The following is a 56,292-nucleotide window of genomic DNA, read 5'->3' as shown; positions in this document are numbered from 1 at the left end:
TCGCTTTCTAAGAGGTTGTGGTTGCGCAGTGTGATGGCTATCTCTCGTCCGTATATGGACCGATTGTTAATCACCGATAAAACACAGTATTGAAGCACCCCCTTGCGCAGGTGCGTCAGTACATCGTTGGCTGTGCTCACGTGGCGAGGATATCAGCTAGCTTGCGTAACAAGGTAGCCATCTGTGCCAGGTTCCATGTTGTAATAAGTTCCTCTTGATGAAGATGCCCGTAACAGCGCAAGTGGGTTCCCTGGTGCCATCAGTGGGACTAATGCGTTGCCTTCAGGCTGCTGGTTGGCAACGCAGCGCGCGGATACCTCGAATGCAGTGGGGCTGACCTTGTTCAGCACCTACCACGAGGGGCGGTGGTGCAGTGAAACCGGGCTTAGCGTTACTTCAGCTTCAGTGAGCAACTACTGGGGTGAGCCTCAAGCGGCACCGCTATACCCTGGGCTCGGCAGGAGTGAAGGTGCAACAGCGGCAGCCGTGCGCCCGTGTGATCGGGTATAACGACGGGGATACAGTTTGCGGAGTTTCCTAGGACTACGACGATGCTCATGCGTCAATATGTTTCTCCTTGATGGATAAGCACCCAGCAATCACCCAGGTGGGTGTCGATACAGTTCCTGATCAGGGACGATGTATCGACTACTCATCTGGGTGATTTGCATATGACGACTTTCGGCTACCACTGCTCCCAGGAGCAGATTGCTCCCTCACAGCTGCTCACCGACGTCCAGCACGCCGAACAGGCCGGATTCCAGGCCGCCATGAGCTCCGATCACTTCATGCCCTGGTCCGAGAGGCAGGGGCACTCCGGGTTCACGCTCTCCTGGCTGGGGGCCGCCCTGGCCAGCACCAGCTTCTCCATAGGCTCGGTCTGCGCTCCCGGCCAGCGCTACCACCCTGCTCTGATAGCCCAGGCGACAGCGACCCTGGCAGAGATATTTCCGCAGCGGTACTGGACAGCCCTGGGGGCGGGCCAAAACATGAACGAGCACGTCACCGCGCACAAGTGGCTTCCGCAGGAGGACCGCCGGGCTCGCCTCGAGGAGTCCGTCAACATTATTCGTCGGCTGCACCAGGGGGAGTGGCTCACCCGGCACTCCGGGTACGTGGAGCTGGAGGACGCGTACCTCTACGATCGTCCTGGGAAGCCGCTGCCGCTCTACGCCGCCTGCATCACCCCGGAGTCCGCCCAGCGCGCCGCCGCATGGGCTGAGGGGATGATCACCCTCAACCAGCCCGGCGGCGCCCATCACGACACCCTGAAGGCATACCGCGACGCCGGGGGAGAGGGGCAGGCCATGCTGCAGATCCATCTCTCCTGGGCTGAGACCTATGACCAGGCCATGGGCATCGCCCGCGATCAGTGGTCGGCCAATGCCTTAGGCCCGCCTTTGGACCAGGACCTGGCCACCCCCGCCCACTTCGACACCGCCGCCGGGGAGGTCTCGGCAGAGACCGTCGCCGAGGCGGTCTGGACCTCCGCAGAGCCCGGCCAGCACGCCGAATGGATCGCCGAGGCTGCTGAGCACTTCGACGCCCTCTACCTCCACCACGTGGGCCAGGAGCAGAAGCCGTTCATCGACGTCTTCGGTGAGCAGGTTCTGCCGCAGCTGGTCCGGAAAGGCTGATTATGCGCATCACAGAGACAGCGGACCTCTGGTACAAGAACGCGTTCGTCTACTGCATCGACATGGAGGTCTACCTCGACTCCAACAATGACGGGATCGGGGACCTCCATGGCATGACCCAGCGCGTCGACTACCTGTCCGAGATCGGCGTCAACTGCATATGGCTGATGCCCTTCTACCCCTCACCCCGCCGGGACAACGGGTATGACATCGCTGACTTCTACGGCGTCGACCCCCGCTACGGAGACCACGGTGATTTCGTGGAGCTCATCCGTCTGGCTCACGACCGCGGCATCCGGGTGATCATCGACCTGGTCATCAACCACACCTCGGACCAGCACCCCTGGTTCCGCAAGTCTCGAGCCTCGAAGGACAACCCTTACCGGAACTACTACGTGTGGCGGGACGACACCCCGCCGGACACCTCGGACGAGACCATGTTCCCCGATTCCGAGGACGGCATCTGGACTCAGGACGAGAAGACCGGTGAGTGGTATCTGCATCACTTCCTGCACACGCAGCCGGACCTGAACACCGCCAATCCCCAGGTCCGCGATGAGATCGCGAAGATGATGGGCTTCTGGCTGCAGGTGGGGGTGGACGGATTCAGGGTCGACGCCGTTCCGTTCGCGATCAATCAGACCACCCTGCTCGGGGTGGACGAGGAGGAGCTGGAGGAGCCGCACGACTACCTGCGCAGCCTGCGCTCCTTCATACAGCGCCGTGCCAGCGGACAGGGCTCGGCCATCATGCTCGGTGAGGTCAACCTGCCGCATGAGGAGCAGCGAGCCTTCTTCGGGGGTGAGGACGGCGACCAGCTGACCATGCAGTTCGACTTCTTCACCAACCAGAAGATGTTCCTGGCCTTCGCCCGGCAGGATGCCGCTCCGCTGCGGGAAGCTCTGGAGTCACGCCCGCAGGACCTGGACATGGGGGTCCAGTACGCCAACTTCCTGCGCAATCATGACGAGCTCACCCTGGATCTGCTTCCCGACGAGGAGCGTGAGGAGATCCTCGACACCTTCGCTCCGGAGGAGGAGCACCGCTTCGCCGGGCGCGGCGTCCGGCGTCGTCTGCCCACCATGTTCGAGGGGGACCCGCGCCGGCTGAGGATGGCCTACAGCCTGCTCTTCTCCCTGCCCGGGACACCCGTGCTCTACTACGGGGAGGAGATCAGCATGGGGGAGAACCTGGATGTCTCCGGCAGGGAAGCGGTCCGCACCCCGATGCAGTGGTCCAGCGAGAAGAACGGCGGGTTCTCCTCCGCCAAGCCTTCGCAGCTGGCTCGCGCCGTCACCGAGGGCTCCTACTCCCCGGAGCACATCAACGCCGGTTCTGCCCGCCGTGAGCAGGACTCCCTGCTGCATCACATCACGCGCCTGGCCAAGCGGTACCGGGAGTCCCCGGAGATCGGCTGGGGCGAGTTCCATGTCATTGAGCAGCCGCACAGCAGCGTGCTGGTCCACCGGGTCACCTGGGAGGCCCGATCCCTGGTGCTGCTGCACAACCTTGCCCCCGAACCCGTCAACGTCCCCTTCGTCCTGGAGGATGAGGAGCCGGGCACGCAGCTGATCGACCTCATGGCAGAGGACACCCACGAGCTCGACGGCGACTCCGCCGCGGAGGTGCAGCTGGAAGGCTACGGATGCCGCTGGCTGCGGCTCAAGCGTGAGGACGATCCCCGCCTGGTCTGAGGCCTTCAGGGAAATCCGGGGCGGCTGCGTCGGCCTCCACTAGGGTGAGGCCGACCAGACCAAGGCAACACCCAGACTTGCTCAGTACCGTCTGTGAGAGTCCCGAATGAGGAGGCACACACTGCAATGACGCGCACCCCCACCTTCCCCACTGCGCTGACTGCCCCGGCCGTGCTCACCGCCGGCGGACTGGCGCTCAGTGCCTGCGGCCCCTACCCGGTGGATGCCAGTGATCAGCACGACGATGTCGCCACCGGCGCCGCGCCCGTGTTCGGCGAGGTCCGCGAAGAGGCCTTCGAGACGTCCCTGGCTGCCGAGTCAGTGACAGTCGAAGGCGAGATCGAGGCCGGCGAGGCGGACGTGGACGAGCTCTTCGGCGAGATTGACGAGGGCGAGTCCGGGCAGCTGGAGATCACCGGAGACCTGGACGGCACCGCCTCGCAGATGAGCTTCAGCGCCGGGGAGTCCAGCTTCACGCAGGTGGTCGTCGACGGTGAGGAGTACTTCGCCGGCGATGAGTTCGCCCAGCTGCTCGCCGCCGAGCTCAACGACGATGATGAGGATGAGGAGGAGGCGGACTCTGTCTCCTCCGATGATGTCGCTGAGATCATCGACGACGCCTGGGTGCAGTTTCCCGACGCCGAGAGCGTCTACTCCGCCCAGGATGTGCTGACCACTTGGCAGGAGGAGCTCGCCGACGGCGAGTATGACGAGCTGGAGGCTGAGGAGGACATTCGCGACGGCGAGGACGTGTGGATCTACACCGAGGACGACCTGAGCATCGTCGTCGCAGCGGGGGATGAGCCTCTCATCCTCGAGATCAGCGACGGTGCGAACACCTACGCGTTCGACGAATGGAACGAGTCCGAGGCACCCGAGGCTCCCGAGGATGTCATCACCATCGACGAGATCCTCGAGGAGGCAGGCGGCGCCGAGTCCGTCGAGACCGGCGAAGAGATCGATGACCCGGAGATCACTGACGCCGTCGCAGAGGGCGGCGAGTAAGGAGAAGGAGAGAGATGGATAAGTTCTACAGGACCACGGGGGTCTTCGGCGTGGCGCTGCTGGCGCTCACCGCCTGCGGCGACCCCGGAACTCCCGCCGATGATCAGACTGAGGAGGAGGACGCCGGCGCCGAGGGCCAGGATCCTGACGGGGCTGAGGACCAGGGTGACCACCCTGACGAGATCGCCGGCGAGGAGGACGAGGACGACGCCGGCGGCGAGCCCGACGATGAGACCATGGACCCGCCCAGCTTCTCCGAGATCGAGGAGGACATCTGGGAGAGCTCCCTGGACCATGACAGCGTCACCATTGAGGTGCTCATCCAGGAGGACATCGAGGATGAGGACGATGCCCCGGAGATCGGCGCGGCAGGCAGTGCCGAGGACGAGGATGAGGACGCCGATGAGGATGGCGAGGACCTTGAGGGTGAGGAGCTCACCATAGCCGGTGACATGGAGGGTGACGGTGCGGTCCGTGCGTTCTCCCACGGGGAGCAGCGCATCTTCGACGACGGTGAGCGAGTCCTGGAGTCGAACGAGTTCTTCGTGGCCACCTATGAGGAATCCCGTCCCGAGGACGCCGAGGGCCTTCAGCCCGAGGAGCTTGAGGAGTGGCTTGATGAGCGCGGCGACTGGGTCCATGTGACCGAGGCCGTGGACCTGGAGATGATTGAGACTCCCGGCGAGTTCATCACCAACCTTCGCGAGGGCTTCGAGTCCGCCGTGTCCGAGAGCGACGCTGAGGGCGAGGCGGACACCGTCGAGGGCGAGAACGTCTGGATCTACGAGATCGAAAACGCCGTCTTCGCTGTGGCTGCCGACGAGGACGAGCCGCATCTGGTCTCCTACCAGGCCCAGGAGTTCGACGTCTCGTTCGAGGACTGGGATGAGACCGACGAGGTCGAGGAGCCGGATGAGGACACTGTCATCGAGTTCGCAGAGCTCGAGGAAGCAGTCATGGAAGCCTCGAACTGAGGCGTGAACCTGAACACGGGCTGTTAGTGCCTGGGTGCTGACAGCTCCAACCTGAATGAGGCCTAAGAGTCTTCTCCGAATTGGCCTGAATGGCCGATTTTGGCTTCCATTCCGTCGATACGTCTGGTGGTATGGAGACAGTTCGCCGGGGAACGGATTCCGCGGCGATGAAGGCGGAAATTCCGCCACGCATCACATCGATGCAGGACCAAACGGAGGTAACCAACATATGGCTACTACCGAGAACTCCAAGTTGCGCAACCTCGCCGGAATCGTGGGCGTCGGTTCCATCGCTATGTTCGGCCTGGCCGCATGCGACGACAACGGCGTCGACGACAACGGCGCTGACGACCCTGCCGTCGAGGACAACGGCGACGGCGTGGACGACACCACCACCGAGGACGACGCCATGGACGACGGTGCTGAGGACGACGAGCTCGGCACTGAGGACGACGCCATGGACAACGGTGCTGACGACGACGAGGCAGACGACCTCTGAGTCGCGTCCTGATCGCTATTCAGTTCTGACGAGCTGAAGCGCAGAAAAGCTCCCCGCGGTTCTCCGCGGGGAGCTTTTTGTATGCGCAAGAACTTCTAATAGAAAATACTAGGGAACGTAATATTCTCGAAAAAGGCGCGGGGAAATCTTAGGCGGCAACCGATGCGGGGGACTCGGCCTGCGTCTGGCGGCATGCGGCGCACAGCCCGCGGAACACCACATCGGCGACGTCGATGCTCATCCCCAGGGAGGCGGGCGCCTCCAGGCACGGGGCCTCCCCGTGCACGCAGTCCACATCCTCGATGCGTCCGCACCGGGTGCAGATCGCGTGGTGGTGGTTGTCCTCTGTGCGGGTCTCGTAGCAGGCTGCGGCGCCCGGCGGGTCGAAGCGCCGGATCAGGTCCTTTGCGGAGAGGTCGTGCAGCACGGTGTAGACGGACTGGACGGTGATATCCGGCAGCTGCTCTGCCACAGTGGAGTGAACAGACTCGGCCGGCCTGTGCGGCTGGGCGTGGACGGCCTCGAGCACGGCGAGGCGCTGGCGGGTCACGCGCAGCCCCCGCTCGCGCAGCTGAGTGGGCCAATCCTGCTGAGTCATCCCATATATCATGCCAGCAGTTATGAGTTTCTCATAATAAGGGCGTCTGGTGTGTGTCTCTTTTCACAGCATGGGGCGCCCGCGCCGGGTGCGTCGTGCGTAGACTGATCGCGGCACCACCACCGGAGATGAGGAGCCCTTCTTGAGCGCTGACATCAATACCGCCCCCCTGGCAGACGTCGACCCGGAGATCGCTGAGGCGATCGCCCAGGAGCTGGGCCGCCAGCGCGGCACCCTCGAGATGATCGCCAGTGAGAACTTCGTGCCCCGCGCCGTGCTCGAGGCGCAGGGCTCCGTGCTCACCAACAAGTACGCGGAGGGCTACCCCGGCCGCCGCTACTACGGCGGGTGCGAGTTCGTCGACGTCGCAGAGAACCTCGCCATTGAGCGCGCCAAGGAGCTCTTCGGCGCCGAGCACGCCAACGTCCAGCCCCACGCCGGCGCTCAGGCCAACGTCGCGGTGATGACCGCCTTCCTCCAGCCCGGCGACAAGATGATGGGCCTCTCTCTGGCCCACGGCGGCCATCTCACCCATGGGATGAAGCTCAACCACTCCGGCAAGACCTATGAGATCGTCGCCTACGAGGTGGATCCCGAGACCGGCACCATCGACATGGACAAGGTCCGTGAGATCGCCCTGGCTGAGAAGCCCAAGCTGATCGTCGCCGGCTGGTCCGCCTACCCGCGCGAGCTGGACTTCGCCCGCTTCAGGGAGATCGCTGATGAGGTGGGCGCCTACCTGTGGGTGGATATGGCCCACTTCGCCGGCCTGGTCGCCGCGGGCCTCCACGCGAACCCGGTGCCCTACGCCGATGTCGTCACCACCACCGTGCACAAGACCCTGGCAGGCCCCCGCTCCGGCATGATCCTCTGCAAGGAGGAGCACAGGAAGAAGATCAATTCCTCGGTCTTCCCCGGCCAGCAGGGCGGCCCGCTGATGCACGTGATCGCCGCTAAGGCCATCGCGTTCAAGATCGCCGGCTCCGAGGACTTCAGGAAGAAGCAGCGCCGCACTGTCGCCGGCGCCAAGCTGCTCGCCGAGCGGCTGGTATCCGACGACGTCACTCAGCACGGTGTCTCCGTGCTCACCGGAGGCACCGACGTGCACCTGGTGCTGGTGGACCTGCGGAACTCCGAGCTGGACGGCAAGCAGGCCGAGGACCTCCTGCACGACATCGGCATCACCGTGAACCGCAACTCGGTCCCGAACGACCCCCGCCCGCCGATGACCACCTCCGGACTGCGGATCGGCACCCCGGCGCTGGCCTCCCGCGGGTTCGGCGAGGATGAGTTCCGCGAGGTCGCTGACATCATCGCTGAGGCGCTCAAGCCCGGCCCAGACGTCGCCGCGCTCCGCGCCCGGGCGGAGAAGCTCGCTGCGGACTTTCCTCTCTATGACGGCCTCGAGGACTGGTGAGCGCGTCAGTGGCTGCTCAGATTCTCGACGGCAGGGCTACCGCCCGCGCGCTCAGGGAAGACCTCGCCGAGCGGGTCGCCAAGCTCAAGGAGCAGGGCGTGACCCCTGGGCTGGGGACTGTGCTGGTGGGCTCGGACCCGGCCAGCGAGTCCTATGTGGCGGGCAAGCACCGCGACTGCGCGGAGGTCGGCATCAACTCCATCCAGGTGCAGCTCGAGGAGGGCATCAGCCAGGACGAGCTGCTCGCCGAGCTGGACACGCTGAACAATGACCCTGCCTGCACCGGGTACATCGTTCAGCTTCCGCTGCCTCAGCACTTGGACACACAGGCGATCCTGGAGGCCATCGACCCGAATAAGGACGCAGACGGCCTCCACCCCATGAATCTGGGTCGGCTGGTGGCCTCCACCGCTGGTGAGATGACCACCCCGCTGCCCTGCACCCCGAAGGGGTGTGTGGACCTGCTCGGGCACTACGGCATTGACCTCAGCGGCAAGCACGTGGTCGTGATCGGGCGCGGGGTGACGATCGGCCGGCCGATCGGCCTTCTGCTGACCCGCCGGAACGTCAACGCCACGGTGACCCTCTGCCACACCGGCACCAAGGACACGGCCTCGCACCTGAGGAGCGCCGATGTGGTGGTGGCGGCCGCGGGCGTGAAGCACATGATCGACCCCGCGGACCTGAAGCCCGGCGTCATCGTGCTGGATGTGGGGGTCACCCGTGAGGTGAACCCGGAGACCGGCAAGGCGAAGATCTTCGGGGACATCGCCCCCGGCATCGAGGACGTGGCCAGCTTCTACTCCCCGAACCCCGGCGGAGCAGGCCCCATGACCCGCGTGGAGCTCCTCGCGAACGTTGTGGAATCAGCTGAGCGTTCCCTCGCCTGAGCCGCTCAGAAGGCCAATCCTTCCGAACTCACTGAGAGGCCAATCCGAGCAGCAATTGCGGCACTTAGCGCCCCAGATCCTGTCCTGATCGGCCTCTCGCTGTCTTGGTTTGTCAGCTGCGATGGGTGAGAAGCGCGCGTACCTGCTGCACGGCGGTCCGGAAGCCTTCACGGCGGTCAACCCGGTTGAGCCGAAGCACCACCCACCCCTCCGCCAGGAAGACGTTGTCGCGGCGCTGGTCAGCTTGCGCCTGCTCGGGGGTGAAATGCGTGGCGCCTTCGTACTGGATCACAATCTTCTGCTTCAGGTAGCCGAGGTCCCCCTTCGGCGAGCAAGGGGTCGATGGGTCGGCGGAGACCTGCATCTGCGGCTCGGGAAGCCCGTCCTTCAGGAGGGCGAGGCGGAATTCTGTTTCGGTGGGTGAGTCCGATCCGACGCGGATGAGTGTTAAGGCCTCACGAGCAGCGGAGGCTCCGCGCATTCCTGGCACGATCTGCGCTCGAAGGCTGTCCACCGTCGAGTATGGGTGGTTCCGTCCCTCCCATTTGGGGTAGGGGTGCCGGACAAGCCAATCACCGAGCACGGTGAGCTCTTCGACGCTGCACTCGTGAGCGAGCTCACGCCACATGCGTGCCGGACTGCTCAGCAGCAGAGGGCCGAGGGCAACGACGTCGGTGCCCCTGACCTGTGCCCGGTGGCCGACCACGCCTTCGCGGCGCGGACGGTTCTGCGGGGCTGGTACAGAGAGATGGATGGCGCTGTCCCTGCTGAGGCGCCGGGGAAGAGGGGCCCGGCTCAGCCGTGCTGCAGTGCGGTGGGAGATCCAGCTTCCCTGGTACTCCGCCAAGAGCGCCTCAGCTCGGGTCCGCAGCTGGGCGTCGTCGTCGAGCTCTGTGGATGCAGGAACATAGACCCCGGACCTCAGCCGGATGAAAGCAGTGCGGCGCAGGACGCCGGGGCTCTGCCCGAGGCGTGTGGCCTGAGCGCTGGTCACGGCACTGGCTGCAAGCTCTTTCGGAGGTGGTCGGCGTCGTCCCATTGCCCCAGTCTCAGCATTTTGCAGGCCGTGTGGGGCGAGTTTCCCCACGCTGTGGATAACTTCTGGCCCCAGTTGTGCCCCTTTAGCCAGTGAGCGGCCAATCTGGGCAGTATTCAGCGCAGCCATGCCCTCCTATGCTGCTCAGATTGGCCTCTCGCTGTCTTCGGTGTGAAGAGCTGTGCGCGTCCGGTTCAGACGACCAGCAGTTCTGGCCCACGGATGGCCGCGCGCTGCGCGGACGCGGAGCGGAGCGGCCATCGTGGCCGGGACTGTGCCTGAGGAATAGCCGCTGAGCTAAGAGGGTTTGCCCGGGCATGGCGAAAAAGATCGGCTTCCTCAGCTTCGGCCACTGGACTCCCTCTCCGCACTCTCAGACCCGCACCGGGCAGGATGCGCTGCTGCAGAGCATCGACCTGGCCGTGGCCGCTGAGGAGCTGGGGATCGACGGTGCGTACTTCCGGGTGCACCACTTCGCGCGGCAGCTTGCCAGCCCGTTTCCGCTGCTGTCCGCGATCGGCGCCCGGACCAGCAGCATCGAGATCGGCACCGGGGTCATCGACATGCGGTACGAGAACCCGATGTACTTCGCCGAGGATGCTGGTGCGGCCGACCTCATCTCCGAGGGACGGCTGCAGCTGGGCATCTCCCGGGGCTCGCCGGAGCAGGTCGTCGACGGGTTCTCATACTTCGGCTACCAGCCCGGTGAGGGCGAGAGCGCCGCAGACATGGCTCGCAAGCACACTGAAGTGGCCCTTCAGGTGCTTGAGGGCCGTGGCTTCGCCGAGCCGAACCCCCGGCCCATGTTCCCCAATCCGCCCGGGCTGCTGCGCATCGAGCCCTACTCCGAAGGTCTGCGCGAGCGGATCTGGTGGGGTGCCGGCTCAGACTCGACTGCGGAGTGGGCTGCGAAGATGGGCATGAACCTGATGAGCTCCACCCTGAAGGACGACGAGTCCGGGGAGCCGCTGCACGTCCAGCAGGCCAAGCAGATCCAGGCGTTCCGCGAGGAGTGGAAGAAGCACGACCACGGTTTTGAGCCGCGGGTCTCTGTCAGCCGCTCCATCATTCCGGTGGTCAGCGACCAGGACCGCGCCTACTTCCTTGGCCAGCGGGACTCCGAGGACAAGTTCGGCATGATCGATGAGAAGACCCGCGCGGTCTTCGGGCGCTCCTACACCGCTGAGCCGGACGAGCTCGTCGAAGAGCTCGCCAAGGACACTGCCGTCGCCGAGGCTGACACGCTTCTGGTCACCGTGCCCAACCAGCTCGGCGTCGAGTACAACGCCCATATTCTGGAGAGCATCGTGGAGCACGTTGCCAAGCCCCTCGGCTGGAAGTAGGACATAGGGCGGGCTGAGGACGGAGCTGTCTGGCACAATCTCATCCGTGTTTGAAACCGTTCCCTCTTCGCAGTGCCCTGGAACCCGTCCGCTCACCCGTGCTCTTGGGCTTGCCCTCGCCGGCCTGCTGGGCCTGACCGCCTGCCTGGACAACGGCGGGAACGGGTCCGACGGCGGAGCCCCCACCCCGCTCGACGGCGGCGACGGCTACCAGGCCCAGGAGGCCGACGAGGGCGCTCAGGACCCAGAAGCGTCCGAGTCCAGCATCAGCTTTCCCGACGACCCGGCCGGCGAGCTTGCCGAGGAGATCTTCGAGATCCTCAACGCTGAGCAGAACACCAGCGCCGAGCAATGGGAGGACCGGCTCAGCGAAGACTTCGTCGCCGAGGTCGACGCGGAGGAGTTCGCCGAGATTCTCAACCAGAACCTCCGCCCGGCCGCCCCCTGGGACGCCACCGACTACGAGGGCGACGAGACCAGCTCAGTCACCCGTCTGGAGTCCGAGGCCGCCGAGCTGGATCTGCAGATCGGGCTCGCCGAGGACGGCGAAACCATCGAGACCATCTTCTTCGCCGAGCCCTTCGAGCCGGCGGAGCCGGCCGATGGGTTCGAGGAGATCGCCGAGCGGCTCGAAGGTCTCCCCGGCGAGATGCATGCCGTCGTGCTGGAGGACGGCGAGCCGCTGCTGGAGATCGGCCAGCCTCACGAGCCGGCGCCTCTGGCGTCCACCGCCAAGCTGTATGTGATCCTCGCTCTGGCGGAGTCCATCGAGGAGGGCGACCATGAGTGGCTGGACGAGCTTGAGCTCACCGAGGACCTGCGCAGCCTGCCCTCCGGCACCCTGCAGGATCAGCCCGAGGGGTACACCACCACTGTCAGCGACGTGGCCCAGCGCACCATCGAGGTCTCCGACAACACCGGCACCGACATGCTCATCGAGCTGCTCGGCCGCGAGGCCGTGGAGGACGCCGTCGTCGAGTCCGGGCACTCTGAGCCTGAGCTGCTCCAGCCCTTCCTCACCACCCGGGAGCTGTTCCAGCTGCGCTGGGGGCACCCCGAGCTCAGTGAGGACTGGGAGGACCTGGACGAGGAGGAGCAGCGGGAGCGCCTCACAGAGCTTGAGGATGAGGAGCTCGACATCTCCTCCGACGATACCGGCGCCGACGATGTCGACTTCGCCATCGACTGGCACGCCAGCGCCTACGACATCGTCGCCGTCCACGAGGCGCTCGCAGAGTACGAGGACGACCACCCCGAGCTGAGCGCCGTCCTCGGCACCAACCCCGGCCTGGCCGGCGCAGTGGAGGAGCCGTGGTGGGACACCCTCGCGTTCAAGGGCGGGGGCCTGCCCGGCGTGCTCACCGGCAGCTGGCACGCCGTCGCCGAGGACGGCACCACCCGTACCGTAGTGCTGCTCGCCCAGCATGACGAGGCCCTGGGGGAGCACCGCGGCGAATTCTTCCAGCTGGCCCAGGACGCCCTGACCATCGGCACCGAGTCAGAGGACACCGGCGACGACGAGGACGAGGACGACGACGCCGGTGAGAACGGCTAGCGCAGAAAGAGCCGGCGCATCCGGTAGGTCGTCACGGTCATCCCTACGGCGACCATCACCAGGTAGTAGCCGATGTGCACCAGGCTCATCAGGCTGAAGTCCCAGAACGCGATGTGGCGCATCAGCTCCACCCCGTGCCACAGCGGCAGCACCTGAATGATGCGCTGCGCGACCTCCGGATAGACCTCGATGGGGAAGAGGGTCGCGGAGAATAGGAACATCGGCAGCATCAGGACCATCAGCCAGTCGAGCTGCTGGAACCGGGTCATGAAGGTGGTGATGGCCATTCCTGCGGAGGCGAACCCGAGGGCGATCAGCAGCGCGGCGGCCAGCATCAGCACAGCGGCGGCAGGGTCGACCAATCCGGCGCTCAGCAGCACCGCCAGGAACCCTGCGGCGTAGATGCCGCCGCGGAGCAGAGCCAGCAGGATCTCTCCCAGCGCCAGGTCCAGCGGGCCGAGGGAGGTGGCCATCATGGTCCGGTAAAGCTTGGTGAGCCGCAGCTTGAAGAACACGTTCACCGTGGAGTCGAACACGGCGCCGTTCATCGCTGAGACGGCCAGCAGGGCCGGGGCGATGAACGCGGCGTAGGCGACGGTCTCCCCGCTGACCTCGAACCCGTCGTCGAGCATAGGGGAGACGCCGAGGCCGAAGGATGTCAGGAACAGCACCGGCTCCAGGAATCCGGCGAAGAAGATCAGCTTCCGTCCGCTGCGGATTGCGGACAGGCCTCGCTCGAAGACCGCCCGGATGTTTCCCGAATAGAGGTTGGAGGCGAAACCGGTGCGGACGACCACGCTGGGCATCGCCCCGTCGGAGATGTCCTGCCGCCGCTCCTGCGCGGACAGCTTGGCTTTCCGCTTGGCCTCCGCGCGGGCACCGGGGACCCGGCCGCGCCATTCGGCGTAGCCCAGACGGGCTGTGTAGATCCGTTGGACGATTAGCCATCCCGCCACGATCACCAGCAGCAGGTACCCCACGTGCACACCGATCAGCCAGGCCGGGGTGGGCTGGCCGAAGGACAGGACCCGGCCCAGCTCGTTGGCGTGCCAGATGGGGGAGAGCCAGCCGAGGACCTGCAGGCCCAGGGGCAGGTTGGTCAGCGGGTAGAAGGTCCCGGAGAACAGGAACAGCGGCATCACGACGAACCGCTGAATGAGCGCGATCCGTCCGCGGTCGTCGCGCAGCGCGGCCACATAGGCCATGATCGGCAGGCCCAGGGCCAGCCCGCCCATGGAAGCGGTGATGATCTGCAGGAACGCCCATGGGGAGGAGATCACCCCGAAGAGCAGCATCACCGTCAGGAAGACGGAGGAATGAATGAGGAATCGCACGCAGACTGCGAGGATGTGCCCGGCGGCGATCTGCCGGGGCGTCAGCGGTGTGGCCTGGGCGGCGTAGTAGGTCCGCCGCCATTTGAACCCCTCCATCACCGGGAAGGTCATTTCGATGGCCCCGGACATCACCAGGGTGGAGGCGAGGATCGCGGGGGCGATGTACATCAGGTAGGACTCGGCGCCGTATTCGGCGAAGCTGGTGCCCTCTCCGATCAGCACGCCGAGGCCCAGCCCCATCGCGGCGATGTAGATGATCGGGTTGGCGATGGAGGCGAAGAGGATCACGCCGGCGTAGGCGCGCATGGACCGCAGCGTCCGCTCGGCCATGTGCAGCACCCCGCGGGTCGCCGCTGCCCGGGCGAGCCTGTCCTTGCCCGCAGCCTTCGGCGTCGTGCTGCGGCCTGTCTCAGTCAGCGGGGCGCTCAATCGATCAGAGTCCGTCCTGTCAGGCGCAGGAACACGTCCTCCAGGGAGGAGCGCCGGACCAGGGAGGTCACCGGCCTGTGCCCGGTGCTGTGGATGCGCTCCAGGGCGGATTCGGCGTCGGCGGCGTAGACGAGGAGGCGGTCAGGCAGGACTTCGATGTGGCGGTGGCCGATGTCGGCGGCCACCAGGACCGGCTCCAGCTCGGCGGCGATCTCCCGGTTGCGGTCCATGCCGAAGCGAAGCTCGAGCACCTCGCGGGTGGAGTGCTCGCGGATGAGTTCCTTCGGGGAGCCTTCAGCCATGATCCTGCCGTGGTCGACGACGATGAGCCGCTCGCAGAGCTGCTCGGCCTCTTCCATGTGGTGGGTGGTCAGCACCAGGGTGGTGCCGGTCTCCTTGAGCCGGAACAGCCGGTCCCAGAGCACGTGCCGTGCTTGGGGATCCAGGCCGGTGGTGGGCTCGTCGAGCAGGAGGATGTCGGGATCGTTGACGAGGGCCCGGGCGATGGTGAGGCGCCGTTTCATTCCGCCGGAGAGGTCCTCCACCCGGGATTCGGCCTTATGGGTCAGCTGGGCGAACTCGAGCAGCTCGTCGGCCTTGGAGGCCAGGTGCTTCCGCGGCAGGCCGAAGAATCTGCCGTACATGATGATGTTCTCCCGGACGGTGAGCTCCTCGTCCAGGTTGTCCTGCTGGGGGATCACTCCGAGCCGCGCCCGGACCCGGGGGCCCTCCTGCTGCGGGTCCAGTCCTGCGACCTCCATGGCTCCGGAGGTGCGGGAGGCGACGGCTGCGATCATCCGCATGGTGGTGGATTTGCCGGCCCCGTTGGGGCCCAGCAGCCCGAAGGCCTCGCCGCCGGCGACCTGGAAGGTGATGCCGTCTACGGCGGTGAAGTCGCCGTAGCGCTTCACCAGCTGGTCGGCGGTGATAGCAGGCGTGGGGGATACGGTCTCAGGCACGGGCACAAGCCTAGTCCCGGAGCTTCGGCGGCGAGCGGCAGGTGCCTGGCGGCCGGTCAGGTGAGCGGCGGGATCAGGCCGGATGGCACGACAGATGCTCCTGCCTGATACCGGTATGCAGGTCAGCTTCCTCAAACACTCTGCCCCGGGTCAGCTGGTGCTGGCCGTGCACAGGGCCTCAGCTCGGGGCGAGGCGCGCGAGAAGCTTGGCCGAGGAGCTCGCCCGGGGCTGCAGCAGGCGGGCCGAGTCAGACCTGCTCGGCCAGTTCAGGGTTGTGGTGATCTTGGTCGGCCACCGGGGCGGAGGGCACGAAGGGGTATCCCTCGACGAGATCCTCGCCGGTGAGGACGATGCGGCGGTCGCGGCACCACCGAGGGGGCACCGGTCGCCGAATCCGGTTCGTGCTGCACCAGCGGGACGCCTGCTCATCGCCTGCTGGGTCAGGGCCTGCCAGGGACGTTGGCGTGATCCGCTGTTCTTCATCCTCAGGGGTGACGCGCATCGCCGCCTCATCCGGAAGACTGATGGACATGACGCACACCACTGCAGAAATGCCCCCGGACAGCCGGGCTGAACCGGTGCTGGAGACCGAGAACCTGGTGAAGGTCTACGGCCGCGGCGAGACCCGCTTCGATGCGCTGAAGGGCCTGACCTTCGGCATCAGCCAGGGCGAGTCGGTCGCGATCGTCGGCAAGTCCGGCTCCGGCAAGTCCACCCTCATGCACCTGCTGGCCCTGCTGGACCAGCCCACCGCCGGCGTCGTCGCCCTTGACGGCACGCCGGTCAGCGGGCTGAAGGCCAAGGAGGTCTCCGCACTGCGGAACAAGACCTTCGGGTTCGTGTTCCAGCAGTTCTTCCTCAACCCCAATCAGACGGTGCTGGAGAACGTCACCCTGCCGCTGAAGATCGCCGGGGTGGGCAAGGCCGAGCGCAACGAGCGGGGCATGCGGGCACTGGAGCAGCTGGACATGGGCGCCAAGGCGAAGAACAAGGCGACGGCGCTCTCCGGCGGGCAGAAGCAGAGGGTCTGCATCGCCAGGGCCCTGATCAACAGCCCCAGCGTGCTGTTCGCCGACGAGCCCACCGGAAACCTGGACTCCAGCACGGGCGAGGTGGTCGAGGAGATCCTCTTCGGCCTGCACCGCGACTACGGCATCACTCTGGTGGTGGTCACCCATGATGAGGACCTGGCCGCCAAGTGTCAGCGCCGGCTGATGATGCAGGACGGCGAGATCGTCCGCGAGGAGACCGGCTCGAGCCCGGAGGGGGCCACCGCATGAAGAGCTTCGACCTGATCAGATCCGCGTTCGGCAACACCCTGCGCTCCAAGATGCGCACCGCGCTGACGGTCATCGCGATCGTCATCGGCGCCTTCACCCTCACTCTCACCTCCGGGCTGGGGGCGGGCATCAACCACACCCTGGACCGGATCGTCTCCGGCTTCGGCGAGGATGATTCCATCTACGTCATCCCAGCCATGGAGGTGGACGCCGAGGAGCAGGACGGCCCCGCGGAGTACGACCCCGATGCCGTCACCGACGCCGGATACGGCAGCGGGATGCTCACTGAGGACGATGTGGACTTCATCGAGGGCCTCGAGGGGGTCACCGGCGTGGATGCCTCCATCGCTGCCGACACCGACTATCTCGAGACTGAGGACGGCGAGCAGTACCAGCTGCAGCTCGACGACGCCCTCAACGCCCCGCTGGCTGAGCTCGCCGCCGGAGAGACTCCGGATTCGGAGGAGATGGAGATCACCCTGCCGGAGGACTGGCTGACGATCTTCGACGCCGAGACCGCTGAGGAGGTCCTCGGCGAGACGGTGATGATCGGCGCCAGCAGCGCCGTCGGCGAGCAGTCCTCGGTGGAGGCAGAGATCGTCGGCGTCACCCACGGATCCCTTGCCGGGGTCGGGTTCACACCCATTCCCTCGGTGGAGCTGACCGAGCAGCTCGCTGAGATCAACTCCGAGGGGTACGAGGGCACACAGCCTGAGGGCTACATGATGGTCGCAGTGCAGCTCTCCGACTTGGAGGCCTATGAGGAGGACATCAAGGACGCGCTGCAGGATGAGGGCCTCATGGGCCTGACGGTGGAGGACCAGATCGCTATGTTCGAGACCGTCATCGACGCGGTCACCTGGGTGCTCTCAGCCTTTGCCCTCATCGCCCTGCTGGCAGCGAGCTTCGGCATCGTCAACACCCTGCTGATGAGCGTGCAGGAGCGCACCCGTGAGATCGGGCTGATGAAGGCTCTGGGCATGTCCTCGGGCCGGGTATTCGGGCTCTTCTCCTTGGAGGCAGTGGTGATCGGGCTGATGGGATCGGTGATCGGCATCCTCTCCGGGCTGGTGGTCGGGTTCGCGCTCGACGCCGCGCTCACCGGGGGTGAGGACGCGCCCCTGGGCGACTTCGCCGAGCTCAGCCTCTTCGGGCTGAACCCGGCGGCGCTGGGGGGGATCTTCGCCCTGATCGTAGCGATCGCGTTCCTCGCCGGGACGCTGCCCGCCATGCGGGCCGCCCGAAAGGACCCCATCGAAGCCCTTCGGTACGAGTAGATCAACATCCTAGGAACGAGAAGGAGCGATCATGAGCAAATACGGAACCGCCGCCTACGATCCCAACGCCGCCTACGGCACCGGCCCGCTGACTGAGCCGGCCGGCGTCCGCAGGCTGAAGAGCCTGGTGCTGGTGCTGCTGGGCCTGAGCGTGGTCAGCTATGGCCTGATCACCGCATGGACTCTCAGCGATGCCTACGTGGACGGCATGATGGAGATGTATGACGACTTCGGGCTGCCGGCAGAAGACGCTGAAGAGGCGGCCCAGGGCGCCGGCGGAGTGATCGGAGCTGCCATCAGCGCGGCGATCATGGCCGGGCTCTACCTGCTGGTCTACTTCGGGCTGCGGGCCAAGGGGAACTGGGCGCGCATTCTAGGCATCGTCCTCGCGATCCTCGGGATCCTGGCCACCTTGGTGATGGGACTGTTCGGCCTGATGATGATCCCCTACTTCGACATGGATGTGCTCCTCCTCGCAGGAACGCTTCTGTACGTCGTGCACCTTGTGCTCACCGTGTACTGGCTGATCCTGGCCTTCAAGAAGGAGACCGCGCACTACCTCAGGACCGCCTGAGCAGTGCGCCCGCAGCTCGGAGCCCCGGGTCGCCGGACCCTCCAGCGGCCGCCCGGGGCTCCGCTGTGCGCACAGGGCCCCTGCGCTAGTGTGAGCAGGTGACTCAACCAGCAGCGGCGCCGGACAGGCGGGTGCTGGCGGCGCTGATGCTGCCGATGTTCGCCTCCCTGCTGAGCATCTCCTCGGTCATGGTCGCCCTGCCCGCGATCGAGGCGGGCCTGGGCGCCAGTTCCTCCGACCTGCAGTGGGTGCTCTCCGGGTACGCTCTCGCCTTCGGCGTCGGGATGGTTCCCGCCGGCCGGGCCGGGGACCTGTGGGGCCGGCGCCGGATGTTCCTCATCGGTGCTGGGCTGTTCGGCCTGGCCTCTCTCGGCGCGGCGCTGGCACCCACCCCCACCGTCCTGAACCTGATGCGGTTCGCCATGGGCTTCGGATCCTCCCTGCTGGTCCCTCAGGTCATCGGGATGATTCAGCGGCTCTTCACAGGCTCCGCCCGGGGGCGAGCATACGGGATGATGAGCACCGTCATCGGACTGGGCCTGGCACTCGGCCCACTCATCGCCGGAGTGCTTCTTGAGCTCGGGGAGGACCGCTTCGCCTGGCGGCTGGTGATGGCGGTCAACGTGCCCGTGGTCGCGGTCGCCCTCGTGCTCGCCTACCTGTGGCTGCCCGTCCCCAAGGACGACATCACCCCGCCGGAGCCCGGGCAGCCGCGCGGTCTGGCACGCCTGGACCCCCTGGGGGCAGTCCTGCTCACCACGGCGATCCTGCTCATCCTGCTGCCCGTCATCCAGTTCCAGAACCTGGTCGGGGCCGCGCTCGCCGTGGCCGGGCTGGTGCTGCTGGGGCTCTGGGTGCTCTGGGAGCGCAGCCTGGGACGGCGGAGCCCCGGTGCTCCCATGGTGGATCTGCGGCTGTTCGCCATCCCCAGCTTCACCTGGAACTCGTCCGTGCTGATCCTCTACTTCGCCGGGATGCCGGCGATGGGCGCCGTCGTCGCCGTCTACGTGCAGCAGGGGATGGGCCACAGCGCGCTCGTCGCCGGTCTCGTCACCCTGCCGGCCGCGATGCTGGTGATGCTGCTCTCCGCCCAGGTGGGCCGACGGGTGGAGCGGCTCGGCCCCCGCATGATGGTGGTCGGCACCGCGGCAGCGGTCGGCTCGGCCGCTGCACTGATGGGTGCCGCCCTGCTGATGGGCACTCCGCTGGCCTCTGTCTGGTGGATCGTTGCGGGAATGACCATCAACGGCGTCGCACAGGCGCTCATCATTCCCTCTGCTCAGACACTGTCCATGCAGGAGGTCCCCGAACATGTTGCCGGCGCCTCAGGCGGGGTGACCCAGACTGCCCAGCGCATCGTCACAGCCATCGGCATGGCAGGGGTGACAGGCGTCTACTACGCGGTCGCCGACGGCCAGGACGAGAGGAGCGGGCTTCTGATCGCCGCCCTCGTCCTCACCGCACTGATGAGCACAGCCCTCGTGGCCGCAGTGTTCGCCGCCCGCCGCGCCTCAAAGAGATAGCGCCGCAGGCGGCGGGAGAGCCTCCCCGAGCATCACGGCTAGCGCAGGCGGATGACCTGGCGAAGGTCCTTGCCGGTGACGTACTTGGGGGCCTCGGCAAAGATCTCGGCGCGCTCCTCGGACTCTTCCCACTCCCTCTCAGCGTCCGCGAAGTCCTCCGCGCTGCCGGGCCGCGAGACGAACCAGGTCAGCTGGGACTTGTCGTCGTCCAGCCACATGGATTCCACGGTGAAGCCGCGCCCCTCCCGGGCGGGGATGACCTTGGTCCGCAGGAACTCGACGAACTGGTCGGCCAGGGCCGGGTCCAGGGTGTAGCGGCGCATCCAGGTGGTGCGATCCTTCGCGGTGTCCGGTGCGATGCCCTCAGGAAGCTCAGTCATGGGTTTCATGCTACTCCCGCGGCTCTGACAGAATCGAGGATCATGAGCCAATCCCTGCCTTCTTCCAACCCTGCTGAGGCTGCAGTGGCCAATGCTGGCCGCCGCGGCACCGGCATCATCTTCGCGGTGATGGTCACCGTGCTGCTGGTGGCCCTGATCTTCGCGGCCAATGAGAACGACATCATCGGCTGGATCCTGGTGGCGATCTCCGCGGCCTGGCTGCTTCTGGCCATCGTCGTGGTGATCACCTTCCGCAGGGGCGCCCGCAAGTTCGGCGATGCTGTGGATTCAGCCCGCGCGGATGCGGCAGCCCGGAACACTGAGGCTTCCGGGGGAACCGCAGTAGTGGACGAGGACGCCCACTCGCGGAACCTGAAGCTGGACCACTCCTTCAAGATCGTCCAGGTCCAGCGCCGTGTGGTCGCCGCCGAGATCGGCAAGATCTCCCGCGGGGAGGGCCCCGACATGGAGATCGTGGACCGTGCCCTGGAGACTATTCAGTTCACCGCCCACAACGGCCGCGACATGCTCGCCGATGTCACGGGCCGGCGTCGGAGCAGCGACGCCGCCGAGGGCGAGCAGGACGGCGGCGGCCATGACGACCAAGGCACTATCGAGGGAGACGTGGTCCGATGAGCCAAGCCGCCGCACTGGCTGATGGCCCCCATGTGATCACCGACTCCAAGGCGGACGGGCACCTGCGGATCGGCAGCGTGAACGTCAACGGAATCCGTGCCGCTGAGCGCAAGGGGATGGGGGAGTGGCTCGCCCTGCGCGAGATCGACATCCTCGCCCTCCAGGAGGTCCGCGCCGACGGGGAGACTCTCACCGGACTGATCCGCAGGATGGCGGAGCAGGCCGGTGAGCAGGACCCGGCCTCCGCATGGCATGTCCACGAGCACGAGGCTGCCCAGAAGGGGCGTGCCGGGGTGGCGATCATCTCCCGCCGAGCACCGGTTGCCACCCGGGCGGGGATCGGCGAGGGACGCCCGGAGGACGACGGCCGCTGGATCGAGGCCGACTATGAGCTCGCCGGCGGCAGCATCCTGACGGTGGTGAGCGTCTACGTGCACTCCGGCGAGGTGGGCACTGAGCGGCAGGACCACAAGATGCGGTTCCTGCAGCACATGCTTGAGTACCTGCCGAAGCTTGCTGAGCGCACCGATCACATCCTCGTTCTCGGGGACCTCAACGTGGGTCACACCGAGCTCGACATCAAGAACTGGAAGGGCAACCGAAAGAACTCCGGCTTCCTTCCGGAGGAGCGCGCCTACTTCGACCGGTTCTTCGGCGACGCCGGGTACGTGGACGTCGCCCGCAGGCTTGCCGGTGAGGTTGAGGGGCCCTACACCTGGTGGTCCTACCGCGGGAAGGCCTTCGACAATGACACCGGCTGGCGCATCGACTACCAGATGGCGACTCCGGCCCTGGCGCAGAAGGCCATCAGTGCCAGGGTGGACCGTGCCGCGGACTACTCGCTGCGCTGGTCCGACCACGCCCCCCTGATCGTCGACTATAAGGAACTGCTGTGACTGAGCGCGTACTCTCCGGGATGCAGCCTTCGGCCGACTCCCTCCATCTGGGCAACTACCTGGGGGCGCTGGTCAGCTGGATCGACCTCCAGGAGTCCTGCGACGCCTTCTTCTTCATCCCTGACATGCACGCCGTCACTGTGGCTCAGAACCCTGCCGAGCTGACCGAACGGGTGCGCCGGACCGCCGCGCAGTACATCGCCGCCGGGATCGATCCGGAGCGGTCCACCCTGTTCGTGCAGTCCCACGTGCCGCAGCACGCCCAGCTGGCCTGGGTGATGATCTGCCAGACCGGCATGGGCGAGGCCGGCCGGATGACCCAGTTCAAGGACAAGTCCGCCAAGTCTGGGAGCGAGCATGCCGGCGTCGGCCTCTTCACCTACCCGATGCTCCAGGCTGCCGACATCCTCCTCTACCAGCCGCACTCGGTGCCGGTGGGTGAGGACCAGAAGCAGCACGTGGAGCTCACCCGCAACCTCGCCCAGCGGTTCAACCACCGGTACGGGGAGACCTTCAGGGTGCCCGAGCTGACCGTGCCGCAGGCGGGGGCGCGGATCTACGACCTGCAGAGCCCCACCGCCAAGATGTCCAAGTCCGCGGAGTCGCCCAACGGACTGCTGAACCTGATGGACACAGACAAGAGGATGGCCAAGAAGATCAGGTCCGCGGTCACCGATGATGGCGCTGAGATCCGCTTCGACCGTGAGGCCAAGCCCGGGGTGTCCAACCTGCTGAGCATCCACTCCGCGCTCTCCGGCAAGTCCTTCGAGCAGCTCGAGGATGAGTTCGCCGGGAAGATGTACGGCCATCTGAAGGTGGACCTCGCCGAGATCGTCGTGGAGCGGCTCGGCCCAGTGCGTGATCGGGCTCTGGAGCTGCTGGATGACCCCGCTGAGCTGGACGCCCTCCTCGCCCGAGGGGCGCAGAAGGCGCGTGCCGCGGCCGAGCCGGTGCTCGCCGACGTCTACCAGAAGCTCGGGTTCCTGCCCGCCGCTGCCTGAGCCCATGGCCTCCGGCGAGTCCGAGCAGCACCAGCACCCGCCTGCCTCCACGCTGCTGCAGGCAGCCCGGAAGAGGGTCTCCAAGCTCGATGAGAGGGAGGAGGCCGTCCCCAAGACCGACCCGATCGACCTGGAGGCGCTGAAGAAGGACGAGCTTCGCGCCCGCAGCGCCTACATCAGGACGCGCCGGGAGTCGGGGCCGCTGCCCCGAGCCGCCGCCTACGCGCTGTGGAAGAGCTCCCGCCTGGCGCGGACACGGCTCGTCCGGACGCTGAACCTGTTCTTCTTCCACTACGGCACCGTGATGGCTGCCGGTGCTGCGTACATGATGTTCTTCTCGATCGCTGCGGTGCTCTTCGCCGGGTTCGGCATCGTGGGGCTGATCATCGGAAGGAATGAGGAGTACCAGGAGCTCATCCTCCGGGGCGTCGGCAACGCCGTCCCCGGAGTCATCGACACCGGCGCCGGCGGGCTCTTCACCCCGGCGGAGCTCTTCGACACCACGGGGCTCAACCTGGCGGTGACCATCTCCTTGGCCGCGGCTGTGGTCACCTCCCTGTCCTGGATGCACGGGCTGCGCGCCGGAATCCGCAGCATTTGGGATCGCCCTCTGATGGCGGAGAACGTCATCCTGGTGAAGATCCGGGATCTCGGGATCATGATCGTCCTCGTGGCAGTGGTGCTCTCCTCTGCGGTGCTGGGTGTGATCAGCCACGGCTTCATCGATGAGATCTTCGACCTCGTCGGCTGGGAGGCGGGGGGAGCGGCCTACTGGCTCTCGCGGATCGTCTCGCTGGTGATCGTCTTCGGCCTGGACATGGTGGTGGCCTTCCTGCTGATGCGGGTGGCCTCCCGGCTGGTGATTCCGGTGGGGGCGCTGTGGCAGTCGATGCTGATCGCCGGTGTGGGCGCCTCGCTGCTGAGGCTGGGCGCCACAGAGTTTCTGTCCATGGGCGGCGGCGAGAATCCTCTGCTGGACGGCTTCGGCTCGGTGCTCGGGCTGTTCTTCTACTTCTACCTGTTCAGCCTGGTCTACCTGCTCGCTGCCAGCTGGGGCGCGGTCGCCGCGGCGGAACACGCCGAGCGGCAGTGGGGCTCCGCAGCGCGGAAGCCCTAGATCCCCGCCAGCGCGGCGGTTTTTCTACATCCTGTAGAAGTTAACTATTCGTCCTATGACATGAATTACAGCTAGGATGACGGGGATAACTATCGCACCCAAGCACCGCGACAGCGACGTCGCAGCGTCATCCATGGAGGTTCACCACCGGTGACACAGACAGCCGAAACCAAGGGAGGGACCCTGGCGAAGCGGGGCACCCTCTATAAGGGGCGTGAGGGGATGTGGTCCTGGGTCGGGCACCGCATCACCGGCGTCGGCATCTTCTTCTTCCTGCTGGTCCACGTGCTCGACACCTCCCTGGTGCGAGTCTCGCCTGAGGCCTACAACGCAGTGATCGGTGCTTACAAGCACCCGATCATGATCTTCGGCGAGATCGGGCTGGTCGGCGCGATCGTCTTCCACGCCTTCAACGGTCTGCGCGTGATCCTCGTCGACTTCTGGAAGCAGGGCACGCGCTACCACAAGCAGATGCTGTACGCAGTGCTCGTCCTCTGGTTCGTGACCATGGCGGCCTTCTCCGCCCGTCACCTGATGATCTTCTTCGGTGGGGAGTGAGAGCACCAATGACCGCAGCAGCAAACTCTGAAGCTACTCTTCCGTCCCAGGGCATCGAGGCCCCCCGCTCCGGCCGGGTGGACCCCAAATATCTGCGCAAGGGCTCCTCGCGCGGCAACTTCGAGATGGTGGCATGGGTCTTCATGCGCGTCTCCGGCCTTGCGCTGGTGGTGCTGATCTTCGTGCACCTCTACACCAATCTGATGGTCGGCGAGGGCATCCACCAGATCGACTTCGCCTTCGTGGCCGGCAAATGGGCCAACCCCGTCTGGCAGTTCTGGGACCTGACCATGCTGTGGCTGGCCATGCTCCACGGCACCAACGGCATGCGCACCATCGTCAACGACTACGCGGAGAAGGACTCCACCCGCATGTGGCTGAAGTCCATCCTCTACGTGGCGGCAGCCGTCATCATCATCCTGGGCACCATGGTGATCTTCACCTTCGAGCCCTGCATGGTGGACGAGTCCGGCGAACTGCTGGAGTATGCACCCAGCTTCTGCCAGAACGTCATCTGATCGACGCCGCCAGCACCCCTTTCACCTACGCACCACGAAAAGAGAGCCAGCCTCACCATGCAGGTTCATAAGTACGACGTCGTCATCGTCGGCGCCGGCGGCGCCGGCATGCGCGCAGCCATCGAATCCGGTCAGCGGGCCCGCACCGCTGTGCTGACCAAGCTGTACCCCACCCGTTCCCACACCGGTGCCGCCCAGGGCGGCATGTGCGCCGCGCTGGCGAACGTGGAGGAGGACAACTGGGAGTGGCACACCTTCGACACCGTCAAGGGCGGCGACTACCTGGTCGACCAGGACGCCGCTGAGGTCATGGCCAAGGAGGCCATCGACGCGGTCCTCGACCTGGAGAAGATGGGCCTTCCCTTCAACCGCACCCCTGAGGGAAAGATCGACCAGCGCCGGTTCGGCGGCCACACCCGTGACCACGGCAAGGCCGCCGTGCGCCGCGCCTGCTACGCCGCGGACCGCACCGGCCACATGATCCTGCAGACCCTCTACCAGAACTGCGTCAAGCACAATGTCGAGTTCTTCAACGAGTACTACGTGCTGGACCTCATCACCGTGGAGGAGGACGCCACCCGGGAGGACGGCACCTCCTACAAGCAGAAGCGCGTGGCCGGTGTGGTCTCCTACGACCTGGCCTCCGGCGAGGTTCACATCTTCCAGGCCAAGTCCGTGGTCTTCGCCTCCGGCGGCCTGGGCAAGATCTTCAAGACCACCTCCAACGCCCACACCCTCACCGGCGACGGCATGGCCATCGCCTACCGCGCCGGCATTCCGCTGGAGGACATGGAGTTCGTCCAGTTCCACCCGACAGGCCTCGCCGGCCTCGGCATCCTGCTCTCCGAAGCTGCCCGAGGTGAGGGAGGGATCCTCCGCAACAGCGAGGGCGAACGGTTCATGGAGCGCTACGCGCCCACCATCAAGGACCTCGCTCCGCGTGACATCGTGGCCCGCTCCATGGCGAACGAGGTCCGTGAGGGCCGCGGCGCCGGCCCCAACAAGGACTACGTCCTGCTGGACCTCACCCACCTGGAGCCGGAGCACATCGACGCGAAGCTCCCGGACATCACTGAGTTCGCCCGCACCTACCTGGGCGTGGAGCCCTACACCGAGCCGGTGCCGGTGTTCCCCACCTGTCACTATGCGATGGGCGGCATCCCGACCAACATCAAGGCGGAGGTGCTGCAGGACAACGACACCGTGGTCCCGGGCCTCTACGCTGCCGGTGAGGTCGCCTGCGTGTCCGTGCACGGCTCCAACCGCCTGGGCACCAATTCGCTGCTGGACATCAACGTCTTCGGCAAGCGTGCCGGCATGTACGCCGCCGAGTACGCTGTCGACGCGGACTTCGTCGAGGTCCCCGAGGCCTCCGAGACGTTCGTCAACGATCAGCTGAGCATGCTGCGGGACTCCGCCGGCACCGAACGGGTGGCCGCCATCCGCGCTGAGCTCCAGGAGACGATGGACGCCAACATGCAGGTGTTCCGCTCCGAGGAGACCATCAAGGAGGCCCTCTCCGAGATCGGAGCGCTCAAGGAGCGCTACCAGCAGATCACCGTGCAGGACAAGGGCCGCCGGTTCAACCTGGACCTGCTCGAAGCCGTGGAGCTGGGCTTCCTGCTGGACATGGCCGAGGTCATGACTGTCGCGGCCCTGCACCGCCAGGAATCCCGCGGCGGCCACTACCGCGAGGACTTCCCCGACCGCGACGACGAGAACTTCATGAAGCACACCATGCTCTACAAGGATGCTGAGGCTGAGACCGAAGGCATCCAGGGCATGCGCTTCGACACCAAGCCTGTGGTCTTCACCCGCTACGAGCCGATGGAGCGTAAGTACTGATGAGCACCCCCACTGTTGAGCAGGAGCCGGCAAGCAAGGTAGACCTCGGCGAGTCCGGCGGCGGCTCCGGCGCCGTCGAGTCCTTCACGGTCACCCTGCAGGTCCGCCGCTACGACCCCGAATTCTCCGAGGACGCCCGCTGGGACTCCTGGGAGCTGACCATGTACGGCACCGACCGTGTGCTGGACGCCCTGCACAAGGTCAAATGGGAGATCGACGGGTCCCTCACCTTCCGGCGGTCCTGCGCCCACGGCATCTGCGGCTCCGATGCGATGCGCATCAACGGCCGCAACCGCCTGGCCTGCAAGACCCTCCTGAAGGACCTGGACACCTCCAAGCCCATCATGGTGGAGCCCATCAAGGGCCTGCCGGTGGAGAAGGACCTCATCGTGGACATGGAGCCCTTCTTCCAGTCCTACCGCGAGATCATGCCCTTCCTGGTGAACAACTCTCCAGCACCCACCGCGGAGCGCCTGCAGTCCCCCGAGGAACGCGAGCGCTTCGACGACACCACCAAGTGCATCCTGTGCGCGGCCTGCACCAGCTCCTGCCCGGTCTTCTGGACCGACGGGCAGTACTTCGGGCCCGCCGCCATCGTCAACGCGCACCGTTTCATCTTCGACTCCCGCGACGACGCCGGCGACATGCGCCTCGAGGTCCTCAATGACAAGGAAGGCGTGTGGCGCTGCCGCACCACCTTCAACTGCACGGATGCCTGCCCCCGCGGCATCGAGGTGACCAAGGCCATTCAGGAAGTCAAGACAGCAGTCATCACCCGCTCCCTGTGATCGGTTGATCTGACGCCTTCCGAGGAGGGGTGAGGGCCGCAGCGGCCCTCACCCCTCCTCGCGTCTGGCGTCTTCCTCAACCCCCGATAGTCTGGTGCGCGTGACTTCGACAGATCCTCTCGCCCGGTTCCACGCCGTGATCCCCGCCGGTGGGGTGGGCACACGGCTGTGGCCGCTCTCCCGCGCCGATGCGCCCAAGTTCCTGCATGACCTCACCGGCTCCGGCACCACCCTGATCCGCTCCACCTATGAGCGCCTGACCCCTCTGGCCCCGGACCGCGTGATGGTGGTGACCGGGCTGAAGCACGCTGACGCGGTCACCCGGCAGATTCCTGAGCTCAACGGCCCAGACCTTGTCCTGGAGCCGGAGCCGAAGGACTCCGCGGCCGCCATCGGACTGGCGGCTGCCATCCTTGCCCAGCGCGACCCGAGCATCATCATGGGATCCTTCGCCGCAGACCAGGTGATCGCGCCCGTTCCGGACTTCCAGGACGCGGTGCGGGAGGCGGTCTCCACCGCCGCGGCCGGAAAGATCGTCACCATCGGCATCAAGCCCACCCACCCGTCCACCGGCTTCGGGTACATCCGGCAGGGCCAGCGGTACGAGGTCGAGGGCGCCCCGCACGCCCACCACGTCGCCGAGTTCGTGGAGAAGCCCGAGCAGGAGGTGGCCGACCAGTACGTGGCCTCCGGCGGCTACCTGTGGAACGCCGGCATGTTCGTCGCCCCCGTCGGTCTGCTGCTGGAGCACCTGGCCCAGACGGAGCCGGAGCTTCACGCCGGGCTCACCAAGATCGCGGCGGCCTGGAGCACCGAGGCCCAGGATCTCACCCTCGCGCGGGTGTGGCCCACGCTTCCGAAGATCGCCATCGACTACGCCGTGGCCGAGCCCGCCGCCGCGGCCGGGGACGTGGCCGTCATCCCCGGGGACTTCACCTGGGACGACGTCGGCGACTTCGCCGCGATCGCCCGCCTCAACCCCGCCAGCCACCAGGAGGGGATGACAGTCATCGGTGAGAAGGCCCGCGTCTACTCCGAGGACTCCACCGGAATCGTCGTCGCTGACACCAACCGTGTGGTCGCACTCATCGGAGTGGAGGACATCGTCGTGGTCGACACCGGCGACGCCCTGCTGGTCACCAACACCAGTCACGCCCAGAACGTGAAGCAGGCAGTGCAGGCCCTGAAGGAGAAGGGAGACAACGATGTCCTCTGAGCCCATCATCGCTTCTCTCGAAGAGCGGCTGATCGCGTTCCGGCGGGATCTGCACGCCCACCCGGAGCTGTCCTGGAAGGAGATCCGGACCACCGAGCAGATCAGGAAGACCCTGGAGGCTGCCGGCCTGGCCCCCCAGCTGCTGCCGGAGACCACCGGGCTCTATGCGGACATCGGGCCAGAGGGAGCGCCCTTTGCCGCGGGCTTCCGCGGTGACATCGATGCGCTGCCGATCACCGAGACAACCGGCCTGCCCTACGCCTCCTCCGCGGAGGGCGTCGCCCACTCCTGCGGGCATGACATCCACACCACCGTGATGCTCGGGCTCGCCCTGACCCTCAAGCAGCTCCACGACGACGGCAGGCTCGCCGCTCGCATCCGGGTGCTGTTCCAGCCTGCTGAGGAGAAGTTCCCCGGCGGCGCCCAGGAGATGGTGAGGCTGGGGCTGCTTGAGCCGCTGCCGCGGATCTTCGCCCTGCACTGCGACCCCAAGCTGACCGTCGGCGCCATCGGCACCCGGATCGGTCCGATCACCTCTGCCGGGGACCTCGTGCGCATTGAGGTCTCCGGGCGGGGCGGGCACACTTCCCGGCCGCACCTCACCGAGGACGTCATCGGAGCTCTGGGCCACATCGCGACCGTGGTGCCTGCAGTGCTGGCCCGCCGCATCGATATCCGCTCCGGTGTCTCTCTGGTGTGGGGCCACATCGAGGCCGGCAGCGCGGCCAACGCCATCCCGTCCGCCGGCACTCTTCACGGCACTATGCGCATCCTCGACGCCGAGGCATGGAAGGAGGCCGGGGGAGTGCTCGCCCCCGTGGTGCAGCAGGCTGCCTCGGCCTACGGGGTGGACGTCTCCCTGGACCACGTCCGGGGCGTCCCCCCGGTGCAGAACGCTGAGGATGAGACCGCCCTGCTGGACTGGGTCGCCAAGGAGGTCCTGGGCCCCAATGGTGTGACCCTGGCCGAGCAGTCGATGGGCGGGGAGGACTTCGGATGGATGACCCAGGAGATTCCCGGCTCCATGTTCCGCCTGGGCACCATGACCCCTGAGGGCGAGCTCTACGACCTCCACCGCGGTGACTACGCCCCGGACGAGCGGGCCATCCGCGCGGGGCTCAGCGTGATGGCCGGGGTGGCCCAGGTCTGCGCGGACGAGCTGACGAGAGCCGAGGCCGCCGATGGCTGAGCCGGACTTCGACGCGCTCACGCAGGCCGCCCGTCAGGCGATGGCCGCCGCCTACGCCCCTTACTCCGGCTACCCCGTGGGAGCCGCCGCCCTGACCGACGGCGGGCGGGTCATCACCGGCTGCAATGTGGAGAACGCCAGCTACGGCGTCGGGCTCTGCGCCGAATGCGCCCTGGTGGGCCAGCTGCAGCTCACCGGCGGCGGTAGGATTGTGGCCTTCGCCTGTGTGAACGGCGCCGGCGAGACCATCATGCCCTGCGGCCGGTGCCGGCAGCTCCTCCACGAGTTCGCCGCCCCGGGCTTCCGCATCCTCACACCCTTGGGCGTCCGCGACTGGGAGCAGGTCCTGCCCCAGGCGTTCGGCCCCGCAGACTTGGAGGCACCCCAGTGACAGCACCTGCTCACGATGTCGTCGACCTCATCCGCACCAAGCGCGACGGGGGCACCCTCGCCCCGGATCAGATCAGCTGGCTCATCGGCGCCTACACCGACGGCACTGTCGCCGACGAGCAGATGAGCGCGATGGCCATGGCCATCCTGCTGCGCGGCATGGATCGAGCCGAGATCGCCCAGTGGACCCAGGCGATGATCAGCTCGGGGGAGCGCATGGACTTCAGCAGCCTCACCCGCGCCGACGGCACCCGCCGGCGCACCTCCGACAAGCACTCCACCGGGGGAGTCGGCGACAAGATCACCCTGCCTCTGGCGCCCCTGGTGGCAAGCTTCGGGGTGCCGGTCCCGCAGCTCTCCGGCCGCGGCCTCGGCCACACCGGCGGCACCCTGGACAAGCTGGAGTCGATCCCCGGCTGGCAGGCTCACCTCAGCAATGAGCAGATGCTGGACCAGCTCGACCGCATCGGCGCGGTGATCTGCGCCGCCGGATCGGGACTGGCGCCGGCGGACAGGAAGCTCTACGCGCTGCGGGACGTCACCGGCACCGTGGAAGCCATCCCGCTGATCGCCAGCTCCATCATGTCGAAGAAGATCGCGGAGGGCACCGACGCCCTCGTCCTGGACGTCAAAGCAGGCGCCGGCGCGTTCATGAAGACCCGGGCCGACGCCGAGGAGCTCGCCCGCACCATGGTCGCCCTGGGCACTGACGCCGGGGTGAGCACCACTGCTCTGATCACCGGGATGGACGCTCCGCTGGGGCTCACCGCCGGCAACGCGGTCGAGGTGGAGGAGTCCCTCGAGGTCCTCGCCGGGGGCGGGCCCGCCGATGTCGTCGAGCTCACCCTCGCCCTGGCTGAGGAGATGCTCGCCGGCGCAGGGGTCGAGGCCGACCCCGCCGAGCACCTCGCCAACGGCAAGGCGATGGACTGTTGGAGGCAGATGATCCGGGCACAGGGCGGAGACCCGGAGGCCCCGCTGCCGGAGCCCAAGCACACCCACACCATCACCGCCCCCGCCAGCGGCACGCTCTCCCGCTTGGACGCCTACGCGGTCGGCGTCGCAGCCTGGCGGCTCGGCGCCGGACGCGCCCGCAAGGAGGACCCCGTCCAGGCGGCCGCCGGGGTGCGCATGCACGCCAAGCCCGGCGAGAGGGTCACCGCGGGCCAGCCGCTGCTGACCCTCACCACCGACGAGGAGTCCCGTGTCCCCCGGGCGGAGGAAGCCCTGGCCGGTGCGGCGGAGATCGCCGACTCCGCCTGGCAGCCGAAGCCGCTGGTCTCCGCACGCGTGTCCGCCGAGGACCTGTGAGGCAGGGCTGACCGGTGGGAATCCTTGAGCTCCTCGACGTCCTCCAGGACTGGGTGGTCGACGCCGCCGCAGGCTGGTGGACGCTGCTCGGGCTCTTCGGGTTCGTCACCGTCAACGGGTTCTTCCCGCCTCTGCCCTCGGACTCGCTGATCATTGCGCTCGGCTCGGTGCAGGACGAGCCCGGCACCCCCTGGTGGCCCTGGGTGATCCTCACCGCCGGGGCCGCGGCGGTGCTCGGCGACTTCATCGCCTACCGGCTGGGTCGGGCCATCGGCACCGAGCGGTTCCGCTGGATGCGGCGGCCGACGATGCAGCGCACCCTGGCCTGGGCCCGCCACGGCCTGGACAAGCGCGGTGTTCCGGTCATCTTTGTGGGCCGCTTCATCCCCGGGGCCCGGGTCGGCATCAACTTTGTGGCCGGCTCCACCCGCTACTCGCTGCCGAGGTTCCTGCTGATCGACGCCGCCGCCTCCCTGGTCTGGGCCTCCTGGCTGGTCACCCTGGGCGCGGTGGGGGAGGCGATCTTCGGGCACATGCTGCTGGCGATGGCAGTCGGGATCGTCTTCGCGATCGTCGTCGGCCTGGTCTGTGAGCGGATCTTCGCCGTCGTCACCCGGTGGCTGGACAGCCGAGGCGTGCATCTGGACCCGGAGGGATACCAGGACACCTCAGCCATCGATATCCCGCCTCCGGTGCGGCTGCGCCGCCACCAGGACGACGAGGACGGACCCGCACACCGGTAGGCTGAGGGCATGGCGATGACAACGAGCCTCGAGACCCAGATCCGCGACCTCCCCAAGGTCTCCCTGCATGACCACCTGGACGGCTCCCTGCGGCCGTCCAGCCTGATTGAGCTGGCCGGGCAGGTCGGCCACGAGCTGCCCACCGCTGATCCGGAGGAGCTTGCCGAGACCTTCCGCGCCAACGCCGACTCCGGCGACCTGGTGAAGTACCTGGAGGCCTTCGCGCACACCACCGCCGTGATGCAGTCGGCCGAGAACCTGCGCCGGGTGGCCCGTGAGTACGTGGAGGACCTCGCCGCCGACGGCATCGTCTACGCGGAGGTCCGCTGGGCCCCTGAGCAGCATGTCCAGGGCGGCCTGAGCCTCGACGAGGCCGTGGAGGCTGTCCAGGCAGGCCTGAACGACGGCGTGGAGTCGGTCGCCGACAAGGACGGCATCATCGTCATCGGGCAGCTGCTCTGCGCGATGCGCATGAACGACAACGCCGACGAGATCGCTCAGCTCGCCCTGCGCCACCGTGAGCGCGGCGTCGTCGGCTTCGACATCGCCGGGCCGGAGGACGGGTTCCTGCCCAAGCGCTTCGAAGCCGCCTTCACGACCCTCGCGGAGAACATGCTCCCCACCACCGTGCACGCCGGCGAGGCCGCGGGGGTCGACTCCATCAGCGACGCCCTGGTCTCAGGCCGGGCCCGCCGCCTCGGCCACGGCATCCGCATCGCCGAGGACATCAGCCTCACCGAAGGCGTGGACTCCCGCTCGAAGGACGCCGAGGACGGCGACGAGCAGCTTGTTGAAGTATCCCTCGGCGACACTGCCCGCTGGGTCCGCGACCGCCAGGTCCACCTCGAGACCAGCCCCACCTCCAACCTGCAGACCGGTGCGGTCACCGCGCTCACCGGCCGGGAGGAGAGCAGCATGGTCGAGCACCCCTTCGACATGCTCTACCAGCTGGGCTTCAACGTCGGCGTGAACACCGACAACCGGCTCGTCTCCGGCGTCACCCTCTCCGGTGAGCTGGCAGCGGTCGCGGAGGCCTTCGACTACGGGCTGGCCGAGCTCGCCGACTTCCAGATCAACGCCCTGGAGGCCAGCTTCCTCGGCTACGAGGAGCGCGAGGCTCTCTCGGCGTTCATCCTGGAGGCCTGGCAGTAGGCATGGAGCACATGGCCGCGCTGCAGCGCACCGTCTCCGAGCTGCGCGAGCACTGCCCGTGGACCGCCGCGCTCGATCACCGGGCCCTGGCCGAGTACCTCACCGAGGAGGCTGAGGAGGTCGCCGAGGAGATCCGGGCCGGGGTCACCGGCGAGCCGCTGCGCAGGGAGCTCGGAGACGTGCTGCTGCAGGTGGTCCTCCACGCCCAGCTTGCCGCTGAGCGCGGAGAGTTCACCCTCGACGACGTCGCGGAGGCCATGTACGCGAAGCTCGTCCGCCGCAGCCCGCACGTCTACCGGCCCGACGGCACCCTGGACCCCCAGCAGGCCAGCCTCGAAGAGATCGAGGCCGCCTGGCAGCGCATCAAAGCTCAAGAAAAATCGGAAGAAGGAGAATAGCCATGTCCCTCATCGCCAGTGTCTACGGGCGCGAGATCCTCGACTCCCGCGGCAACCCGACCGTGGAGGTGGACGTCCTGCTCGACGACGGCAGCTTCGGCCAGGCCGCCGTCCCCTCCGGCGCGTCCACCGGCGCCTTCGAGGCTGTGGAGCTGCGTGACGGCGACAAGTCCCGCTACCTCGGCAAGGGCGTGACCAAGGCCGTCAAGGCTGTCAACGAGGTCATCGCCCCCGCATTGGAGGCCCTGGACGCCACCGAGCAGCGCCTCATCGACCATGTCCTCCTCGAGCTCGACGACACCGAGAACAAGGGCTCCCTGGGCGCCAACGCAATCCTCGGCGTCTCCCTGGCCGTGGCGAAGGCTGCCGCTGACGCCTCCGACCTCCCCCTCTACAAGTACCTCGGCGGACCCAACGCCCACGTGCTGCCGGTGCCGATGATGAACATCCTCAACGGCGGATCCCACGCCGACTCCAACGTGGACATCCAGGAGTTCATGATCGCCCCGGTCGGCGCGGCCACCTTCACTGAGGCGCTGCGCACCGGCGCCGAGGTCTACCATTCCCTGAAGTCCCTGCTCAAGGAGAAGGGGCTCTCCACCGGCTTGGGCGACGAGGGCGGCTTCGCCCCCGACCTGTCCTCCAACCGTGCCGCCCTCGACCTCATCACCGAGGCCATCGTGCGCGCGGGCTACAAGCCCGGCGAGGATGTGGCGCTGGCCCTGGACGTCGCTGCCACCGAGTTCTACTCCGAGGGGGCCTACACCTTCGAGGGCGAGTCCAAGACCCCCGAGCAGATGAGCGAGTACTACAGGGAGCTCGTCGAGGCCTACCCGCTGGTCTCCATCGAGGACCCCCTGGACGAGGACGACTGGTCCGGCTGGAAGACCCTCACCGACACCATCGGCTCCAAGGTCCAGCTGGTGGGCGACGACCTCTTCGTCACCAACCCGACCCGCCTGGCCAAGGGCATCGAGAGCAGCACCGCGAACAGCCTGCTGGTCAAGGTGAACCAGATCGGCTCCCTCACCGAGACGCTGGATGCGATCAGCCTCGCCCAGCGCAGCCGGTACACCACCATGATCAGCCACCGCTCCGGCGAGACCGAGGATGTCACCATCGCCGACATCGCCGTGGCGACCAACGCCGGCCAGATCAAGACCGGCGCCCCGGCCCGCTCCGAGCGTGTGGCCAAGTACAACCAGCTGCTGCGCATCGAGGAGGAGCTCGGCGATGCTGCTGACTACGCCGGCCGCTCCGCGTTTCCTCGTTTCTGAGCTGGTCCCGACGGCACACGCATGTCCCGCACGCCCCTCGGCCGAGTGGGTAGGCGCCGGACTGTACGCCTGAGGGCCCGCTGGCTCTGCGCTGATGAGCAGACCCTCTGACGCTTGGCGTGTCAGAGGGTCTGCTCATACTGCGGCGCCTTTACGCTGATCACAGCCTTCCCCATCGAGCAGCACCGCGAGGACCTTCCCCATGGCCCGACACGCTAAACCCTCTGGCGACGCCGGCTCCTCCCCTCGCGCCCAGGGGAAGCCGGACCGCCGTGCGGCCAAAGCGGAGCGGGACGAGCAGCGCCGGCTGAGCGAGCGTGACCAGGTCTCGGGGGAGATCCGGACCCCTAAGGAGATCGCCGCACGAAGGGCTCGCCGTGCGGACCGTCCTGACCGGCCCTCCTCAGCCGCTTCCCGAAAGACACCGGTGAGCGCCTCGGCGATGGTTCCGGAGCGGACCTTCTCCGGCCGGACCATCGTCCTCACGATTGTGGCGCTGGTGGTGATCTCCTTCCTGGTGCCGACGGTGCGGACCTACATCCAGCAGCAGCACGAGATCGAAGAGCTCGCGGCGCAGATCCGCGCAGAGGAGGAGGCCCAGGCGGAGCTGTACTCCGAGCTGTCCCGCTGGGACGACCCCGAGTTCATCACCCAGCAGGCCCGTGAGCGGCTGAACCTGGTGCAGCCGGGAGACCAGCGGTATCACGTGATGAACGCCTCGGCGGAGGAGCCCGTGGAGCAGGAGGAGCAGGAGGACGAGGAGGAGTCCTGGGCTGAGCAGCTCTGGGAGAGCATCCTCGCCGACGCCGACGCCGACGCCGACGCCGACGCCGACGCCGACGCCGACGTCGACGACGACGACTGAGTCTTGCCGCGCCGGATCACCGGTACCCTGGATCGCTGTGACTGAGAACGCGCCTGATCCCAAGACACCCACTGCTGAGGACCTCAGCACCCTGAGCCTGCAGCTGGGGCGGCCTGTGCGCGACGTCGTGGAGATCGGCGCCCGATGCCGCTGCGGGAACCCTCTGGTGGCCACCACCGCACCGCGGCTGTCGAACGGGATCCCGTTCCCCACCACCTTCTATCTCACCCACCCGACGATCACCGCGGCGGTCTCGCGGCTGGAGGCGGCCGGTGCGATGGCAGAGATGACCGAGCGCCTGGAGAATGACGCGGAGCTGGCCGCGGCCTACCGCGCCGCCCATGAGGCGTATCTGGCGGAGCGGGAGCGGATTCGCACCCTGGCCGGCCTGGACCCGGTATGGGAGATTGAGGGCGTGAGCGCGGGCGGGATGCCGCAGCCGCGGGTGAAGTGCCTGCACGTCCATGCCGGGCATGCCCTGGCGGCCGGGCCGGGCACCAACCCGATCGGCGACGAGACCCTGGAGCGGATCAGCGAGGACTGGTCCCGTCAGGCATGCACCTGCCGGCAGGCCTGGGACCACGACGCCGAGGTCCCCACCAAGGATCTCTCCCGCCACGTGAAGCGGCTGAAGATCAAGGACGGAGAGTGACAGTGGCGCCGAATGAGGTTCAGCGCGCGGCGGCGATCGACTGCGGCACCAACTCGATCCGTCTGCTGATCGCTGACATCGACGACTCCGGCGCGCTCACGGACGTGGAGCGCATGATGACCGTGGTGCGGCTGGGGGAGGGCGTGGACACCACCGGTGAGTTCTCCTCCGCAGCCCTGGAGCGGACCTTCGCCGCGGTGGACGACTACGCCGCACGCATCGCCCGCCACGGCGCCGAGCGCGTACGGTTCGTCGCGACGTCGGCGAGCCGGGACGTCTCCAACCGGGAGGAGCTCCTCACCGGGGTGACTGAGCGGCTGCGCGCCGTCGCCCCGGATTTCGCCGGACCTGAGGTGATCGACGGCAATGAGGAGGCCAGCCTCTCCTTCGCCGGCGCTGCCGGGGTGCTGGACTGGGAGGCGCTGCTGGCGGACCGCCCCGACGGAAAGGTGCTGGTGGTGGACCTCGGCGGGGGGTCCACCGAGTTCGTGCTCGGCACCGCCGCCGGCGCGGAGCACTCCGTCTCCACGAACATGGGGTGCGTCCGCTTCACCGAGCGGCACCTGCATTCGGACCCGCCCGAGCAGGCCGAGATCGACGCCGCCCGGGCTGAGGTCCGCAGGATCCTCGACGGGCTGAGCCTCCCGCTGGAGGAGACCCGTGCGGTGGTGGGCGTCGCTGGGACGGTCACCACGATCACCGCCCACGCACTGAGCCTGACGGAGTATGACCCTGCCCGGATCAACGGGGCACGACTGCCGGTGCGTGCCGTGATCGAGGCCGCCGAGGACCTGCTCCATGCCGACCGCAGCACACGGGCTCAGCTGGGCTTCATGCATCCCGGTCGGGTGGACGTCATCGGCGCCGGCTCCCTGATCTGGGCCGCCATTCTCGAGCATCTGGCTGAGACCACCGACGGAGCGGTGGCCTCAGCGGTGACCAGTGAGCACGACATCCTCGACGGCATCGCCCTGTCCGTCGTGGGGACGCAAGGAACGGAGACTGCCCCATGAGCCGACGTCGTACCCCTGCCCGTCTGCTGGGCCTCACCGCGGCGGCGGCGCTGACCCTGCCGCTGGCAGCCGCGCCCGCCCAGGCGGAGCTGCACCGGGAGATGCAGTTCTGGCTGGATGACTACGGCGTCACCGACGCCTGGGAGACCACCGAGGGGGAGGGAGTGACGATCGCCGTCATCGACACCGGAATCGACGGGGACCACCCCACCCTGGAGAGTGCCGTGGTCGGCGGCACTGACTTCTCCGGCGGGGGGAGCTCATCCGGCACGCCCGTGGAGCAGGCCGCCACCGAGCACGGCACCCTGGTCGCCTCATTGGCCGCGGGCCGCGGCACCGACCCGGACCAGGGCGCGGTCAGCGAGGATCTCTTCGATGAGATGGACGATGAGGAATGGGACGACTGGTTCGAGAGCTTCGAGGCTGACCTGGAGGACGCCTACGGGGACGAGTGGGAGGACGAGATCGACCAGGACGCCCTGGACGAGTTCTACGAGACCCGTGAGTTCCCCCTGGACGATGAGGAGCTCGCCGAGCCGGATGAGGACGAGGACGACGAGGATGAGACCGACCCGCGCGGAGCCGGGGTGATCGGTGTGGCGCCCGGTGCGGACATCCTCTCCGCCTCTTTGGTGCTGGAGGATCCCAACCCGTACGGCCCCGGCACCGAGGAGCAGATCGCTGAGGCTGTGACCTGGGCGGTGGACCAGGGCGCGGACATCATCAACATGTCCATCGGCTCCGGGGTGCAGGACTGGCCCGAGTCCTGGGACGAGGCCTTCCTCCACGCCGAGGAGCAGGACGTGCTGGTGGTCGCCGCGGCAGGGAACCGGGCTGCCGGGCACTTCAGCGTCGGAGCCCCCGCGACCATCCCCGGCGTCCTCACCGTCGCCGGAGTGGACGAGGGCCGCAGCATCAGCGAGGACTCATCCTCGCAGGGGATCGCTGTCGACCTCGCCGCAGCCTCCGAGCCGCTGGTCGGCGCGATGCCCGACGGCGGCTACGCCCGGTGGGAGGGAACCTCCGGCGCCGCCCCGATCGTCTCCGGCGCGGCCGCCCTGGTGATGGCCGCGCACCCGGACCTCTCCGCCCGGGAGGTCAAGCACCGTCTGGTCTCCACCGCGGACTCAGAGGGCTCCAGCGGGGTGGACCCGGAGTACGGGCACGGAGTGCTGAACGCTGCTGAGGCCGTCAGCGGCAGCGTGCCCGAGTTCAGCCCGGACGACTACCCGACCCTGGAGGACTGGATCCGGGTCCACCGCAGGGCCGACGACGACGGCGCCGACGCCCACGAGGACATTCCGGAGGAAGCCGGCGTGGAGGCAGGGCCCGAAGGCGAGCCGCGGGACATGCCGCAGGCCGCTGAGGTGCGAGGCGCCCAGGACTGGGCCGGCCCGGTGGCCCTGGGCATCGGCGGCCTGCTGGTGGTGCTGATGCTCACCGGGGGCGTCGTCCACCTGATCTCGAGGCGCTCGAGGCGGGGCGAAGACGCCTCCGAAACAGGGTGACGCCCTCGGGACGCATACCTATAGGATGAGCGGTATGGCACACACCCTCCTCTCTGACAAACCTCGCATCCTCGTCGTCGGCGGCGGCTACGTCGGCCTGACCGTGGCCCAGCAGCTGCAGAAGAAGGTCAAGGCGCGCGGCGGCGTCGTCACCCTGGTGGACCCGCTTCCGTACATGACCTATCAGCCGTTCCTGCCGGAGGTCGTCGGCGGCCACATCGAGGCCCGCCACGCGGTGGTCAGCCACCGACAGCACCTCAAGGACACGGAGATCATCTGCGGCAAGGTCACTTCCGTGGACCACGCCGCGAAGACCGCCGTGGTCGGCCTGGGCGAGGGCGAGAGCATCGAGGTGCCGTATCAGGACATCGTGATGGGGGCCGGCGCCGCCACTCGCGTCTTTCCGATCGAAGGCCTGGCTGAGGCCGGCATCGGTCTGAAGACCATCGAGGAGGCTGTGGCGCTGCGCAACCACATTCTGGAGCGCCTCGAGGCGGCCTCCACCATGACCGACGAGGCGCAGAAGGCCCGTGCCCTGAGCTTCGTCGTCGTCGGCGGCGGGTTCGCCGGCATCGAGACGGTCGCCGAGATGGAGGACATCATCCGGGCCGCCGTGAACGCCAACCCTCGGCTGGCCCAGTCGGATGTGCGCATCGTGATGGTCGAAGCGATGGGCCGGATCATGCCGGAGGTCTCCGAGGACCAGGCCGAGGGCGTGGTGGAGCATCTGCGCGGCCGCGGCATCGAGGTGCTGCTGAACACCTCTCTGGGCTCCGCCGTCGACGGCGAGCTGAAGCTGGTCTCCATGAAGGACAAGTCCGAGGTGGACACCTTCGGGGCCGACACCCTGGTGTGGACCGCGGGTGTGGCTGCGAGCGCCGTCGCCCGCTCATCCTCCTTCCCGGTGGACGAGCGCGGCCGCATCACCGGCTCCGCCACGCTGCAGATCCTCGATGAGGACGGAGAGGCCATCGAGGGCGCCTGGACCGCCGGCGACGTCGCCGCGATCCCGGACCTGACCGGCGCCGGCCCGGGCGGATTCTGCGTCCCGAACGCTCAGCACGCCTCCCGTCAGGCGAAGGTTCTGGCAAAGAACCTCTTCGCCGTCCGCTGGGGCTCCGGCGAGATCCAGCAGTACAAGCATGAGTCGCTGGGCGCCGTCGCCGGCCTGGGCATGTTCAAGGGCGTCGGAAACCCGATGGGCCTGAAGCTCAAGGGCTTCCCTGCCTGGGTCGCCCACCGCGGCTACCACAGCATGGCGATCCCCACCATCGAGCGGACCGCCCGTGTGGCCGGAGGATGGATCGGGGAGGCGCTGTTCGGCCGCGACTTCACCCCGATCCGCGACCTCGAGCGTCCGCGGGAGGCCTTCCAGACAGCCGCCGGCAAGAAGAAGGACAAAGAGGCGGCCAAGTAGTTCATTGCACGCTCTAGGATTGGAGGGCCGTCTTCGGCCGGCCCTCCTTTCCTGCCCCCATGGCCCAATCGGCAGAGGCAGCGGACTTAAAATCTGTGTGTTGTGGGTTCGAGTCCCACTGGGGGCACTGAGAAGGGCCGCCCCGTCAGCGACGGGGCGGCCCTTCTCAGCACATGATTAATGGGGGATGTAGTCGAAGCTGTCCGGGTCCGGACCGGTGCGCTGGTCCTTGTTCAGCGCGCTGATCGCCTCGATGTCCTGGTCAGTGAGCTCGAAGTCGAAGAGGCTGAAGTTCTCCTCGATGCGGAAGCGGGTGACCGACTTCGGGAAGACGATGTCGCCGCGCTGGATGTGCCACCGCAGAGTCACCTGGGCGGTGGTCTTCCCGATGCGCTCAGCGATCTCGGTGAGCACCGGGTCCTCAAGCACTGCACCCTGCGCGATGGGGGACCAGGCCTCGGTCGCTATGCCCTGCTCCTTGCCGAAGGCGCGGACCGTCTCATTGGTCAGGTAAGGGTGCACCTCGATCTGATTGACCGCCGGAACCACGCTCGTCTCGTGAATCAGCCGCTGCAGGTGGGGCACCTGGAAGTTGGAGACACCGATGGAGCGGGCCCTGCCGGACTCAAAGATCTCGATCATGGCCTTCCAGGTCTCCACGTAGTCGACCTCGATGGTCGGCAGCGGCCAGTGGATGAGGAAGAGATCCATCTGCTCGACGCCGAGGGCGGCGAGGGACTCGTCGGCGGCGCGCAGAGCGTCTTCGTACCTGTGGAAGCTGTTGTTCAGCTTGGAGGTGATGAACACCTCGCCGCGGCCCAGGCCGGACTCCTTCAGGGCGTTCCCGACGCCGGCCTCATTGCGATACATCTGGGCGGTGTCGATGTGGCGGAAGCCGACCTCAAAGGCGGACAGGACGGTGTCCTTCGTGGTCTCCGGGGTGACCTGGTAGGTCCCGAAGCCCAGCTGCGGGATGGTGACTCCGCTGTTCAGAGTGATCTGCGGAACTGCGCTCATGGTTCTCCTTGTGCTGCTCAGTGAGGGGCCGGAGCATGGGCTCCGGAACCCTCGTCAAGAACCTCCGCGGCCTCCGGCTTATTTCATCCGGGCGGCCGCGGCATAACGAGACGGGCTGAGCCGTTAGAATATGAGGAACCTACCGACGGAGTCACGCACGCTGGTCCAATCGGGTCCGGCGGCAGGCTTGAGGAAGAAGGAGACCGGAAGCAGATGTCCAACCCGATCTTCAACACTGGTGCCTTCCCGGACCAGTTCAACGAGCAGAAGCGCGAACGGCGCCGCTTCTACATGAACTCTGACGCCGGCACGGTCTCTGAGGACCGCCGGCAGGACCAGACCTACGCCCAGCAGCACGGCGTGCCCGGCCGGCAGGCAGACTCCCTGGAGCAGTCATACAGCCTGCCGGACGCCGCCGGCTCCGAGGGTGCCCCTATGACGTTCGACGACGTCATCCGCAAGACCTCCATCAGCTTCCTCGTGGTGCTGCTGGGCGCGGGCATCACGGTGACCCTCGGCGGCAGCATGGAGGCCCCCAACCTGGGCGTGCTCTCCACGCTGCTGCTGGTCGGCGTCTTCGGCGGCCTGGGGCTCGGCATGGTCAACGCCTTCAAGAAGGAGCCCAGCCCCGGCCTGATCCTCGGCTACTCCCTGCTGCAGGGCTTTGTGGTCGGCGCCTTCTCCATGATCCTGGAGATCCAGTACCCCGGCATCGTGCTGCAGGCGGTGCTCGCCACCGTCTCGGTGTTCGCCGCGGTGCTGATCCTGTTCAAGTCCGGCAAGGTCCGCGCCACGCCGAAGCTGAACAAGATCTTCATGGTGGCCGTGCTCGGCTACTTCATCTTCTCCATGGTCAACCTGGGCATGATGCTCTTCGGCGTCACCGACAGCATGTTCGGCATGCGCGCCGGCTGGCTCGGCGTGGTCATCGGCCTGCTCGGCATCGCCCTGGCCACCTACTCCCTGGTGCTGGACTTCACCAACATCGACGAAGGCGTGAAGGCCGGAGTCCACCAGAAGTACGGCTGGACCGCCGCGTTCGGCCTCACCGTCTCCCTGGTGTGGCTCTACATCGAGATCCTGCGGCTGCTGGCGATTCTCAGAAGCATGCAGGACTGAGCGCCTGCAGCTGAAGCGCTTGACGCGGCCCGTCGGAGAATCTCCGGCGGGCCGCTTCTCATGAAGCGGACAATCAGCGGGCATTGAGCCTCCGCGTGGCAGTATAGAGGCCATGAGCACCCCTGCCCCGTCTCCCTCAGACAGCAGCGCAGAGTCGCCGAGCACCCCCACGGCGGGAACCTCCACGATGCCGGAGTCCGGCACCCACCCGCCGGAGCAGCCGCACTCCTCGCCGCGCATCGCCGAGGAGCAGCGCATCCAGGAGGACATCCCCTGGGGCATCCGCATCGCCGCCTCGTGGTCCTGGCGGATCATCATCATTCTCATCGCCGCCGGGGTGGCCATCTGGCTGCTCGGCCATGTGATGCTGCTCCTCATCCCGCTGATGATCGCCGGGCTGCTCTCCACTCTGATCCGGCCGCTGCACAACGTCTTCGTGAAGCTGAAGTTCCCCAAGGTCCTCGCCGCGATCACAACGATCATCGCGATGCTGGCGGCCATCACAGGGATCCTCTTCCTGGTGGGCCAAGAAATCGTCACCGGCTTCGCCGATATGGCCGAACAGGTTGAGACCGGCATCTACGAGCTGATCGACTGGGCGGACCAGACCGCTCAGGGCCTCGGCTTCCAAATCTCCACTGAGGAGTTCAACCAGGCGATCGACGAGGTGGTCGGCTGGATCCAGGAGAACCAGGACGCCATTATGTCCTCCGCGGGGGCGTTCGGATCCGCTGCGACCAACTTTGGTGTGGGCGCAGTCCTGGTGATCTTCACCCTCATCTTCTTCCTCGCCGACGGGCGCAAGCTGTGGGACTACATGACCCTGTTCGTGCCCGGCAAGCACCGCCCGGCCATTCACGGTGCCGGCCGTCGCGGCTGGACCGCAGTGGGCACCTACATGCGGGTGCAGGTGTTCGTGGCCTTCGTCGACGCCGTCGGCATCTACATCGGTGCGGTCATCCTTGACATCCCGCTGGCCCTGCCGATCGCCGTGCTGGTGTTCTTCGGCGGGTTCGTCCCGGTGGTCGGCGCCGTCGTGACCGGTGCTGTCGCCGTCATCGTGGCCCTGGTGGACCAGGGCTTCGTCACGGCGCTGATCATGCTGGGCGTCGTCATCCTGGTCCAGCAGATCGAGTCCAACGTTCTGCAGCCCATCGTCATGGGCAAGGCCGTGAAGCTGCACCCGCTGGCCGTGGTGCTCGCGGTGACAGCCGGCACCACCCTGATGGGCATCCTCGGCGCCCTGGTCGCCGTGCCGATCCTCGCCTTCGCCAAACGCGCTACCCAGTACCTGAAGAAGGAGGAGTGGCGCGGCGACGCCGAAGCCCTGGAGATGCAGCGCACGCAGGCTGAGGAGGCTTTCAGGCGCGCCGCCCAGAAGGAGGTCATTGAGGCGGAGGAGCAGGCCAGCCGGGAGACCATCAAGCGCCGCGTCAAGGAGACTGTGCCGGGGCTGCACCCGGACCGCCCCGTGTTCGGCCGGTCCGGATCGGACAGCTCCGACTCCGGCCGGTCCGTGCCCGCCGGCCGCCCTGCCGCAGAGGACGGCCCCTCCTCCCAGAGCAGCAGCAGCGACGAGGACGGGCCGTCCGTCCCTGCCCCCAAGCCAGCAACCGACGAGCGCCCCCGGGATGGAGACTCATGAGAAGCACGCCGCAGAGCAGCGGAGCAGACCCGAAACCCGCGCACCAGCAGCTCTCGGTGACCTTGGAGGACATCATCGCCGCCCGCGAGGAGCTCGCGGACGTCATCGTGCCGACCCCCGTGGAGCACTCCCGGGCGATGGGCCGGATGCTGGATGCCACTGTCCACTTCAAGGCGGAGAACCTTCAGCGCGCCGGCTCCTTCAAAGTGCGCGGCGCCTACGTCCGGATGAGCCGGCTCGCGCCGGAGGAGAAGGCACGCGGCGTCGTCGCCGCCTCCGCCGGCAATCACGCGCAGGGCGTGGCCCTGGCGGCGAAGAAGCTGGGCATCACCGCCCGCATCTACATGCCGCGGGGTGCGGCGCTGCCGAAGGTGGCCGCCACACGGGACCACGGGGCCGAAGTGGTCCTGCACGGCTCCACCGTGGATGAGGCGCTCGCTGAGGCTCAGCGGTATGCGGATGAGACCGGCGCCGTCTTCATCCACCCGTTCAACCACACCGACGTGGTGGCCGGCCAGGGCACCATAGGCCTGGAGCTCCTCGAGCAGCAGCCCGAGGTGGACACGGTGCTGATGGGGATCGGCGGCGGCGGCCTGATCGCAGGCGCCGCGGTGGCCCTGAAGGCCAAGGCCGCGGAGCAGGGTCGGCATATCCGGGTGATCGGAGTCCAGGCGGAGAACGCCGCCGCCTACCCGCCGTCCCTGGCCGCCGACTCAGTGGTTCCCATCAAGAAGGCGAAGCGGACCATCGCCGACGGCATCGCCGTGGGCCAGCCCGGCGAGATCCCCTTCGAGATCATCAGGGAACTCGTCGACGACGTCGTCACTGTCTCGGAGGACGCGATCGCCCAGGCGCTGATCTTCCTGCTGGAACGCTCCAAGATGGTGGTCGAGCCGGCCGGCGCCGTCGGCGTGGCCGCCCTGTTGGAGGGCAAGCTCGCCGAGCTCGGCGTCGAGGCGAAGAACATTGCCGCGGTGCTCTCCGGAGGCAATATCGATCCCATGCTGATGATGCGTGTCATCCAGCACGGCCTCGCCGCCGCCGACCGGTTCCTGCGGGTGAAGATCATGCTGCAGGACAGGCCTGGGGAGCTGGCGACGATCTCCCGGCTCATCGCCTCCACGGACGCGAACGTCACCGGTGTGGACCACAGCCCCATCGGCAGCGACCTCTCCATGGGAGACGTCTCCATCACCATCACCATGGAGACCAAGGGCACCGAGCACTCCGAGCAGGTGCTCGAAAGCCTCCGCGCCGAAGGCTATGAGCCTCTTGTGCTCCACTAGTTCCTGCGCCGCCCGGTATCGCTCCTGACCTCAGGGCGCCCGGTGCGGCGCGGGCACGCCCCGCAGGCGGATGGCGACCGGCCCCCAAAGCGTTGGGAGGGTCGCCGTCGCCGTCTGTGAGCGGAGCGCCGCCTCAGCCGGTGTAGGTCTCGGCGGAGATGATCTCGACCTCGATCTCGCGGCCGTTGGGCGCGGTGTAGGTGACTTCGTCGCCAGCCTTGGTGCCGTTGATGGCCTCACCCATGGGAGAGCTGGGGGAGTAGACGGTCAGGTCGGAGTCCCCGGCGATCTCACGGTTGCCGAACAGGAACTCGAGCTCGCGGCCGGCCACCTTCGCCCTGACCAGCTGGCCGGGCTGCACAGTGCCGTCGCCCTCGGGGGCGTCGCCCACCACCGCGCTCTCCAGGAGCTGCTCGAGGTAGCGGATGCGCGCCTCCGCCTTGCCCTGCTCCTCCTTGGCGGCGTGGTAGCCGCCGTTCTCCTTCAGGTCACCCTCGTCACGGGCTGCGGAGATGCGGTCCACGACCTCCTGCCGGCCGGGGCCCTTGAGGTGCTCCAGCTCGCCGGAGAGGCGGTCGTAGGCCTCCTGGCTCAGCCACTGGGCGTTCTCGTCGGTCTCTGAAGTGTTCGTCGTCATCCAGACATCATAGGCCTCCCCGGCGGCCTGTCACAGTCTCATCTGGGGTTCTTCTGCTCCGCGGTGCTTTCCTCGACGAGCCAGCAGGAGTCCACGACGCCGGTGACGCCCCGGTACTCGGTGCGCAGATCGGACTGGTAGTACTGGCTGCGGTCGGCGGCGCTCTCCCCCTCGTGGGGGCCGATGGTGACGATGCGGTGCCCGACGACGGCGTAGGAGTCGTCGAGGACCTGCAGGGCGCATTGGGCGGTGGCGTCGAAGTCTTTGGTGACCTCGTAGTCGATCACCGCACGGGTCTCGGAGACGATCTGGTAGCCGACGTCCTGGTACTCAAGCTGGCCGTGGGCCATGTCATAGGTGAACCAGGCGGCAGCGGCGCATGCGGCGACCAGTGCCCCGACGACTCCCCATTTCTTGGTGCGGTCGGAGAGGCGGCGCCTGGGGGCGCCGTACCGCTGGGCCAGCTGGTCGTGGGCAGGATGTCGCTGTGCGTCCTGCTGCTGATCGGTGACCGTCATCGGAGATAGTCTAGTCGGCATGAGTCAGCTGACCCACCAGACCGAAGCTGCCCCCGGAGGCGCCGCTGCCGGGGCCGCGGCAGCCGAGCTGGAGGCCCGTATCCCAGAAGGCCCCAGCAGTGTGCCGGACTGCTCGGGCCTGCGGCTGCTGGCGGTGCACGCCCATCCGGACGACGAGTCGTCCAAGGGTGCGGCGATGATGGCCGCCTACGCCGACGCCGGGGCTGAAGTGATGGTCGTCACTGCCACCGGCGGGGAGCGGGGAGATCTCCTCAACCCGGAGGCCGGCGACATTCAGCAGTGCCACCGTGACCTGCCCGGGGTGCGCCGGGACGAGATGGCGGCGGCGGCTGAGGCGCTGGGCATCGAGCAGGTGTGGATGGGCTTCGCCGACTCCGGCCTGCCGGAGGGGGATCCGATGCCGCCCCTGCCGTTCGGAAGCTTCGCGACCCTGCCGCTGGAGCAGGCCGCGGCTCCGCTGGTGCGGCTGATCCGCCGGTTCCGGCCGCACGTGCTGACCACCTACGACGAGTCCGGCGGCTACCCGCACCCCGACCACATCATGACCCACCGGATCAGCATGGAGGCCTACGAGGCCGCGGGCGACCCTGAGCGCTACGGGGGACTGGGGGAGCCCTGGCAGCCGCAGAAGCTCTACTATGACCGCGCGTTCAACCCCGGCAGGTTCCGCGCCATCCATGAGGCGCTGATCGAGGCCGGCTTCGAGTCTGTCTACGGGGAGCGGCTGGCCCGCTGGGAGGACGAGTCGGAGCGGCCCGAGTGGCTCACCCAGCACCAGGTCACCACGCAGGTGCCGGTGGGGGAGTACCTGGAGGCCCGTGACGCCGCCCTGCGAGCCCACCGCACCCAGGTGGAGCCGAACGGGTTCTTCTTCGCAACTCCCAACGACTTCCTGCGGAAGATCTGGCCGTTCGACGACTTTGTGCTGGTGGACTCCAAGGTGGAGGCCGAGACGCCCGAGTACGACCTCTTCCAGGGGATCCCGAGAACCTGAGGGTGTTGGGGAACGCGTAGAATAGGCGCACTATGGACTTCTTCTCTGCGGATCTGCTGCCGCTGCTGACCCAGTGGTGGCCCGGCGGCGGTGGCGGCGAGTCACCCGACCTGCGGCCCGGCCTGGAGGAGGAGGACATCACTCCCGGCATCGCGGGCTTTCTCTTCACCGCCCTGATGGTGGGCCTGGCCGTGCTGGTCATCCGTGACCTGGTCAAGCGCATGCGCCGCATGAAGTACGCATCCCAGGTGGAGGCGGAGAACGAGGGCGAGGAGCCCGACTTCCCCCATGAGATCACGCCCGGTGAGATCTCCGAATCCCAGCAGCGGGCCCGCACCGCGGCAGCGGAGGCGCGCTTCGGCCCCGCAGAGGCTCCTGATGACACTGACCCGCAGGCCCCCGCGGCAAAGGGCTGAGGCCCTCAGCTGACCAGCCGCTGGGACGAGCTGCTTCAGCGCAGCGGCTCAAGGGCGGCGTCGATGGTGGGCTGGGGCGCCAGGCACATGGACTGCTCGGGCCCGTTGAGGCACACCGCAAGGCTCAGCCCGGAGGCCTCGCCGAGAGTTCCGGGCTCCACCGGCTCGACGGGAACTCCGCAGAGCGCACCTGTTCGTCGCACCTCAGCGGCGTCCTCCTCGGTGCCCCCGAAGATCCGCAGCGCCGGGGACTGCTGCACCGACCGGCGGGCAGCCAGAAGGCTCGCCCCCACCGCGATCGGTGCTTTGGGTGCGGCGACCTGCACATGCTGGAGCAGCTCGTCCGAGCGGACCGGGAGCTCAGCCTCCGCCGCGAAGGCCTCGGCCTGCTGCGTCGCCAGCGCGAGCGCTGCGATGGCGCTCGGCTCAGGTCCGTCCAGAGGTGAGGCGTGCGCGGCGCCTGCCTGTGCCGCGGTCAGCAGGCCCTCCTCGTCCAAGCTGTCCAGCACTTCGATGGCTTCCTCCCCGCGTGTGACGAACTTCTCCAGGGTGAAGCGGAGGACTTCGGCCGCCCGCTCGGCCCAGCGGGGATCAGCACCGCCGGAGGCGAGCGCGAAGCAGGCGGTGACGAGGTGGGCGTGGTCGCTGAGCGTGCCGAGGCCCGTGCCTCGCCGGCCGGCGTAGGAGGTGCGGTGCACCCGGCCCTGCTCGTCCACATGGATCTCCCAGAGTCGGGAGGCGAGCTGCTCCGCGAACTCCAGCAGCTCGGCGTCGCCCCAGAGGGCGGACGCCTCAGCGAGGGAGCGGACCGCCTGGGCGTTCCAGGCGGCCACCACCTTCTCGTCCCGTGCGGGCTGGGGGCGTTCGGCACGACGGCGACGCAGCTCCGGCACCACGGCGTCCCAGACGGCGCGCTCCTCAGCGCCGAGCGGGGCGTCGAAGTGGACGGTCCGCGGCGTCTCAGCTGTGATGTTCAGAGGCGCCGCGGCGGCGACGCCGTGCTCGTCGGCGGGCACCCCGCGGTTCAGGCGCACCACCTGCTGCGCCTGCTCGTCGCTGAGTCCCGCGGAGGCCGCAGCCTCGGCCAGCTCGGCGTCGCTGAAGATGTAGGTGCCGCCCTCCACGTGGCTGCCGTCCGGGAAGACCGTGTCAGCGTCGAGGCTGGAGGCGATCAGCCCGGAGTCCTCCAGCAGCATGCGGTCTTTGAGCCACTGGATGGTCATCCGGGCCGTTCGCGCCGCATCGTCCCGTGCGGCCTGGTCTGCGGCGGGGTGGACGGAGAGCTTCGCGTAGTGGCCGAGCAGCTGGGCGTTGTCGTAGAGCATCTTCTCGAAGTGCGGCAGCGCCCATGCCTGATCGGTGGCGTAGCGGGCGAAGCCGCCCTCGACATGGTCGAACAGCGCCGAGCGCCCCATTGCCTCGGCTGTGCGGACCGCGAGGTCCCCGGATTCATACTCGGGGTTCCATGCGGCGTCCTCCAGCAGCCAGCCCAGCAGCGGCGACGGCGGGAACTTCGGCGCTGCGCTGAAGCCGCCGTGGACGGTGTCCTCCTGCTCGGAGAGCACATCGAGCGCCTGGGCTGCCAGCTGTGCGAACCTGTCCTTCGTCAGCGCCGCCGCGCCGCCGTCGTCGTCGGTGTGCACCACGGTGGCCATCTGGGACTGCTGGCGGCGCTGCCCGGCGAGCGCCTCAGCGATGTCCTTCGCCTGAGCCTCGACCTGCTCGCGGCGCTGGGACCAGGCCTGGTAGACGGCGTCGCACACCTCGGTGAAGCTGGGAATCTGCCCGCGACGCCGGGGAGGGAAGTAGGTGCCGGCGTGGAAGACCCGTCCGTCCGGGGTGGTGAAGACGCTCATGGGCCAGCCGCCGGCGCCGGTCATCGCCTGGACGGCGGCCATGTAGGTGTCGTCCACGTCAGGCCGTTCCTCGCGGTCCACTTTGATGGAGACGAACTTCTCGTTCAGGTGCGCGGCGGCGGTCTCATCCTCGAAGGATTCCCCTGCCATCACGTGGCACCAGTGGCAGGCCGCGTACCCGATGGAGATGAAGACGGGCACATCCCGCCGCCGAGCCTCCTCGAAGGCTTCCGCCGACCAGGGCCACCAGTCCACCGGGTTCTCGGCATGCTGGCGGAGGTAGGCGGACTGGGCGTCGGCGAGGCGGTTGCTCATGCTTCCAGCCTACGGACAGCAGAGCCTCGCGTCAGCGGCACAGGTCACGATGCCGGTGCTCAGCCGGTCCAGGCGGCGAAGCCGATGAGGATGGCCGCGTAGTGGCAGCCGAAGCCGATGAGCGTGCAGGCATGGAACAGCTCGTGGAAGCCGAACCAGTTCGGTGAGATGTTCGGCCGTCTGATCGCGTAGAAGACTGCCCCGGCGACATAGGCGGCGCCCCCGACGCAGATGAGTGCGGCTGCGGCGACCTGGGCGGCGAAGAAGTCTGCGATGAACCACAGAGCCGAGAGCCCCAGCACCACATAGATGAGCGTGGACAGCCAGCGGGGGGCGGTGGTCCAGAACACCCGGAAGAGCACTCCGCCGATCGCACCCGCCCACACCCCGGTCAGCAGGATCGTGGCCTGGGGGTTTGGCAGCAGCGCCGGGGTCAGCGCAGTGTAGGTGCCGGCGATCAGCAGCATGATGTTCGCGTGGTCCACCCGCTTCAGGACCACCTTGGTCCGCGGCCGCCACCGGCCGAGGTGGTAGGCGGCTGAGACGCTGAACAGCAGCAGCCCGGTGATCGAATAGATCACCGCAGCAGCCCGCAGCCCCGGGGAAGGGGCCATCAGCACCGCGACGATCCCCGCGGCCAGCGCCACCGGGACCATCGCGGCGTGCAGCCAGCCGCGGAGCTTGGGCTTCAGCGGCACCTGCGGGTCCAGGAGCTGCTCGGCCGGCGCGGTGGCCCGTCCCTCAGCAGTCAGGGAATCCCGCCCGGTGGTCTCCATAGCCTTGAATTCTATCTGCCTGAGTGCCTGGCCGATCATAACTGTGCGGGGCTGCGGTGCGGCCTCGCAGGGCGCTCCTTTTGGCTTAGGCTGGCTGGTGTGAAGCTTCCGCAGTCAGGGCCCCGGCAGGGCCTGAAGCACCTGGCCTACTCGTTGTACGAGCGGCGGCTGCTCGCCGATCTGCGCGACGGCCGCACCCCCCAGCACATCGGCGTGGTGGTGGACGGCAACCGCCGCTGGGCCAAGCTCGCCGGCGCCAAGACAGCTGAGGGGCATCTGGCTGGGGCGCAGAGGATCGTGGAGTTCATCGAATGGTGCGCCGAGCTGCGCATCCCCACCGTGACCCTCTACATGCTCTCCACGGACAACATGAGCCGCTCCGCGAAGGAGCTGGACCAGCTGATGCGGATCATCAGCGACCTTCTCGACCGGCTCGCCGAATCCCGGCCCGGCGGCCGGCCCGTCCGCGTGCACCCCGTGGGTCAGCCGGAGCTGCTGCCCGAGCCCCTGGCGGAGAAGCTCTGGGACGTCACCACCGCAACCGGCGCCATCCCACGCATCACCCCGGACGGTGAGCCCGCCGAGGACCCCTGTGTGCACGTGAATGTGGCCGTGGGCTACGGCGGCCGGCAGGAGATCACCGATGCGGTCAAAGACCTGCTGCGCGACGCGGCCAAGAATGAGAAGGCCCTCACTGAGGTCGCCGAGCAGCTCACCCCCGAGCAGATCGGCGAGTGGCTCTACACCCGTGGTCAGCCCGATCCCGACCTGATCATCCGCACCTCCGGCGAGCAGCGGCTCTCCGGTTTCCTGATGTGGCAGTCGGCCTACTCCGAGTTCTACTTCGCAGAGGCGCTCTGGCCCGACTTCCGCCGTGTGGACTTCCTCCGCGCCCTCCGCGACTACGCCCGCCGGCAGCGCCGCTTCGGCAGCTGAGCCGCTCACCGGCGGTGAAGAAACGTTTACCCAGTTGTCACCTGAATGTTTCCGTGTCATCCGATGCGCCGGCGTCTCGGGCCCTAGATTGGGAACTGTCAGAACACTGACCGGAAGGCCCAGACCATATGCCGCGTGGCAGAAGGGGCCGGCCCGGTCCCTGGCCAGCAGCATGGTCATGGGTCGGCCGACCACCATCCGACAACCGATGCGCAGGACCGCGAGGCTCTGCAGCAGAGGTGCTGAACGTCTGGAGACACTGTGGCCACCACCCCCATCACTGCCCCTGCTGACACTGCCGCCCTGGAGACGGCGGTCTCGCAGGAGGTCGCGCAGAAGTCCTTTGTGCTCGACACCTCCGTGCTGCTCTCCGACCCGAAGGCGGTGCTCCGCTTCGCCGAGCACGAGGTGATCATCCCGATCGTGGTGATCTCTGAGCTGGAGAAGAAGCGCCACGACTCCGAGCTGGGCTACTGCGCCCGGTCCGCCCTGCGCCTGCTCGACGAGCTGCGCACCACCCATGGTGCCCTGAACCAGCCGATCCCGCTCAACGATGAGGGCGGGCACCTGATCGTCGAGCTCAACCACATCAGCCAGGAGGTGCTGCCGGCCGGGTTCCGGGGCGCGGACAACGATGCTCGCATCCTGGCCGTCGCCAAGTCCTTCGCGGATGAGGGGCGTGCCGTCACCGTGGTCTCCAAAGACCTGCCGATGCGGGTCAAGGCCTCCGCGATGGGACTCGACGCCGACGAGTACCGCAACGAGTGGGTGGCCGACTCCGGCTGGACGGGGATTGCGGAGGTGACCGCCGTCGATGATCAGGTCGCGGAGCTCTACGACGGCGAGCGGGTCGAGTTGGACGAGGCCGAGGAGCTTCCGACCAACACCGGTCTGGTGATCCAGTCCGGGCAGGGCTCCGCCCTGGGCCGGGTGAAGCAGGACGCCTCCTCCAAGAAGTACGTGCAGGTGGCCCGCGGAGACCGTGAGGTCTTCGGGCTGCATGGCCGCTCGGCGGAGCAGCGCCTGGCGATCGACATGCTGATGGACCGGGAGATCGGAATCGTGTCGATGGGCGGACGGGCCGGAACCGGCAAGTCCGCGCTGGCGCTGTGCGCAGGGCTCGAGGCGGTCCTGGAGCGCGGGGAGCACAGGAGGATCGTGGTGTTCCGGCCGCTGTACGCCGTCGGGGGCCAGGATCTGGGCTACCTGCCGGGCACTGAGGCGGAGAAGATGAACCCGTGGGGGCAGGCTGTCTATGACACGCTCAGCGCCCTGGTCTCCGAGAATGTGCTGGAGGAGGTCATGGCGCGCGGGCTGCTGGAGGTGCTGCCGCTGACCCACATCCGAGGCCGCTCGCTGCACGACGCCTGGGTGATCGTGGATGAGGCCCAGTCCTTGGAGAAGAACGTGCTGCTGACGGTGATGTCCCGGATGGGCCAGAACTCCAAGATCGTCCTCACCCACGACGTCGCCCAGCGCGACAATCTGAGGGTGGGACGGCACGACGGCATCGCCGCGGTGGTGGAGATTCTCAAGGGCAACCCGCTCTTCGGCCACATCACTCTCACCCGCTCTGAGCGCAGCCGCATCGCCGCTCTGGTCACCGAGCTCCTCGAAGAGGGCTGAGCGGCTGGAGCTGACGGGTCAGAACCACGGCGGAGGCTGGTCCTCCGAGTCAGGACTGCGGGAGGGGCGGCTGCGTCGCTCCTCCCGCACCCGCCTGGTGAGGACCCAGGCCACGACGATCCCCGCGATCGCCCCGGACAGGTGCCCGGTCCAGGAGACCCGGAACCCGGAGGTCACCGGCATCATGCCCATCAGCATCGACAGCCCGTAGAAGAAGATCACGAACACGGCGAACAGGATCGCCACCAGCCGCCGCGTGACGAGCCCGTATACGATCAGGAACGCGGCGAACCCGTAGATCACCCCGGAGGCGCCCACATGCCCGCCCCAGGAGGAGCCGTCCGGGCGCAGCACCCAGGGGGTGCCGATCATCCACAGGATGATTCCGGAGATCAGCCAGACCCCAGACATCACCACCGTGAACCGACGGGTCAGCAGAGACACCATCCCGCCCAGCACCAGCCAGGAGAACGTGTTCCCCAGCAGGTGGCTGAAGCTGCCGTGCAGCACCGGCATGAACAGGATCCCGCTCAGCCCCTCGATGCTGCGCGGGGTCAGCCGCAGCGTGATGTTCAGCCAGTTCCCGCTCCACATGTTCACCAGCCACAGCAGCCACATCACCGCCAGCGGCAGCAGTACCGGAAGGAAGGTGCGCACCGCAGAGTCCTTCAGCTCCGCGCTCAGGGAGCGCTGCGGCTCAGGCTCGGGGGCGCCGGGGTTCAGGTGCAGGCTCATCATCGTCCAGCGTAGCGGGGTCGGGCATCGGCGTCGTCGACGTGTCTTGTGCCACAGAGAGTGGCTAGGATGACACGCGGAGACTCGGCCGGAGAACCCTGGCCCAGGACAATACCGAGAAGGAGCAGTGATGGCTGATACAGCGCCCGCGGCAAACGGCGAGACGCAGTACCGGATCGAGAAGGACACCATGGGCGAGGTGAAGGTGCCAGCCCACGCCCTCTACCGGGCCCAGACCCAGCGCGCCCTGGAGAACTTCCCCATTTCCGGGCGCACCCTGGAGCGAGCCCACATCGAGGCGCTCGCCCGGGTGAAGAAGGCCGCGGCCAAGGCCAATGCCGAGCTCGGCGTGCTCGACGAGGAGCTCGCCGAGGCGATCGTGGTCGCCGCCGAGAAGGTCGAGTCCGGTGAGCTGGACGAGCACTTCCCCGTGGACGTGTTCCAGACCGGATCCGGCACCTCCTCCAACATGAACACCAACGAGGTGCTCTCCTCTCTGGCCAACCAGCACCTGGAGGCCAAGGGCTCGGAGAAGTCCGTGCACCCCAACGACCACGTCAACGCCTCCCAGTCCTCCAACGACGTGTTCCCCACCTCGGTGCACGTGGCGGTGACCGCGGCGCTGGTCACCGACCTCAAGCCGGCCCTGGCCTACTTGGCCGAGCACCTGGAGGCCAAGGCTGAGGAGTTCAAGGACGTGGTGAAGTCCGGGCGCACCCACCTGATGGACGCCACCCCGGTCACTCTCGGACAGGAGTTCTCCGGCTACGCCGCCCAGGTCCGCTACGGGATTGAGCGGATCGACGCTGCCCTGCCCCGCGTGGCTGAGGTTCCGCTCGGCGGCACCGCGGTGGGCACCGGCATCAATACCCCGCTGGGCTTCGCGGAGAAGGCCATCAGGAACCTCGCCGAGGACTCCGGCCTGCCCATCACCGAGGCCCGCGACCACTTCGAGGCCCAGGCCAACCGCGACGGCCTGGTGGAAGCCTCCGGCCAGCTGCGGACTATCGCCTACAGCTTCATGAAGATCAACAACGACCTGCGCTGGATGGGCTCCGGCCCGAACACCGGCCTCGGCGAGCTCGCCATCCCGGACCTGCAGCCCGGCTCATCCATCATGCCCGGCAAGGTGAACCCGGTGATCTGCGAATCCGCCATCCAGGTCTCCGCCCAGGTCATCGGCAACGACACCACCGTCGCACTGTCCTCCACCAACGGTGCCTTCGAGCTGAACGTCGGCATCCCGGTGATGGCCGCGAACGTGCTGGAGTCCATCCGTCTGCTGACCAACACCTCCCGGGTGATGGCCGACAAGATGATCAGGGGCCTGGCCGCCAACGAGGAGCGCGCAGCCTTCCTGGCCGGCGCCTCGCCCTCCGTGGTCACCCCGCTGAACAAGCACATCGGCTACGAGGCGGCTGCTGATATCGCCAAGCACGCGGTGAAGAACAAGGTCACCGTCCGCGAGGCCGTCCTGGAGCTGGGCTACGTCGAGCGCGG

The 56,292-nt window shown here is 67.5% G+C and carries 55 protein-coding genes and 1 tRNA gene (2 of these 56 cut by a window edge); 43 read left to right on the top strand and 13 right to left on the bottom strand.

The window, feature by feature from the left end:
- Positions 1-74, bottom strand: partial view of a PadR family transcriptional regulator gene (locus tag FWJ47_RS10875; protein ID WP_246126352.1) — the 5' end (the start) only. It extends 184 nt beyond the left edge of the window; 74 of the gene's 258 nt are visible here — the first part of the coding sequence; its start codon is at positions 72-74; its stop codon lies off the left edge, out of view.
- 597 nt (positions 75-671) lie between these two features.
- On the opposite strand from FWJ47_RS10875, the gene FWJ47_RS10870 reads away from it, so the two are divergent.
- The 5 genes from FWJ47_RS10870 (at position 672) to FWJ47_RS10850 (ending at position 5,809) form a co-directional block, all read left to right on the top strand.
- Positions 672-1,637: a TIGR03885 family FMN-dependent LLM class oxidoreductase gene (locus FWJ47_RS10870; RefSeq protein WP_147108087.1), complete on the top strand. Its 966-nt coding sequence runs from the start codon at positions 672-674 to the stop codon at positions 1,635-1,637.
- A gap of 2 nt (positions 1,638-1,639) precedes the next feature.
- On the top strand, positions 1,640-3,331 hold the full coding sequence (locus FWJ47_RS10865) for an alpha-amylase family protein (protein WP_147108085.1): 1,692 nt from the start codon (positions 1,640-1,642) through the stop codon (positions 3,329-3,331).
- Between the two features lie 126 nt (positions 3,332-3,457).
- The gene (locus tag FWJ47_RS10860; RefSeq protein ID WP_147108082.1) at positions 3,458-4,336 is read left to right on the top strand and encodes a hypothetical protein; all 879 of its coding nucleotides are present in this window, start codon (positions 3,458-3,460) and stop codon (positions 4,334-4,336) included.
- 14 nt (positions 4,337-4,350) lie between these two features.
- Positions 4,351-5,310, top strand: a complete 960-nt coding sequence (locus FWJ47_RS12090; RefSeq protein WP_170228563.1) for a hypothetical protein — start codon at positions 4,351-4,353, stop codon at positions 5,308-5,310.
- 229 nt (positions 5,311-5,539) lie between these two features.
- Positions 5,540-5,809: a hypothetical protein gene (locus FWJ47_RS10850; protein WP_147108079.1), complete on the top strand. Its 270-nt coding sequence runs from the start codon at positions 5,540-5,542 to the stop codon at positions 5,807-5,809.
- Between the two features lie 148 nt (positions 5,810-5,957).
- Here the strand turns inward: FWJ47_RS10850 and FWJ47_RS10845 are convergent, their stop codons facing one another.
- On the bottom strand, positions 5,958-6,407 hold the full coding sequence (locus tag FWJ47_RS10845; RefSeq protein ID WP_147108076.1) for a Fur family transcriptional regulator: 450 nt from the start codon (positions 6,405-6,407) through the stop codon (positions 5,958-5,960).
- Between the two features lie 142 nt (positions 6,408-6,549).
- On the opposite strand from FWJ47_RS10845, the gene glyA reads away from it, so the two are divergent.
- Together glyA and FWJ47_RS10835 are read left to right on the top strand one after the other, a co-directional pair.
- Entirely contained in the window at positions 6,550-7,824 is a 1,275-nt protein-coding gene (gene glyA, locus FWJ47_RS10840) for a serine hydroxymethyltransferase (RefSeq protein ID WP_147108073.1), read from the top strand.
- Positions 7,825-7,832: 8 nt separating this feature from the next.
- A complete protein-coding gene (locus tag FWJ47_RS10835) occupies positions 7,833-8,714 on the top strand; it encodes a bifunctional methylenetetrahydrofolate dehydrogenase/methenyltetrahydrofolate cyclohydrolase (protein ID WP_147109377.1) in 882 nt (293 codons plus the stop codon).
- 112 nt (positions 8,715-8,826) lie between these two features.
- Here FWJ47_RS10835 and FWJ47_RS10830 read toward each other — a convergent pair whose 3' ends face one another.
- On the bottom strand, positions 8,827-9,708 hold the full coding sequence (locus tag FWJ47_RS10830) for a PDDEXK family nuclease (protein WP_147108070.1): 882 nt from the start codon (positions 9,706-9,708) through the stop codon (positions 8,827-8,829).
- Positions 9,709-10,067: 359 nt separating this feature from the next.
- Between FWJ47_RS10830 and FWJ47_RS10825 the strand changes: the two genes are divergently transcribed.
- Positions 10,068-11,093 carry an LLM class flavin-dependent oxidoreductase gene (locus FWJ47_RS10825; protein WP_147108067.1) on the top strand — a complete coding sequence of 342 codons (1,026 nt, stop codon included), beginning with the start codon at positions 10,068-10,070 and terminating at the stop codon, positions 11,091-11,093.
- A gap of 46 nt (positions 11,094-11,139) precedes the next feature.
- A complete protein-coding gene (locus FWJ47_RS10820) occupies positions 11,140-12,648 on the top strand; it encodes a serine hydrolase (protein ID WP_147108064.1) in 1,509 nt (502 codons plus the stop codon).
- Here FWJ47_RS10820 and FWJ47_RS10815 read toward each other — a convergent pair.
- The 3 genes from FWJ47_RS10815 to FWJ47_RS10805 form a co-directional block, all read right to left on the bottom strand.
- The gene (locus FWJ47_RS10815; RefSeq protein ID WP_147108061.1) at positions 12,645-14,411 is read right to left on the bottom strand and encodes an ABC transporter permease; all 1,767 of its coding nucleotides are present in this window, start codon (positions 14,409-14,411) and stop codon (positions 12,645-12,647) included. The genes FWJ47_RS10820 and FWJ47_RS10815 overlap by 4 nt on opposite strands.
- Positions 14,408-15,370 (bottom strand): ABC transporter ATP-binding protein, encoded by a 963-nt coding sequence (locus FWJ47_RS10810; RefSeq protein WP_147108058.1) that lies wholly within the window; start codon positions 15,368-15,370, stop codon positions 14,408-14,410. The genes FWJ47_RS10815 and FWJ47_RS10810 overlap by 4 nt, the downstream gene beginning before the upstream one ends.
- Positions 15,371-15,618: 248 nt before the next feature.
- Positions 15,619-15,903 carry a hypothetical protein gene (locus tag FWJ47_RS10805; protein ID WP_147108055.1) on the bottom strand — a complete coding sequence of 95 codons (285 nt, stop codon included), beginning with the start codon at positions 15,901-15,903 and terminating at the stop codon, positions 15,619-15,621.
- Between FWJ47_RS10805 and FWJ47_RS10800 the strand changes: the two genes are divergently transcribed.
- From FWJ47_RS10800 to FWJ47_RS10785, 4 genes are all read left to right on the top strand, one after another.
- The gene (locus FWJ47_RS10800) at positions 15,902-16,651 is read left to right on the top strand and encodes an ABC transporter ATP-binding protein (protein WP_211359001.1); all 750 of its coding nucleotides are present in this window, start codon (positions 15,902-15,904) and stop codon (positions 16,649-16,651) included. The genes FWJ47_RS10805 and FWJ47_RS10800 overlap by 2 nt on opposite strands.
- Positions 16,648-17,928, top strand: a complete 1,281-nt coding sequence (locus FWJ47_RS10795) for an ABC transporter permease (RefSeq protein WP_147108048.1) — start codon at positions 16,648-16,650, stop codon at positions 17,926-17,928. Before FWJ47_RS10800 ends, FWJ47_RS10795 begins: the two co-directional genes overlap by 4 nt.
- A gap of 31 nt (positions 17,929-17,959) precedes the next feature.
- On the top strand, positions 17,960-18,502 hold the full coding sequence (locus FWJ47_RS10790; protein WP_147108035.1) for a hypothetical protein: 543 nt from the start codon (positions 17,960-17,962) through the stop codon (positions 18,500-18,502).
- 98 nt (positions 18,503-18,600) lie between these two features.
- Positions 18,601-20,025, top strand: a complete 1,425-nt coding sequence (locus tag FWJ47_RS10785; protein ID WP_147108032.1) for an MFS transporter — start codon at positions 18,601-18,603, stop codon at positions 20,023-20,025.
- A gap of 38 nt (positions 20,026-20,063) precedes the next feature.
- Here the strand turns inward: FWJ47_RS10785 and FWJ47_RS10780 are convergent, their stop codons facing one another.
- Positions 20,064-20,405, bottom strand: a complete 342-nt coding sequence (locus FWJ47_RS10780; protein ID WP_147108030.1) for a hypothetical protein — start codon at positions 20,403-20,405, stop codon at positions 20,064-20,066.
- A gap of 42 nt (positions 20,406-20,447) precedes the next feature.
- Between FWJ47_RS10780 and FWJ47_RS10775 the strand changes: the two genes are divergently transcribed.
- The 22 genes from FWJ47_RS10775 (at position 20,448) to FWJ47_RS10670 (ending at position 41,022) form a co-directional block, all read left to right on the top strand.
- Positions 20,448-21,041, top strand: a complete 594-nt coding sequence (locus tag FWJ47_RS10775; RefSeq protein WP_147108027.1) for a hypothetical protein — start codon at positions 20,448-20,450, stop codon at positions 21,039-21,041.
- Positions 21,038-21,937 carry an exodeoxyribonuclease III gene (locus tag FWJ47_RS10770; RefSeq protein WP_147108024.1) on the top strand — a complete coding sequence of 300 codons (900 nt, stop codon included), beginning with the start codon at positions 21,038-21,040 and terminating at the stop codon, positions 21,935-21,937. The genes FWJ47_RS10775 and FWJ47_RS10770 overlap by 4 nt, the downstream gene beginning before the upstream one ends.
- Entirely contained in the window at positions 21,934-22,938 is a 1,005-nt protein-coding gene (gene trpS, locus FWJ47_RS10765) for a tryptophan--tRNA ligase (RefSeq protein WP_281289253.1), read from the top strand. The genes FWJ47_RS10770 and trpS overlap by 4 nt, the downstream gene beginning before the upstream one ends.
- A 4-nt stretch (positions 22,939-22,942) precedes the next feature.
- Positions 22,943-24,055 carry a YihY/virulence factor BrkB family protein gene (locus tag FWJ47_RS10760; RefSeq protein WP_147108020.1) on the top strand — a complete coding sequence of 371 codons (1,113 nt, stop codon included), beginning with the start codon at positions 22,943-22,945 and terminating at the stop codon, positions 24,053-24,055.
- A gap of 183 nt (positions 24,056-24,238) precedes the next feature.
- The gene (sdhC, locus tag FWJ47_RS10755; protein ID WP_281289264.1) at positions 24,239-24,613 is read left to right on the top strand and encodes a succinate dehydrogenase, cytochrome b556 subunit; all 375 of its coding nucleotides are present in this window, start codon (positions 24,239-24,241) and stop codon (positions 24,611-24,613) included.
- Positions 24,614-24,621: 8 nt separating this feature from the next.
- Entirely contained in the window at positions 24,622-25,131 is a 510-nt protein-coding gene (locus FWJ47_RS10750; RefSeq protein WP_147108017.1) for a succinate dehydrogenase hydrophobic membrane anchor subunit, read from the top strand.
- Between the two features lie 57 nt (positions 25,132-25,188).
- Complete coding sequence (gene sdhA / locus FWJ47_RS10745) at positions 25,189-26,976, top strand: succinate dehydrogenase flavoprotein subunit (RefSeq protein ID WP_147108014.1); 1,788 nt, start codon at positions 25,189-25,191, stop codon at positions 26,974-26,976.
- The gene (locus FWJ47_RS10740; RefSeq protein WP_147108011.1) at positions 26,976-27,764 is read left to right on the top strand and encodes a succinate dehydrogenase iron-sulfur subunit; all 789 of its coding nucleotides are present in this window, start codon (positions 26,976-26,978) and stop codon (positions 27,762-27,764) included. Before sdhA ends, FWJ47_RS10740 begins: the two co-directional genes overlap by 1 nt.
- A gap of 100 nt (positions 27,765-27,864) precedes the next feature.
- On the top strand, positions 27,865-28,980 hold the full coding sequence (locus FWJ47_RS10735; protein WP_147108006.1) for a mannose-1-phosphate guanylyltransferase: 1,116 nt from the start codon (positions 27,865-27,867) through the stop codon (positions 28,978-28,980).
- Positions 28,970-30,169 (top strand): amidohydrolase, encoded by a 1,200-nt coding sequence (locus FWJ47_RS10730; protein ID WP_147108003.1) that lies wholly within the window; start codon positions 28,970-28,972, stop codon positions 30,167-30,169. Before FWJ47_RS10735 ends, FWJ47_RS10730 begins: the two co-directional genes overlap by 11 nt.
- Positions 30,162-30,560, top strand: coding sequence for a cytidine deaminase (locus FWJ47_RS10725; RefSeq protein WP_147108000.1), 399 nt, complete (start codon positions 30,162-30,164; stop codon positions 30,558-30,560). Before FWJ47_RS10730 ends, FWJ47_RS10725 begins: the two co-directional genes overlap by 8 nt.
- Positions 30,557-31,870, top strand: a complete 1,314-nt coding sequence (locus FWJ47_RS10720) for a thymidine phosphorylase (protein ID WP_147107998.1) — start codon at positions 30,557-30,559, stop codon at positions 31,868-31,870. The genes FWJ47_RS10725 and FWJ47_RS10720 overlap by 4 nt, the downstream gene beginning before the upstream one ends.
- Positions 31,871-31,884: 14 nt before the next feature.
- Positions 31,885-32,613: a DedA family protein gene (locus tag FWJ47_RS10715; RefSeq protein WP_147107995.1), complete on the top strand. Its 729-nt coding sequence runs from the start codon at positions 31,885-31,887 to the stop codon at positions 32,611-32,613.
- A 9-nt stretch (positions 32,614-32,622) separates the two neighbouring features.
- Positions 32,623-33,765: an adenosine deaminase gene (locus FWJ47_RS10710; protein ID WP_147107992.1), complete on the top strand. Its 1,143-nt coding sequence runs from the start codon at positions 32,623-32,625 to the stop codon at positions 33,763-33,765.
- An 11-nt stretch (positions 33,766-33,776) separates the two neighbouring features.
- Positions 33,777-34,163 (top strand): MazG nucleotide pyrophosphohydrolase domain-containing protein, encoded by a 387-nt coding sequence (locus tag FWJ47_RS10705; RefSeq protein WP_246126275.1) that lies wholly within the window; start codon positions 33,777-33,779, stop codon positions 34,161-34,163.
- Between the two features lie 2 nt (positions 34,164-34,165).
- Entirely contained in the window at positions 34,166-35,440 is a 1,275-nt protein-coding gene (gene eno, locus FWJ47_RS10700; RefSeq protein WP_147107986.1) for a phosphopyruvate hydratase, read from the top strand.
- Positions 35,441-35,642: 202 nt separating this feature from the next.
- On the top strand, positions 35,643-36,305 hold the full coding sequence (locus tag FWJ47_RS10695; RefSeq protein ID WP_147107983.1) for an FtsB family cell division protein: 663 nt from the start codon (positions 35,643-35,645) through the stop codon (positions 36,303-36,305).
- A 37-nt stretch (positions 36,306-36,342) separates the two neighbouring features.
- On the top strand, positions 36,343-36,957 hold the full coding sequence (locus FWJ47_RS10690; protein ID WP_246126274.1) for a DUF501 domain-containing protein: 615 nt from the start codon (positions 36,343-36,345) through the stop codon (positions 36,955-36,957).
- The gene (locus FWJ47_RS10685; protein ID WP_281289252.1) at positions 36,954-37,970 is read left to right on the top strand and encodes a Ppx/GppA phosphatase family protein; all 1,017 of its coding nucleotides are present in this window, start codon (positions 36,954-36,956) and stop codon (positions 37,968-37,970) included. Before FWJ47_RS10690 ends, FWJ47_RS10685 begins: the two co-directional genes overlap by 4 nt.
- Positions 37,967-39,478 carry a S8 family peptidase gene (locus FWJ47_RS10680; protein WP_147107976.1) on the top strand — a complete coding sequence of 504 codons (1,512 nt, stop codon included), beginning with the start codon at positions 37,967-37,969 and terminating at the stop codon, positions 39,476-39,478. The genes FWJ47_RS10685 and FWJ47_RS10680 overlap by 4 nt, the downstream gene beginning before the upstream one ends.
- Positions 39,479-39,512: 34 nt before the next feature.
- Positions 39,513-40,895 (top strand): NAD(P)/FAD-dependent oxidoreductase, encoded by a 1,383-nt coding sequence (locus FWJ47_RS10675; RefSeq protein WP_147107973.1) that lies wholly within the window; start codon positions 39,513-39,515, stop codon positions 40,893-40,895.
- A gap of 53 nt (positions 40,896-40,948) precedes the next feature.
- Positions 40,949-41,022: transfer RNA gene (locus FWJ47_RS10670), tRNA-Leu, on the top strand.
- Between the two features lie 50 nt (positions 41,023-41,072).
- On the opposite strand, the gene FWJ47_RS10665 is transcribed toward FWJ47_RS10670, so the two are convergent.
- Positions 41,073-41,912 carry an aldo/keto reductase gene (locus FWJ47_RS10665; protein WP_147107969.1) on the bottom strand — a complete coding sequence of 280 codons (840 nt, stop codon included), beginning with the start codon at positions 41,910-41,912 and terminating at the stop codon, positions 41,073-41,075.
- Between the two features lie 213 nt (positions 41,913-42,125).
- Between FWJ47_RS10665 and FWJ47_RS10660 the strand changes: the two genes are divergently transcribed.
- From FWJ47_RS10660 to ilvA, 3 genes are all read left to right on the top strand, one after another.
- A complete protein-coding gene (locus tag FWJ47_RS10660) occupies positions 42,126-43,031 on the top strand; it encodes a Bax inhibitor-1/YccA family protein (protein ID WP_147107966.1) in 906 nt (301 codons plus the stop codon).
- Positions 43,032-43,143: 112 nt separating this feature from the next.
- A complete protein-coding gene (locus FWJ47_RS10655) occupies positions 43,144-44,676 on the top strand; it encodes an AI-2E family transporter (RefSeq protein WP_147107963.1) in 1,533 nt (510 codons plus the stop codon).
- Complete coding sequence (gene ilvA / locus FWJ47_RS10650) at positions 44,673-45,962, top strand: threonine ammonia-lyase (RefSeq protein WP_147107960.1); 1,290 nt, start codon at positions 44,673-44,675, stop codon at positions 45,960-45,962. The genes FWJ47_RS10655 and ilvA overlap by 4 nt, the downstream gene beginning before the upstream one ends.
- A gap of 133 nt (positions 45,963-46,095) precedes the next feature.
- Here ilvA and greA read toward each other — a convergent pair whose 3' ends face one another.
- The gene (gene greA / locus FWJ47_RS10645) at positions 46,096-46,599 is read right to left on the bottom strand and encodes a transcription elongation factor GreA (RefSeq protein WP_147107957.1); all 504 of its coding nucleotides are present in this window, start codon (positions 46,597-46,599) and stop codon (positions 46,096-46,098) included.
- 38 nt (positions 46,600-46,637) lie between these two features.
- A complete protein-coding gene (locus FWJ47_RS10640) occupies positions 46,638-47,117 on the bottom strand; it encodes a DUF4307 domain-containing protein (protein WP_170228562.1) in 480 nt (159 codons plus the stop codon).
- Between the two features lie 19 nt (positions 47,118-47,136).
- On the opposite strand from FWJ47_RS10640, the gene mca reads away from it, so the two are divergent.
- Positions 47,137-48,132 (top strand): mycothiol conjugate amidase Mca, encoded by a 996-nt coding sequence (mca, locus tag FWJ47_RS10635; protein WP_147107951.1) that lies wholly within the window; start codon positions 47,137-47,139, stop codon positions 48,130-48,132.
- Between the two features lie 32 nt (positions 48,133-48,164).
- Entirely contained in the window at positions 48,165-48,548 is a 384-nt protein-coding gene (locus FWJ47_RS10630; protein WP_147107949.1) for a hypothetical protein, read from the top strand.
- A 35-nt stretch (positions 48,549-48,583) separates the two neighbouring features.
- On the opposite strand, the gene FWJ47_RS10625 is transcribed toward FWJ47_RS10630, so the two are convergent.
- Entirely contained in the window at positions 48,584-50,719 is a 2,136-nt protein-coding gene (locus FWJ47_RS10625) for a thioredoxin domain-containing protein (RefSeq protein WP_147107946.1), read from the bottom strand.
- Between the two features lie 59 nt (positions 50,720-50,778).
- A complete protein-coding gene (gene trhA / locus FWJ47_RS10620; RefSeq protein ID WP_147107943.1) occupies positions 50,779-51,495 on the bottom strand; it encodes a PAQR family membrane homeostasis protein TrhA in 717 nt (238 codons plus the stop codon).
- Positions 51,496-51,594: 99 nt separating this feature from the next.
- Between trhA and uppS the strand changes: the two genes are divergently transcribed.
- Together uppS and phoH2 are read left to right on the top strand one after the other, a co-directional pair.
- On the top strand, positions 51,595-52,431 hold the full coding sequence (gene uppS, locus FWJ47_RS10615; protein ID WP_246126273.1) for a polyprenyl diphosphate synthase: 837 nt from the start codon (positions 51,595-51,597) through the stop codon (positions 52,429-52,431).
- Between the two features lie 303 nt (positions 52,432-52,734).
- Positions 52,735-54,057 carry an RNA 5'-3' helicase PhoH2 gene (gene phoH2 / locus FWJ47_RS10610; protein WP_246126349.1) on the top strand — a complete coding sequence of 441 codons (1,323 nt, stop codon included), beginning with the start codon at positions 52,735-52,737 and terminating at the stop codon, positions 54,055-54,057.
- Between the two features lie 18 nt (positions 54,058-54,075).
- Here the strand turns inward: phoH2 and FWJ47_RS10605 are convergent, their stop codons facing one another.
- Positions 54,076-54,792: a rhomboid family intramembrane serine protease gene (locus FWJ47_RS10605; protein WP_170228561.1), complete on the bottom strand. Its 717-nt coding sequence runs from the start codon at positions 54,790-54,792 to the stop codon at positions 54,076-54,078.
- 130 nt (positions 54,793-54,922) lie between these two features.
- Here FWJ47_RS10605 and FWJ47_RS10600 point away from each other — a divergent pair, with 130 nt between their 5' ends.
- Positions 54,923-56,292, top strand: partial view of a class II fumarate hydratase gene (locus tag FWJ47_RS10600; RefSeq protein WP_147107935.1) — the 5' portion only. It continues 64 nt past the right edge of the window; the window shows 1,370 of its 1,434 coding nt (coding positions 1-1,370); the start codon lies at positions 54,923-54,925; its stop codon lies beyond the right edge, outside the window.

This window comes from Nesterenkonia populi (assembly GCF_007994735.1).
Classification (GTDB): Bacteria; Actinomycetota; Actinomycetes; order Actinomycetales; family Micrococcaceae; genus Nesterenkonia; species Nesterenkonia populi.
The sequence above is the reverse complement of the archived record's forward strand: the minus strand, read 5'-3'. Positions and strand labels throughout refer to the sequence as shown.

Bases quoted from the DNA above. Each gene is read 5' to 3' on its own strand.
- FWJ47_RS10870 (WP_147108087.1), top strand. From the start codon at position 672: ATGACGACTTTCGGCTACCACTGCTCCCAGGAGCAGATTGCTCCCTCA.
- FWJ47_RS10865 (WP_147108085.1), top strand. From the start codon at position 1,640: ATGCGCATCACAGAGACAGCGGACCTCTGGTACAAGAACGCGTTCGTC.
- FWJ47_RS10860 (WP_147108082.1), top strand. From the start codon at position 3,458: ATGACGCGCACCCCCACCTTCCCCACTGCGCTGACTGCCCCGGCCGTG.
- FWJ47_RS12090 (WP_170228563.1), top strand. From the start codon at position 4,351: ATGGATAAGTTCTACAGGACCACGGGGGTCTTCGGCGTGGCGCTGCTG.
- FWJ47_RS10850 (WP_147108079.1), top strand. From the start codon at position 5,540: ATGGCTACTACCGAGAACTCCAAGTTGCGCAACCTCGCCGGAATCGTG.
- FWJ47_RS10845 (WP_147108076.1), bottom strand. From the start codon at position 6,407: ATGACTCAGCAGGATTGGCCCACTCAGCTGCGCGAGCGGGGGCTGCGC.
- FWJ47_RS10825 (WP_147108067.1), top strand. From the start codon at position 10,068: ATGGCGAAAAAGATCGGCTTCCTCAGCTTCGGCCACTGGACTCCCTCT.
- FWJ47_RS10800 (WP_211359001.1), top strand. From the start codon at position 15,902: ATGACGCACACCACTGCAGAAATGCCCCCGGACAGCCGGGCTGAACCG.
- FWJ47_RS10805 (WP_147108055.1), bottom strand. From the start codon at position 15,903: ATGTCCATCAGTCTTCCGGATGAGGCGGCGATGCGCGTCACCCCTGAG.
- FWJ47_RS10795 (WP_147108048.1), top strand. From the start codon at position 16,648: ATGAAGAGCTTCGACCTGATCAGATCCGCGTTCGGCAACACCCTGCGC.
- FWJ47_RS10790 (WP_147108035.1), top strand. From the start codon at position 17,960: ATGAGCAAATACGGAACCGCCGCCTACGATCCCAACGCCGCCTACGGC.
- FWJ47_RS10780 (WP_147108030.1), bottom strand. From the start codon at position 20,405: ATGACTGAGCTTCCTGAGGGCATCGCACCGGACACCGCGAAGGATCGC.
- FWJ47_RS10775 (WP_147108027.1), top strand. From the start codon at position 20,448: ATGAGCCAATCCCTGCCTTCTTCCAACCCTGCTGAGGCTGCAGTGGCC.
- FWJ47_RS10770 (WP_147108024.1), top strand. From the start codon at position 21,038: ATGAGCCAAGCCGCCGCACTGGCTGATGGCCCCCATGTGATCACCGAC.
- FWJ47_RS10760 (WP_147108020.1), top strand. From the start codon at position 22,943: ATGGCCTCCGGCGAGTCCGAGCAGCACCAGCACCCGCCTGCCTCCACG.
- FWJ47_RS10750 (WP_147108017.1), top strand. From the start codon at position 24,622: ATGACCGCAGCAGCAAACTCTGAAGCTACTCTTCCGTCCCAGGGCATC.
- sdhA (WP_147108014.1), top strand. From the start codon at position 25,189: ATGCAGGTTCATAAGTACGACGTCGTCATCGTCGGCGCCGGCGGCGCC.
- FWJ47_RS10740 (WP_147108011.1), top strand. From the start codon at position 26,976: ATGAGCACCCCCACTGTTGAGCAGGAGCCGGCAAGCAAGGTAGACCTC.
- FWJ47_RS10730 (WP_147108003.1), top strand. From the start codon at position 28,970: ATGTCCTCTGAGCCCATCATCGCTTCTCTCGAAGAGCGGCTGATCGCG.
- FWJ47_RS10725 (WP_147108000.1), top strand. From the start codon at position 30,162: ATGGCTGAGCCGGACTTCGACGCGCTCACGCAGGCCGCCCGTCAGGCG.
- FWJ47_RS10710 (WP_147107992.1), top strand. From the start codon at position 32,623: ATGGCGATGACAACGAGCCTCGAGACCCAGATCCGCGACCTCCCCAAG.
- FWJ47_RS10705 (WP_246126275.1), top strand. From the start codon at position 33,777: ATGGCCGCGCTGCAGCGCACCGTCTCCGAGCTGCGCGAGCACTGCCCG.
- eno (WP_147107986.1), top strand. From the start codon at position 34,166: ATGTCCCTCATCGCCAGTGTCTACGGGCGCGAGATCCTCGACTCCCGC.
- FWJ47_RS10695 (WP_147107983.1), top strand. From the start codon at position 35,643: ATGGCCCGACACGCTAAACCCTCTGGCGACGCCGGCTCCTCCCCTCGC.
- FWJ47_RS10680 (WP_147107976.1), top strand. From the start codon at position 37,967: ATGAGCCGACGTCGTACCCCTGCCCGTCTGCTGGGCCTCACCGCGGCG.
- FWJ47_RS10675 (WP_147107973.1), top strand. From the start codon at position 39,513: ATGGCACACACCCTCCTCTCTGACAAACCTCGCATCCTCGTCGTCGGC.
- FWJ47_RS10665 (WP_147107969.1), bottom strand. From the start codon at position 41,912: ATGAGCGCAGTTCCGCAGATCACTCTGAACAGCGGAGTCACCATCCCG.
- FWJ47_RS10660 (WP_147107966.1), top strand. From the start codon at position 42,126: ATGTCCAACCCGATCTTCAACACTGGTGCCTTCCCGGACCAGTTCAAC.
- FWJ47_RS10655 (WP_147107963.1), top strand. From the start codon at position 43,144: ATGAGCACCCCTGCCCCGTCTCCCTCAGACAGCAGCGCAGAGTCGCCG.
- ilvA (WP_147107960.1), top strand. From the start codon at position 44,673: ATGAGAAGCACGCCGCAGAGCAGCGGAGCAGACCCGAAACCCGCGCAC.
- greA (WP_147107957.1), bottom strand. From the start codon at position 46,599: ATGACGACGAACACTTCAGAGACCGACGAGAACGCCCAGTGGCTGAGC.
- FWJ47_RS10640 (WP_170228562.1), bottom strand. From the start codon at position 47,117: ATGACGGTCACCGATCAGCAGCAGGACGCACAGCGACATCCTGCCCAC.
- mca (WP_147107951.1), top strand. From the start codon at position 47,137: ATGAGTCAGCTGACCCACCAGACCGAAGCTGCCCCCGGAGGCGCCGCT.
- FWJ47_RS10630 (WP_147107949.1), top strand. From the start codon at position 48,165: ATGGACTTCTTCTCTGCGGATCTGCTGCCGCTGCTGACCCAGTGGTGG.
- FWJ47_RS10625 (WP_147107946.1), bottom strand. From the start codon at position 50,719: ATGAGCAACCGCCTCGCCGACGCCCAGTCCGCCTACCTCCGCCAGCAT.
- trhA (WP_147107943.1), bottom strand. From the start codon at position 51,495: ATGGAGACCACCGGGCGGGATTCCCTGACTGCTGAGGGACGGGCCACC.
- FWJ47_RS10605 (WP_170228561.1), bottom strand. From the start codon at position 54,792: ATGAGCCTGCACCTGAACCCCGGCGCCCCCGAGCCTGAGCCGCAGCGC.